Below are 54,823 nucleotides of genomic sequence, written 5' to 3' on the forward strand. Positions count from 1 at the left end.
TCGTGGTCGACGAGATCATCGACATCGTCGAGGAGCGGCTGCACATCGAGGTCGCCGGCCAGCAGGACGGCATTCTGGGGTCCGCCGTGATCAAGGGCCAGGCCACCGAGGTGATCGACGTCGGCCACTTCCTGCCGATGGCGTTTGCCGACTGGTTCTCGCGCAAGGAGATGCGGGCCTCCTCGACCGCGCAATCGGTGCTGTTGGTCGACGACAGCGCCTTCTTCCGCAACATGCTGGCGCCGGTCTTGAAAGCCGCCGGCTACAAGGTGCGGGTCGCCGTCAATGCCCAGGAGGGGCTCTCGGCGCTGCGCTCGGGCCAGAGCTTCGACGTGGTGCTGACCGACATCGAGATGCCCGACATGAACGGCTTCGAGTTCGCCGAGACGATCCGCGCCGACAACAATCTGGGCACGCTGCCGATCATCGCGCTGTCCTCGCTCGTGTCGCCGGCGGCGATCGAGCGCGGGCGGCAGGCCGGCTTCCACGACTACGTCGCCAAGTTCGACCGCCCCGGCCTGATCGCGGCGCTGAAGGAACAGACCGCCGAGACCCGGCACGCGGCCTAAGCAGGCCTGGCCGGGCATTAAGGAAGTTAGACCATGACAACCAAGACCGAGACCATCGAGGGTACCGTGGCCGAATACGTCACCGCCGTGATCGGCGGGCAATTGTTCGGCCTGCCGATCTCGCGGGTGCAGGACGTGTTCATGCCGGAACGGCTGACGCGGGTGCCGCTGTCCTCCGCCGAGATCGCCGGCGTGCTCAATCTGCGCGGCCGCATCGTCACCGTGGTCGACATGCGCGCCCGGCTCGGCTTGCCGAAGAACGACGACGGCAAGCCGCCGATGGCGGTCGGCGTCGACCTCAGAGGCGAGTCCTACGGCCTGTTGATCGACCAGATCGGCGAGGTGCTGCGGCTGCCCGACGCAAGCCGCGAGGAGAACCCCGTCAACCTCGACCCCCGCATGGCCAAGCTCGCCGGCGGCGTACATCGCCTCGACGGCCAGCTCATGGTCGTCCTCGACGTCGATCGCGTTCTCGAAATCACGCCTGACCTGATGGCGGCATGAAAGTCCAACCCGGTACGGAAACATCCCTCTTGGGAATTGATGTAAGTGGAGACCTAAAATGAAAACATGTCTGGTCGTTGATGACTCGAGCGTCATCCGAAAGGTCGCACGACGCATCCTCGAAGGTCTCGACTTTCAGATCGTCGAAGCCGAGGACGGCGAGAAGGCGCTTGAAGTCTGCAAGCGCGCGATGCCCGAGGCGGTTCTGCTCGACTGGAACATGCCGGTCATGGACGGCTACGAATTCCTCGGCAATCTGCGCCGCATGCCCGGTGGCGACGCGCCCAAGGTGGTGTTCTGCACCACCGAAAACGACGTCGCGCACATCGCGCGTGCACTGCATGCGGGTGCCAACGAATACATCATGAAGCCGTTCGACAAGGACATCGTCACCGCGAAGTTCCAGGAAGTCGGCCTGATCTGATCTCTATGTGATCCCGGCGGCTCAATGGCCATCGGCGTTGGTTTTGCAAGTGTGCCGCTTGAGTTGGGTCGGGTGAAGTAATGAGTGTTGCGTTAACGAAGTCTCCGCCGCCAATCTCGACAAGGCAAGACAAGCTGCGCGTGATGGTGGTCGACGACTCCGTCGTGATCCGCGGGATGATCTCGCGCTGGATCGGCGCGGAGCCGGACATGGAGGTCTCCGCCTCCCTGCGCACCGGCCTCGACGCCGTCAACCAGATCGATCGCATCAAACCCGATGTCGCCGTGCTCGACATCGAAATGCCGGAGCTCGACGGCATTTCGGCACTGCCCCAGTTGCTTGCGAAAAAGCGCGACCTCGTCATCATCATGGCGTCGACGCTGACCCGCCGCAATGCGGAGATCAGCTTCAAGGCGCTCTCGCTTGGCGCCGCCGACTACATTCCAAAGCCGGAGAGCACGCGCGAGGCCACCGCTGCCGAGACGTTCCACCACGATCTGATCCAGAAGATTCGCCATCTGGGCGCCAGGGCCCGCCGCCGCGCGTCGCCTGGCGCGAGCCCGGCTCCGGCACCAGCCGAGCGGGTGCGCGAGGTATCCGTTCATCCGGTCGCCGCCCCGGTTGCGCAACTGCCACTGGCTCGCCGGCCCTTCAGCATGCTGGCGCCGCGTGCGCTTCTGGTCGGCTCGTCGACCGGCGGCCCGCAGGCGCTGATGGCGCTGGTCGCCGACATCGGTCCGGTGATCGATCGTTTTCCGGTGCTGATCACCCAGCACATGCCGCCAACCTTCACCACGATTCTCGCCGAGCATCTGGCACGTGCGAGCCGCCGGCCGGCGCATGAGGCCGTTGACGGCGAGATCGTCAAGCCCGGCCGGATCTATCTTGCGCCGGGCGGCCGCCACATGCGCGTCGTGCGCCATGGCGCGGACGCCACGATCGCGCTCGACGACGGGCCGCCGGTGAATTTCTGCAAGCCTGCGGTGGACCCGCTGTTCAACTCCGCCATCGACGTCTGGCAGGGCAGCATCATGTCGGTGATTCTGACCGGCATGGGCTCCGACGGGATGCGCGGCGGCAAGGAGATCGTCGCCGCCGGCGGCAGCGTGATTGCCCAGGACGAAGCGACCAGCGTGGTGTGGGGCATGCCGGGCGCGGCCGCCAATGCAGGTATTTGCGCGGCAGTGCTGCCGCTCAATCAGATCGCGCCAAAACTGGTTCGGTTGTTTTCGGGAGATCGTTCGTGACGCCCTCAGACTATGAGTATCTGCGTAAGCTTCTGAAAGAGCGCTCCGGGCTCGATCTTTCGGCCGACAAGCAATATCTGGTCGAAAGCCGATTGCTGCCGTTGGCCCGCAAGTCCAGCCTGCCGGGCATTTCCCAACTCGTCGAGAAGATGAAGGGCGGAGCCAGCGCGCTGACGGCGGAAGTGGTCGAAGCCATGACCACCAACGAGACGTTTTTCTTTCGCGACAAGATTCCGTTCGATCATTTGCGGGAAGCGGTCATTCCGGCACTCGTACAGGCGCGCGCGGCCCGCCGGTCCTTGCGCATCTGGTGCGCGGCTTCCTCCACGGGGCAGGAACCGTATTCGATCGCGATGTGCCTGAAGGAGGCGGGACCCCTGCTGTCCGGCTGGCGCACCGAGATCGTCGCGACCGACCTGTCGCAGGCGGTGCTGGAAAAATCGAAGGCCGGCATCTTCAGCCAGTTCGAGGTGCAGCGCGGATTACCGATTGGGTTGCTGGTGAAATATTTCAGCCAGAACGGAGAGCTCTGGCAGATCAATGCCGAGATCCGCAGCATGGTGCAGCATCGTCAGCTCAACCTGCTGCAGGACTTCTCCCATCTCGGCGTGTTCGACATCATCTTCTGCCGCAACGTGCTGATCTATTTCGATCAGAATACCAAGGCCAACATCTTCGAGCGGCTCTCCCGGATGATGGAGCCCGATGGCGTGCTGGCGCTGGGCGCTGCCGAATCGGTGGTCGGCATCACCAACAGCTTCAAGCCCTATCCGGAGCGGCGCGGACTTTACCGCCCGAATATCGCGCCGGTGATAAGGGTGGGCGCGTCGACGCTGGTGCCGCAGACGTTGAGGGCGGTTGCCGCGGCGCGCTGACCTTCTTTACCTCGCCCCGCTCTTCGCGGGGAGAGCACAGGCCGCCCTCGGCGGCCGTCCTTATCGAAGAACGCCGAAACTAAGCTTCGGCTATCGCGTAGCGCCGGGTGAGGGGTCGCTCGGCGCACTCCGGTTGTCATTAGGATTCGCGGATAGAGCCCTCACCCCGACCCACTCCCCGCCAAGAGCGGGGCGAGGGAGAGCTACAAGATCGCGTGCGGCAGGAAGCGCGACGTGTTGCCGGTGATGGGGTTCTCGTCCTCACGGATCGACAGGCCGCATGGCGTGTGATCGACCAGCCAGCTTCCGAGCACCGGGTATAGGTCGGTGAAGCTCGGCAGCGGCGCGAAAGCCTGCCGGATGAATCCTTCCGCGCCATAGGGGCCCTGCTGCTCCGCGAGCGTGGTGCCGGCGCTGACGAGCGCGACGTTGGCGCCTTCGCGCGAATAGAGCGGTTTGCGCACGAACGAGGAGCCGAGCATGGCCGCCTTTGGATCGTCCTCGAAATAGGCCGGCAGCAAATTGGGATGCTTTGTAAACATCTCCCACAGCAGGGGAAGGATGCCCTTGTTGGAGAGGATCGCCTTCCACGGCGGTTCGATCCAGCGGGTCGGCGCGGTTGCGAGTTTTTCGCCGAACGTGTCGCGGAACATCCATTCCCAGGGATAGAGCTTGAAGGCGAATTCGATGGTGCGATCGTCGAGATCGACGAAGCGACCATCGCCATCCAAACCGACTTCCTTGATGTCCATCAATGTCGTCTTCAATCCGGCTTGGCTCGCAGTGTCCTGCAGATAGGCCAGCGTACCGGCATCCTCGGCATTGTCGGTCATTCCTGTGAGATGAAGGTGCTTGGCGCCGCGATATTTCTTCCAGGCGTCGATCAGGCGCTCGTGGATTGAATTGAACTGGTCGGCGCGCTTCGGGATGATGTTGCGCTCCATCGCCTGTTCGAGCCAGGTCCACTGAAAAACCGCTGCTTCGAAAATCGAGGTCGGCGTATCGGCGTTGTATTCCAGCAGTTTCGCCGGGCTCCAGCCGTCGTAGCTCAGGTCCAGCCGGCCGTAGAGGCTGGCGTCACGGCGGCGCCAGCTCTCGGACATCAGCGGCCAGAACGCTTCGGGTATTTTCAATCGGCGCAAATATTTTTCGTCGTTGATCACGCGGCCGACCAGCTCAAGGCACATCGCATCGATCTCGGCGGTGGGAGCCTCGATCCGCCGTTCGATTTCCTGCAGCGTGAACGCGTAATAGGCCCGTTCGTCCCAGTAGCGTTCGCCATTGATGGTGTGAAAAGTAAACCCGGCGCCTTCGGCGGTGGCAGGCCAGTCGTCACGTTCGGGGCAGACGATCCGCTGCATGAAATTCAACCGCCTGAGAAGCCGATGGCACGCCCGAACGAGCCGAAGCCGCCGCGCTGCACCGAGTGCGAGCCGGAATCGGAGGGGGAATGGCTCGAGGAGGAATAGTCGCTGCTATGATAGCTGCTGCGCGACGAGCCGCCGGAGCCGCCGCCATGGCTCGAGGAAGAGCTGCGGGAGGAGCACTCGGCGGTGTTTTGCGTCGGCGATGCCAAGTGCGGGTTTGGTTGCTCGCAAGTGCGGCTCGGCATCAGCGTGTAGGCGGCGCTGCCGACGGCAAACGTGCCCATCAGCAGGAGTGCGACATGGCCCGAACGTTTGGCCGGCGGCGGAATGGGACGCGGCGCCGCCGGCACCGAGACCGGTTTGCGCTTGCCGAATTCAGGCTCTGAATTGTTCGCCATGATCAGTAGGTCATGCAAGCGGCGTTGATCGCGCCGGCGGCCAGCGAGGACAGCCCGAGCCAGATCGCGGCGGCGAGCTCGCCCGATGCGATCCGCTTCGACAGGTTCGGCACCGGAACCCTGACGAGGTAATAGACGATGATCTGCACGATCAGCGCGATTGCGGCCCAGATCAGGCAATCCCAGACATTGGCCGAATGGGTGATGGCGCTGACCAGCGGCAGCACGAAGCCGAGCAGGCTCAGGCCCAGCGCAATCGCGGCGGCCGGCTCATTGGCACGGATCAGATCGAACTCGTTGTGCGCGGTGATGCGGGTATAGACGAAGAGGTAGGCCACCACGGCAACGATGGCCGTGCAGAAATAGACCAGGAACGCCGGCAGCCCGGCGAGGGATTGCAGGATCATTGAATTTCGCCCCAACTCGTGCGTTCCGGTAGGTTCGCACGATCTGTCAGTCGGCACATCCGAGCGGCGGGTTCAATCCAACAATTTCTGCCCAAACAAAAAACCCCGCCATTTCGGGCGGGGTTCGTAAAACTTCCATGGCGGCCTTGATACAGCCGACTATTCCCTGACCTGGATCTTGCCTTTCATCGCCGGGTGCAGGCCGCAGATGTAATCGTAGATTCCGGCATCGGCGAGGGTTAGCTGGGTGGTCTGGCCTTTCAGCGCGATCGGCGAGCGCTGCGGCTTGGGGCCGGTGATCGTCACCTGGTGCGGCGAGGAATCGGTGTTGTGCCAGGTGATGGTCTGGCCCTTGCTGACGATGACGGTCTCAGGCCCGAACTTGAAGTCGGAGATTGAGACCACGCCGGGCCCCGGCGCCGGCTTTGCCATGGCGCCTTCGGGCGTGCCCTTCAGGCCTGCCAGCGAGATAACGAAATCCTGCCCGGCATGCGGCTTGTGGCAGGTGAAGCAGGCCGTCAAATTGGCCTTGTCGTTGACCTTTTTGTCCGGGCCAAACGCCTGATACTCCCATTCGCCGTTGCGAATGTCATCCTTGTACTCGGTGCCCCAGCCGTCGCGCTTTTCCATCACCGTGTAGGCGACGAGGTCGCCCTTCTGGAAACGACCGTTGGCATCCTTGAGCGGCTCGCCGGCCGCATCGAGTTGCGCCTTGTACTGCACCAGCGTCAGCACCGTGCCGCTCGGGATCGGCTGCCCCTTGCGTACCGCATCGACCGCTGCCGGCGTCGCATAGAGCTCGCGATACTGCTTGTTGTCGTAACGATCGACCGTGGCGTAGAGCGTGCCCTTGTCGAAATTCTCCGGGAAGGCGACCTTGTCGCCGCCGGCGAGCGCCGAATAGCCGATGAGTGCGCCCGATGCCGATCCAAGCGCGACAACGGCAGCCAGCCTGACGTTTTTCATGACTTCCCCCTCGTTTGCGGACAACTCCTCAAGTAGGAGACACCGCGAAGCGGGTTTCAATCCGGGGAAGCGAATTTGTCGCGTGGTAGTGGTCCAAACAAAAACCCCGCCATTTCGGGCGGGGTCCAGTCGGGAGGAGTGAGCCTTGCCGCTCGCCGTAAGCCCTGATCAGGCGGGGATGCGTTCGTCCGCCTCGTGCGGCTCGCGCAGCACGTAGCCGCGGCCCCACACGGTCTCGATGAAGTTGCGGCCTTCGGATGCGTTGGCAAGCTTCTTGCGCAGCTTGCAGATGAAGACGTCGATGATCTTCAGCTCGGGCTCGTCCATGCCGCCATAGAGGTGGTTGAGGAACATTTCCTTGGTGAGGGTGGTTCCCTTGCGGAGCGAGAGCAGCTCCAGCATTTGGTATTCCTTGCCGGTCAGGTGCACGCGCTGGCCGCCGACCTCGACCGTCTTGGTATCGAGATTGACCACGAGATCGCCGGTCTGGATGACCGACTGGGCGTGACCCTTGGAACGGCGCACGATCGCGTGGATGCGGGCAACCAGCTCGTCCTTGTGGAAGGGCTTGGTCATGTAGTCGTCAGCGCCGACGCCGAGACCCTTGACCTTGTCCTCGATGCCGGCGAGGCCGGAGAGGATCAGAATGGGAGTCTTGATTTTCGATACCCGGAGCTGCTTGAGCACGTCGTAGCCGGACATGTCGGGCAGGTTGAGGTCGAGAAGGATAATATCGTAGTCGTAAAGCTTACCTAAATCGACGCCTTCTTCTCCGAGATCCGTCGTGTAGACGTTGAAACTCTCGGATTTCAGCATCAATTCGATCGACTGCGCGACGGCGCTGTCATCTTCTATCAGCAAAACGCGCATGCCAGTCCCCTTTAGTCCGCCGCTCCGGGCGTCAGGTCGGCCGCACTTGCGGCACTCAAAACGCCTTTAACAACTGATTCGGATCCTGACAGACATATGGTTAACAAAATCTGATTCCGGTTCGCAAGCTCTTTAAGTGCAATTTCTAACGAATCGCCCTAAGATGTTGCGTGGAAGCAGCTTTTCTCCACAGTGCCCACTCAGGTTCCAGATTAAGAGGCGGGCCTAACCGACTCCGCGTTTAGCCCTTCTTCTGACGGGCAAGCGCTCTCAGTCACCAAAGACAGTGACGCAATGATTAATGATGCGGGTAAACACGAGGTTAAGCGGGGTTTCTTAAAGTGCGGAAACTTAAGGTTTTCGCAATGAAGGCGCTCGCGGAGCAGATCGGCGATATCGACGGCGTCAATATATATGGCCGCGTTGTGGGCGTGCGCGGCCTGATGGTCGAGATCGCAGGGCCCATTCACGCGATGTCGGTCGGCGCCCGCATCGTGATCGACACCGGCGGCAATCGCTTCATCCCGGCCGAGGTGATCGGCTTTTCCGGCAGCAATGCGGTCGTGATGCCGTTCGGCGGGCTCGACGGCGTCCGGCGAGGTTGCCGCGCCGTGATTGCGACCGCCGCGAGCCAGGTGCGGCCGTCGCCGGCCTGGCTCGGCCGCGTCATCAACGCCATGGGGGAACCGATCGACGGCAAGGGGCCGCTGGTGCAAGGCCCGTCGCCGATGCCCTATCGCAACGCGCCGCCGCCGGCACATTCGCGCAAGCGCGTCGGGGCGCCGCTCGATCTCGGCGTGCGGGCGCTCAACACGTTCCTGACCTGCTGCCGCGGCCAGCGGCTCGGCATCTTCGCCGGTTCCGGCGTCGGCAAATCGGTGCTGCTCTCGATGCTGGCGCGCAATGTCGATGCCGATATCACTGTCATCGGCCTGATCGGCGAACGCGGCCGCGAGGTGCAGGAATTTCTGCAGGAGGATCTTGGCGACGAGGGCCTGGCGCGCTCGGTCGTGGTGGTGGCGACATCGGACGAGCCCGCCCTGATGCGGCGGCAGGCCGCCTACCTGACGCTGGCAATTGCCGAATATTTCCGCGACGAAGACAAGGACGTGCTGTGCCTGATGGACTCGGTCACACGCTTTGCGATGGCGCAGCGCGAGATCGGGTTGTCGGCCGGGGAGCCGCCGACCGCAAAAGGCTATACGCCGACGGTGTTCACGGAGCTGCCAAAACTCTTGGAACGGGCAGGGCCGGGCACCGGCGTCGGCACCATCACTGCCATTTTCACGGTCTTGGTCGACGGTGACGACCACAACGAGCCAATCGCGGATGCGGTGCGTGGCATTCTGGATGGTCACATCGTGATGCAACGCTCGATTGCAGAGCGCGGACGGTTTCCCGCGATCAACATCCTCAAATCGGTCTCGCGCACCATGCCGAGATCGGCCAATCCCGACTATCTTCCCATCATCATGCGGGGCCGCCAGGTGATGGCGACCTACGCCGATATGGAGGAACTGATCCGGCTTGGCGCCTATCGGGCAGGCTCGAGCCCGGAGGTCGACGAGGCGATCCGGTTGCATGAGCCGCTGGAGGCCTTTCTGCGCCAGGCCAAGGACGACAAATCGAGCCTCGATGACGGCTACCGCCAATTGGCGCAGATCCTCGCCAATTTGGAAACGGAACGCTAACTTTGTCAGGCCATCATCCCCGGCACATGATTAATGAAGCCGGTGGGGTCCCCCGAGGGAGCCGGCTCCGTCCCGCGTTCAGATTGGGACTTCTGGGGAGTATGAGTCGATGAAGTCACGAGAAACGCTGATCCGCCTGAAGAAATTTCAGGTCGACGAGAAGCGCCGAAGGGTTACCCAGATCGAAGGCATGATCGCCGACTTCCAGCGCATGTCGGTCGATCTCGAGCGCGAAATCCAGACCGAGCAGGAGCGGGCCGGAATCAACGACCCCTCCCACTTCGCCTATCCGACCTACGCCAAGGCCGCGATCCAGCGCCGGGAAAACCTGACCCGCTCCGCCGACGAACTGCGCATCCAGCTCGAGGATGCCAAGGGCCTGTTGAGCGAAGCCTTCGAGGAACTGAAAAAGGTCGAACTGCTCGACGAGCGCGATCAGGCGCGCGAGCGCGCCGAGGAGAGCGCCCGCGAGCAGGCCGACATGGATAGTATCGGCTTGATGCGCGCCCGGCTTGGCGTCGCCTGACGCTTCTCGCACCATCGGTTGAAGGAATCGAAAACCCGGGCCTCACGGCCCGGGTTTTTTCTTGATCTTCCATGGCCAATCTTCCGGAATCGGCGACTTGGTGGCCCCTGTGACGCAAGGTATGCTACGAAACCTCTCGTCGGCTCCGGCGTAGCGCGCATTGGAGGAGCGGGATTTTGGGGGACGCTGAATGCTGACGCCAGCGGAGCTGGTCTGGCTGATTGCCGCGGTGGCGAAGGGGGATCAGGCCGCTTTTGAGCGCCTTTATGCCGCCACGCGCGCGAAACTCTTCGGCGTCGTGCTCCGTATCTTGCGGCGTCAGGACCTCGCGGAGGAGGTCATTCAGGAGGCTTACGTCAAGATCTGGAACAGCGCCGGACAGTTCAACCCCGCGCTCGCTTCGCCGATCACGTGGATGGCGTCGATCGCGCGCAACCGGGCGATCGACGTGGTGCGCAAGAAGAGCGAAGCCTCGATCGAGGAGGAGCCGACCGCCATGGAAGTGGCGGCCGAGTCGCCCGATCCGCTGGCGCGGCGCGAGATGACGGAAGAGTTGAAGCGGTTGCTGGAATGCGTCGGCCGCCTGGAGCCAGATCGGCAGAAGCTCGTGCTGCTCGCTTATTACAACGGCTGGAGCCGCGAACAACTCGCCGCCAAGTTCGAGACACCGGTGAATACGGTGAAGACGTGGCTGCGCCGCAGCATGATGGAAATAAGGGAGTGTCTCGGGCTGGGGTCCGGGTCTTGAATGATGGCCTATAGCGAAGACCATATCGCGCTCGCCGCGGAATATGCGCTCGGCACCCTCGATGCCGGCGAGCGCGCGCAGGTCGAGACCATGATGGCCGTCGATGCCGAATACAGCGCGCTCGTTCACGCCTGGGAATACCGGCTCGGCGTGCTCAACCAGATGGTCGGTTCCGTCGAACCGCGTCCGATCGTGTGGGAAAACATCAAGGCCGCGATTGGACGTTCCACGGAAGCGCAGGCGCCGCTGACGCTGCCTGAGGCGCCGCAGACTGCGCCGCCGCCCGAACCCACCGCTGAGCCGGTGGCTCCCGCGGTAGCCGAGGCGCAGCCAGCCGTCACGGACGGTCCGGTTGCAGACAATGTCATTCAGTTGTCCAGTCGCGCGAAGCGCTGGCGCAACGTGGCTTCCTTCGCCACCGCAATTGCCGCAGCGCTGATCGCGATGCTGGCGGTGCAGGTCTATCGGCCGGAACTATTACCGGAGGCGCTGCGGCCGCAGCCGCGCATCCAGACCGTCGAGGTGAAGACGCCGGCGCCACAGCCGGCACCCTCGGCCCAATATGTCGCGCTGCTGCAGCGTGACGGCGGCGCGCCCGCGTTTATTTTGACGGTCGACGCCGCGACCAAAAACTTCACGGTCCGCAAGGTCGGCGCCGATGCCGAGCCCGGCAAGAGCTTTGAGCTCTGGCTGATTTCCGACCGCCTGCCGCGACCGCGCTCGCTCGGCGTGATCGGCGGCAGCGATTTCACCGTGCGCCCGGTGCTCGCCGACTACGACGCCAGCACGATCAACACCGCGCTTTATGCGGTGACCGTCGAGCAGGCCGGCGGCTCGCCAAGCGGCCAGCCGACCTCGGCGCCGATCTTTACCGGCAAGCTGATCGAGACGGTGCCGGCTGCTCGCTAGCACCCTGCTGGGGCCGACGGGGTTGGCAACAGCAGCACGCCAAAAAGAAAACGCCCGTGGGGAGCGGGCGTTTTCGCAGTCAACTTGGGGGTAGTTGGGGTCTTATATATTCACGTGGCGACTTTGGGGGGCTGTAAAGCAGCCGCGTGAATTCCGTGAATTCCTGTTTTCGGATTCCTCCGTTAACGTACGACTGAGTTACCGGTGCTGGTGATCGCCACCGGCTTGCCGGCCTTCATCACGCTCGTGCTCGCGGTCTGGGTGAGACCTTCATCCGAGCTGTTGCGTGCGGAGATGCTGAACCCGGCGACCACGACACCTGCCACGAGGGCCACGACCACGATCTTGAGATGGGTCGTGCGATCCGCGCTGTAGATCGAATGGTTCATGGAAGTCTCCTGCCGCCTCCGGCCTAACGGATTTGTTGGATGCGTCCGCAGGCTGGTTCAACGTCTCGCGTCAGGAAACGTAGGACTCCGGGATCTGTTTCCAAAGGAGCGATCACAAGGCGGTGAAAAGACTTGAACGGCCGCGATTGGAACGTCCGCGGAGATCGTCGGAAATGAATAAATAGTCAGTCTCTGTAACAGCTTATGCGGAGATCACCGCTGCCCAAGGCCGAATGGCGCCGTATCGGCCATTTTCGACAAAACCATTTGCCTGTGGCGAAAAGGCTTCGCCATTTTCGCCGGTGATTTGCGCTGCGCGCCGCCAAACTAGACGCTGCCGACCGTCTTCAGCCGCGCGCGCGGGTGAATTTCCGCCTGTGACAATACGGTGGTTTGCGAACGGAACCGCTCGACCAGCGAGCGCACGAACGGTCGGATCGCCGCCGACGTCACCAGCACCGGCGCCTCGCCCTCGCGCGCCGCCTGTTCGAAGGCGTTGCGAACGCTGGTCATGAACTCCGACAGTTTTGAGGGCTGCATGGCGAGGCTGCGCTCTTCGCCTTGGCCCACAATCGATTCCGCAAACGCCTGCTCCCAGCGCGCCGACAGTGCGATTAGAGGCAGATAACCGTTGTATGTGGTATTCTGTGCGCAGATCTGGCGGGCGAGGCGGGCGCGGACGTGCTCGACCATCGTGGCGGGATTGCGCGAGAAGGCGAGCGCGTCGGCGATGCCTTCGAGGATGGTCGAGAGGTCGCGGATCGAGATCCGCTCGGCCAGCAGGAGCTGCAGCACGCGCTGGATGCCCGAGACCGTGACCTGGCTCGGCACGATGTCCTTGACCAGTTCGCCCTGTTCCTTCGGCAGGTCCTTCAGAAGCTTCTGCACCTCGCCATAGGACAGCAGGTCGCTCATGTTGTTCTTGAGCAGCTCGGTGAGGTGCGTCGACAGCACGGTCGCGGCGTCGACCACCGTGTAGCCCTTCAGCGAAGCCTCTTCCTTCAGCGCGGCGTCGACCCAGGTTGCCGGCAGGCCAAACGTCGGCTCGACGGTGTGGATGCCGGGCACGCCGACCTGGTTGCCGGCGGGATCCATCACCATGAACTGGTTCGGCCAGATCTTGCCGGTGCCGGCGTCCACTTCCTTGATCTTGATGACGTAGGTGTTGGCCTCGAGCTGGACGTTGTCGAGGATGCGCACGGCGGGCATCACAAAGCCCATTTCAATGGCAAGCGAGCGGCGCAACGCCTTGATCTGCTCGGTCAGGCGGTCGGTGCCGTCAGGGCCGTTGACCAGCGGCAGCAGCGCGTAGCCGAGTTCGATCTTGAGGTCGTCGATCTTGAGCGCGGTGGCGATCGGCTCTTCGGCCGCGGCGTTGGCGGCAGCCGCGGCTAGATCGGGCGCAGCGGCTGCGGCTGCTTCGGCAGCCTTGGTGACGTTGTTGTGGTTTCGCGCTTTCCAGGCCAGCGCCGCCGCGCCGCCGCCGAGCGCCAGGAACGGCAGCATCGGGATGCCCGGCAACAGCGCCAGCACCAGCATCACGCCGGCCGACATGCCGAGCGCCTGCGGGTAACCCGAGAGCTGCTTCATCAGTGCCTTGTCGGCCGCACCGGTGATGCCGGCCTTCGACACCAAGAGGCCCGCGGCGGTGGAGACGATCAGCGCCGGCACCTGCGTCACCAAGCCGTCGCCGACCGTCAAAATGGTGTAGGTGCGGGCGGCGTCGCCAAAGCTCATGCCCTGCTGGGCGACGCCGATGATGATGCCGCCGATCACGTTGATGAACACGATCAAGAGGCCCGCAATAGCGTCGCCGCGGACGAATTTCGAGGCGCCGTCCATGGCGCCGAAGAAGCCGCTTTCGTCTTCCAGCGCCTTGCGGCGAGCCTTGGCGGTCTGCTCGTCGATCAGGCCGGCCGACAGATCGGCGTCGATCGCCATCTGCTTGCCCGGCATCGAATCCAGTTGGAAGCGGGCGGCGACTTCGGCGATGCGCCCCGAACCTTTGGTGATGACGACGAAGTTCACGATCACGAGGATCGCGAACACGATAATTCCGATCACGAAATTACCGCCCATCACGAAATTGCCGAACGCTTCGATGACGTGGCCGGCGGCTGCCGTGCCCTCATGGCCGTGCGATAGGATCAGCCGGGTGGAAGCCATGTTCAGCGACAGCCGCAGCATGGTCGAGATCAGAAGCACGGTCGGAAATGACGAGAATTCCAGCGGCGCCTGGATGAACAGCGACGTCATCAGGATCAGGATCGACACCGTGATCGAGATCGCCAGGAACAGGTCGAGCACGATCGCCGGCAGCGGCAGGATCAGCACCACCAGGATGACGAGGACGCCGAGCGCCAGCGCCAGATCGCCGCGCTTCAGGATATCGCCGATTTCGCTCAAGGACGGAAACTTGCCGCCTGTGCCTGCGCCGCCTTGACCCGCCGTGACATCGACCATGGTAGCCGCTTCCCCCCGCGTCTGCCGCCATCGGGCGCCAGACGTCTTGGCGGCGGCCGAAGGGCCGCCGTTCCGAAAGTGAGGCACCGCACTGGCGTCCACGGGGTTCCTCCCGTTTTACGCGGCCGACGACACTCGACTTCACCCGGCAATTTTTGCCCGGTGTATGGTTAGCAAAGGGTTAACGGGGGGCGGATTGGGCTGGTTATTCAGCTCTGGCGCGACTCTTCCGAAAACCGCCTTGAATGCCGAGCTGGTTGAAGCACGCGCGTGGGCACACAATCTGTGCCTCCGTTCACGCGGCGAGATAGGTGCGATAGCGGACTGCATACCAATCAGTGGTTCGCGCGTGTTGCCGAACGGCCTTGCGCTCTCCCACGGCCTGGCGCCACTCGGAGAGCCCGCAGCAGTCGGGGGGCAGGCGAAACTCGCTGAGTTGTTCGAGGACGCCCGACTGCTCGAACCATGGGTACAACGCAATGTCCGCGAGGGTGAACCGATCGCCGAACAGATAGGGTCCGCTGCGAGGGCGTCTTGCCATGACGTTCTCGATGAACTGAACATGCTCACGCAACTGCGCGACCAGCTCACGCCTGGCCTCCGCTTCGCGCGTAAAGATGAATCTGTGCGTAGTTGAATAGAGCTGTTCATCCACGAGCTTGATCCAATTGCGCGCGAGCGCGCGATCCGCCGGCACGGCCGGCATCAATGGCGGATCGGGCATGACCTCATCGATATACTCGTTGATGATCGCCGAGCCCCAGATTTTCGTACCCCCGTGCAGCAACAGGGGGACCCTGCCGTCCGGCGAGATGTGCACGAAATCAGAAGGCTTGTTCTTGAGATCGATCTCGATCAGCTCGGCGTCAATTTCCTTCTCGGCGAGCGTGAGGCGGACGCGGTGCGCATAGGGACAGAGCTGGTTCGTATAGAGTTTCACGTGGCTCATGGTTTGGTACTTCCAGATCGCGCCCGCCGATTGAAATCATTCCTTCACGCCGGGGCCGCGCGCGAGCGCCGCCGATTGCTGCAGGCTGATGCCATGGGCGAGCGGGTCGGCGTGGCGATGCACCAGGTGCCACTCGGCCCCGTCCCGCCGATAGACGAGCGTGACGCGCAGCGCCCATTCCTGGGCGGGCAGTCCCCCGACCTCGACATGGTCCCGTTCGATCAGCGCGAGAACCACCATGTCGGCCGAGCCATAGGATTGGACGACCTCCTGTTTGTGGGTGCCGTTCTTGAAGAATCGTCCCATCCTGTCCCACGTCTCGGACGTATACTGCGAGCCGTGCGACGGTGGTCCGCCGAACGGAGACATCAATGTGAAATCATCGGTGACGGCGATCATCGCTCGGTAAGTCTCTGCGTCTCCCCGCATCAGTGCCGCGTTCGACACCTCGGAATGCTTGATCAGCTTGGCGACCACATCCTCAGCCGCGGCCGGCTGGGCTACTACGAGCGGCAGACCCGCCATCGCCGGGATGGCATGACGCCGGGATAACGCTGGAGGCGAGCTCGCACCAAGCGTTACCGGGGATTTCTTCGACATGTAAGCGCTCCAGTGTTGAACGAACCCGTGTGATGAAGAGGCGCTAGATGACCCTTTGGACATCGTGAAGCCAGTGATAAAGTCTCAGCACCATGCTGAAGCCGGCTCAGCTCCTTCGCATCGATCTCAGCCTCCTGGTGTTGTTCAGCACCGTGCTCGAGGAGGGGCATGTCGCGCGCGCGGCGGAAAAACTCAATCTCACGCCCTCGGCCGTCAGCCATGGGCTGCGCCGGCTGCGGCGTCTCCTGCATGATCCGCTGTTCCTCAAGACGCCGGGTGGCGTGAAGCCGACGGACCGTGCCCTCGCACTTGCCGGTCCAGTTACTGAGACTCTCGCGCGTGTCGATGGAATCATATCGATGGTCGGGCCGTTCGACCCCGGAAGCACGCGGCGATGCTTTACGATCGGTGCGCCTGATGCATTGGCGGCAATCTTCCTCGGCCCTCTCGTTTCCCGCTTGGCCCGCGAGGCGCCGGGTGTCGACATCCGGTTGCTGCACCTCATGCCGCAACATCACGGCAAGCCGACGAGCCAAGTCTGGCAAACCACACTCACGGAGCTCGACTCCCACCGGCTCGATCTTGCAATACTCCCGATCGGCCCGTTGCCGCCCCGTTTCGCCGAGCGGTTGCTGTTCGAGGAAGACTTCGTCGTCGCCATGCGAAAAGGTCATCCGCTGGCGCGCGCATCAAAACTGGCAGCATACCTGAAGGCACGGCACATGCTGGTTTCGGCCATCGGCGATGCGCAGGGAGTCGTCGATGCCAAGCTCGCCGAGCGGGGACATTCGCGGCGCGTGGCGCTGACCGTGCCGAATTTCATGATGGCGCTGGTTCAGCTCGCCGAAAGCGATCTGGTTGCGACACTGCCGCGGAAGCTGGTCGAGTACCATGCCGCGCGGTTCAACCTGGTGGTGCGCCCGGTGCCGCTGCCCTGGACGCCCGATCCTATACGTCTCGTCGCATCGCAGGCCGCGATGGCCGATGCCCGCATCGCTTGGCTGTTCGAGACGTTGGCGAGCTCCATAAGCACGAGCACCGGTTCGCGCTCAAGGCAAGAACGGAAGCGTCGCAAGCCGTGTTGACGTAGAAGCTGCGAATTCTGCGGTGACACCCGTTTCGCCGTAACCCGAACTGGTTGAAAGCGCGCGGACATCGCCAACAATCCCATTGTGATTGACGCTCAGAGACCCGGCCTCACGAAAGGCGGAAGCGGTCCTGTTCCTCCATTCACGTTCGCGCGTCAGCAACATCTAGGCCGGCGTTAACCCTGTCGGCAAACAGACTGCACGTGGGGCGGATTGTTACGCGAGCCGCCGCCAAGTTGCCGCATTAGACCGGAGAGTTTTCACCGCCACTAAACAAAGTGGAGGAGCATCATGCTGAGAATGATGTTGTTGGGCCTCCTCATCCCATTGGGTGTTGGCGTGCTCGCGGCAATGGAACTCAGAACTCCTGCGCGTAATGCAGTAGTGGTCGTCCAGCCCGTTGCCGAGACAACCGTAGGCGTTTCCGATTCACATGTTGCCTTGGCGAAGGCTGATCGACTTGAAATTGCCGCCGCGAGCAGCGAGACACCAACGCAGCCCGCGCCGGTCGACGAACGCGTTTCTCCGGCGGAAGACATCAGTGTCGGTCCTTCGGAGCCCCCGAGGGTGATCGGCCGCCATCGACACGATCCCAAATCAAAGAAGGGTACCACCGCCGCCCGTCTAAAGAAGGTCGCCACCGCCGCCCGTCCTAAGCCGAAGCCAAAGACGACCGCTATCGAGCGAACGACCATTTCCGAGCGGCGAAAGGTCGCCAGCGACGCCGAGTCTTGTCGGCTGAGCGCGTTTGGTGGCTTGCGCAAGGCCTTGAATTCAGTCGACTGCGAAATCTGATTCAGTGGAACGGTTTCGGCGACTGTGACCTGATGTGGTCTCCAGAACTTGGGGAGTGAGAGCTCAGGGCCAATTCCACCCGGTGCGGCCGCTATCCGCTTCGGGTCCGACAGCACCCCAAATGGTCACGTGCAAAGCCGGCAAGGCTCAACGTTCGCGCGCAGATTCGCCTTAAAAAATAAGTCTTTGAAGGTGAACGAGCTCACAGCCGGAGCCCCAGCGGCAGGTCCATTTTGCTGGCTTCGGGACGATCCAGATGCACGACCGAATTACCACCCCCAAGTTCGTGGTCGGCGAACTGCCGGAGCTGAGAGGCCAAGGCCGCGATCTGCGAATAGATGCCTGCCGAGGCGTCGCGCTGTGGTTCATCTTTCTTGACCATGTTCCCAACAACATCGGAACTTGGCTGACGCTACGGAACTACGGCTTCAGCGATGCCGCCGAAGTGTTCATGTTCGTGTCGGGCGTAACCTGCGCGCTGGCTTACGGCAAAGCATGGCGCTGCGAGGGCTGGACCGGGGTGATCAGCCGAACGCTGCGGCGAAGCTGGGACATTTATGTCGCATTTCTGCTGCTGACGCTCGCCTGCGCGATCTTGGTTCACCTCGCAGGCGGTGGCCGTGTTGCTGACGAGAGCAATACGCGTATCTTGTTGGATCATCCAGGCGCAACGCTCGTGCGCGCGGCGGTCCTGCAATACCGTCCGGTCAATACCGACGTGTTGTCGGTCTTCGTGCTTCTTCACCTCCTGTTCGCGCCGCTGCTGTGGCTGCTGCTGCGAGCGCCGAATGCGACGCTTGGCGCCTCGCTGGCGCTTTATGTGTCGGTGCATGTCTTTGGCTGGACCGTCCCGGCCTGGCCGAACGGCCACTGGGCCTTCAATCCGCTGGCCTGGCAGTTGCTGTTCGTGCTTGGCGCGTGGTGGATGATCGAGGACAAGAGGCCCCAGCCGTGGGTGACGTCACGCACGACGCTTGTACTTGCCATCCTGTATCTGCTCTTCAGCCTGGTCATCGTATTGAGCTGGCGCATCAAACCGCTGGAAGCACTGATCCCGCAGGCGCTGGCGAACCTGCTTTATCCATTGGACAAATCGAATCTCGATCCATTGCGACTGCTGCATTTTTTGGCCATAGCGGTTTTGGTGGCGTGGCTCGTGCCTCGCAATTGGCGAGGGCTGACGACGCCGGTAATGCGCGGCGCGATCCGCTGTGGCCAGAACTCGCTGCCGATCTATTGCCTCGGCGTTATCTTGACGTTTGCCAGCCACGTGGCGTTGCTGCAGATTTCAGACGGACTTGCGATGCAGATAGCGTTGAGTTTCGCTGGCATCGCAGCGATGATCGCGACCGCAACGCTGCTGAACTCGATCAGCATCAAACCCGGGCTGCGATCATAATATTTGGACACTGCGATCAGCGAGAGTGTCCATGAAAGATGAAGAATGCCGTCATTGCGGAGATCGCTGCCGGCTAGCGCCATGCCTCCGACGGAAACAAGTTTGTTCGCTCGCAACCACAACCGCCCGATGACAACGCGGACGGACGCTGCAGCAACGCGCATCGTTGCGCATGCGATCCATGTGGCGCTATACATTACCCATGTCCCGCGATTTTCGCCTTGATCGCACTCCCGTCGACGTTCTCAACTATGAGATCGCCCAGGACCAGGCCGTTGCGCTCGGACGGATGGGGCGCGCGCTGGAAGCGGCCCTCGCCAGGCTGCGGGAGTTCGATTCCACCCATCCACGCTCGGGCGCGCCGGCGTCAGCCCAGCAGGCACGGCGCATCCTCGTGACGGAGGCAGGCCACGCGCTCTGGATGTTCGTGGTGCAACAAGAGGCGTGTGGCCTGCGCGACAGCCGCCCTGTCATGCGCGCCTACAACGTGCCGAACGAGGTGCAGCAGTGCATGGGGGCTGTCCCTGCCACATCGATGCTGTTAGCAACGTGACTTCCTGGGTTTCGACGACCCATCGAGATTCGAGACGAGTAGGAAGTCACCTTGGACGCCTTTCGCGCGGCTGACCGGCACTCGCCCCCGGTCTCGTTTCCCAGGCCAGAATGAATCCATCGCCTTGCCGGATTTGAGCCCTATTGTGACCTAGGTCGCGGCCAAAGGTCGGTGCGGGGAGGGCGCAACACTGGGGTTCTCATGTCCGGCCATTTGCGAACTTGCATCGCCGCTTTTGTCCTTCTCGCAAGTCTCCCGACTTCGCCTGCATCTTCGAATCCGCTTGCAGACTTGTTCAATGTCTCTCCCCCGAAGCCCCCTGAGCCTGCTCCCGCGGAAAAGGAACGGGAGTGCTTGCCACGACCCGGTACGTCGACGGCGGAAGGTCAGCGCTGGGTCTATCGTTCAGAGGGGGGGCGCAAATGCTGGTTCCAGGCTGCCGAGGGGACCGCGACGGTGAAGCAGGTTCGTCGTCGCGCCGCGAAGCCTCGTGCCGCCGCTGTCGAGGAGAATGAGGCCGCGCGGGCGAAGCAGAAGGCGGTCATGGATGCGCGTGCGGAGCTGCTGCGCGCCGCACCGGCGGAAACGTCTCAGCCGACCCAACCCGCGCCCGAGCTCAAGGTGGTCGAGGCCGCTTCCGTCCCGGCTACTACGGGGGCCGCAGCCTTCGTGCCGCCGGCAACTGTCGCCAGCCGCGTGACCGATCAGCCCATGCCTGACCACCCCACGCCGCGCCGGCTCGACGCGGAGACACTTCTGGCAGCCGCACCGGCGCCAAGCGAGGCGGTTGCGGTCTCGGTGCCTCCGGCCGCGCCGGTCGCCTCTCCGATCGCCGAGGCGGCTGACGACGGCTGGGGCTGGATGGCAACCTGGCTTGGCGCGCTGCTGATGGCGCTGGGGCTCGCGTCCGTCTTAGCCTCGAACCGGACCCTTCGGGAGGCCGTGCTGTTGCGCGATTAATGCGGGGGTTACTGCTCTTCAGCCCAATCCGTTTTCTCGCAGCTAAGGCAGCGGAGGAGGCGGAAGCTCTTGCCCTGGCGACTGTCGAGGATCACCACGGGCCGCGCGATGCCGCCGCAATGATTGCAAGTTGGATGATGAGGCGGATGATACCGCCCGGCGTCGCTCGCATCTCGTACGTTACTCACCGCACCCTCCTGTAAGGGCGATTCACGTAAGATAAAGCGCACACCGGTTCCAAGAACACGTCCAGTGAGCACAAAAGCCGAGGCCAAGAACCCAAGCGAACCGTCAATTTTCTAATCTAAAAGCCAGATCCTTCCGCTCCATAACTCATCAAAAGTGTCAGGGACATCATTCGGCGCCCGCGCTTGCACGGCTTCCTCCGGTGCCCACGCTTGCGTGTCGAGTAGATTGCCGCGCTTCTCCGAGACTGCGTTCACAATATCCTTGCGCGACGGTTGCGCGGCCACGTCCTTGGGCCATTCCAACAACGCCTTCGAAAGCCCAGGCTTGCCTTCGTACCAGCATTTCCGTCCGTCGATGAGACGATACGACCACCATTTTCCGTTCGGATTTGACGGCATAGCGGCGCTGCATTGCTGTTTCGCTTCCACACTTGGCATTCCCAACAATAACAGCGCAGCAACAAAAGCCGTCAGAGTTATTGATGAAAGCTGCTTGGTCATTTGCGTGGCTCGAAGCAGCTACGTTGCTGCAAGCGCGTCACAGCAACCATCACATCGGGGCGTTCGAGAACTTCTACGAGCTTGTCGAGAATACGCTCATTGTTCTGCGGCCGAGGTTGCAGGTATTCTTCCAGTATGAGTTGCGCCTCGCCAATCGCCTGAATAGCCAATTGTTGATCTGTCATACGCGTTACTCACAGAGCGCCCCCGGGTAAAGAAAGAAGGCAAATCAAGACCCCATTTGGGTTTTTTCCCCGCTTTTTTCCAAAGTTCCATCAATTTTTATTTCAAGGTTTGGCAGGAGCCCTGCCAAACCTGTGTACGAAACTTGGTCTACTGGGCGCAGACGGATTGTGGCCGTGATTGTTGTGGTTGCGATCCTTCAAGCCGCCATCTTGCGGCGAGGTAGAAAGATCGGCCTGTCTCCGGCCGCGAGTGACTGTCTTGTTCTGAACTCAGATGCCGGGACTATGTCTGCAAGTTTTGAAGTCGATGGCCGCACCATGTCCGCGCATGCCTGCAAATTCGGGCTCGAAGGCGTCACGTCGAAGCGATAGCGGATATGCATATGGACGAGGCAACAACTGGGTAAACGTGCGCGCAGCGCGAGATCCCGCAAAAAATCCCGCCTGGGGAAAACTCGACTTAGGTCAGCCTAACTGCGTTGTCCGACTCGGCAGTCCGTGCTGGTTTCCTCAAAAATTTGAGTCTGTTTGCGGGGCAAGGAAGTTGAGCCAGTTTTCCTTTATGCTCTGCTCGTGATCTCCCTGATGCTCACCGTGTGCGTCGGAGTGGCAGCTTGGCGCATGTCTGATGACTGGCCGGAAGTTACCGGAAGCACTTCGCCGGCATTTATCCACATGCGTTGAAAAGCAAGGACCTCAACTCCGGACGGAGCTGAGGCCATCACCGCACTACGAACCCGCGCGAGCGTTCGGCTCAATCGCAATAGCTCCACCCGCCATAACCGTCGTCGCATCGCGCCCGCGCACGATAGGGCACGGGCAGCGGCGGCCGCGGCGCGTATTCGCCCGCATAGTCGTATTCCTGCGCGTAGTAGCGTTCGCGATAGACTGGCGCACGTTCGACGTAGACGGGCTGCGCGGGGTAGGGCGTTCCGTACTCGCCATAGACCGCTGCCGGTGCGCGGTAGGCGGGTTCACCGTAAGAGCGATATCGGTAACCGGGTTCCGCGTACGGCCGATAAGCCGGTCGCGGGCGCACATTGATGTTTGCGGAGGGCGCGTAGATTCCGCCTGGCGCGACGTAGACGGATGACGACAGATCGCTGGCCGCGGCGGCCCCGGAACACAGGACGACGAAAGCCAGCGTGAGCGATGATCGGTACATGTGTGAAGCCTCCAACTACTCAAGCCGCGCCAGCCAGCGTGGTTAATTTTCGCTAAACAAATCGAGGTGCGCAATGATATTTTGCGCGAAGAAGTGTGCCATTTCAGGACTGCGCACACATTCGCGTGTCGGCATCGTGAGTTGAGGAACACTGCGTGATGCGATCGCAATCACACAGTCTGGCAGTTGAATGTGAATGCCAGCATTGCAGCGTCATTGCGATCAGTTGGCTCCTCGCAATGACGGCTCGAGGATTGCTTTTATGAACGACTTCACCACCCGCACGATGCGGCCCGACGAGATATCGATTGCAATCGACTGGGCCGCGGCTGAAGGCTGGAATCCGGGCCTTGCCGACGACGCCTGCTTTGCGTCTGTCGATCCAAAGGGCTTTTTCATCGGCGAGATCGATGGCGCGCCTGCCGCGACTGTCTCCTGCGTCAATTACAGCGCGCGCTTTTCCTTTCTCGGCTTCTACATCGTGCGACCGGATTTGCGCGGCAAGGGTTACGGCTTGCGGATATGGAATGCGGCCGTTGCGCACGCCGGCGCGCGCGTGGTCGGACTCGATGGCGTGACGGCGCAGCAGGACAATTACAGGAAGTCCGGATTCGAGCTCGCTTACGCCAACGTCCGCTATGGCGGTAAGGTCACAGCACCGAGTGCGCCGCAGGCTGGGGTGATTGACCTGAGCGAAGTCCCGCTGGCTGATGTGGAAGCAGACGACGCGACGGTGTTTCCGGCGCGACGGCCGGCGTTCCTGCGGGCCTGGGTCGGCTCGCCCGGGCATGTCGGGTGCGCGGTCATGCGCGATGGACGGCTTGCGGGCTGGGGTGTGATCCGTTCGTGCCGGAAGTGCTTTAAGATCGGGCCGCTGGTGGCCGACCAGCGCGCCACGGCTGAAGCGGTATTGTCCGCCTTGCTCGCCAAGGTGGGCGGCGGCGAGATTTTTCTGGACGTGCCCAGCATCAACCGCGACGCGATCGCACTGGCGGAAGGTTTTGGGCTCGCGCCGGTATTCGAGACCGCGCGCATGATACCGGCGCGATCCCGCCACTGCGGCTGGAGCGGGTGTTCGGCGTAACAACGTTTGAGCTGGGGTAGGGGACGAAATGTAGGATGGGTGGAGCGAAGCGATACCCATCGCGCCTGTGATGGCATGCGATTGATGGGGTATCGCTGCGCTCCACCCATCCTACGCGTTCGTGCGGGCCTCGGCACTACCGGCTCAACGGCATCCGGTCGATCACCGTGGTGCCGGCGGCGGAGAATAGCCTATCCGTTTGCACGAGTTCGAGCGTCTCCACCGTAAAGCGGCCGAAGCTGGTCGCGCGATGGCGTGCGATCGCGCGAATGAAGGAAGGAGATAACGGGCCCGAAAAGCGGATCAGGTTCGCAAAGGCAAGTCTGCGAAACAGAAGATCGCGAAATGCGCCCGGGCCGGCTGTTCTTTTTCGCGTGTAAGAAAGATCCTGGGTCGAGCGCGTAAGCTGTTGTCTGAGCCCCCACAGGGAATCGTCTTCGCGAAACAACTGCAAGAAGACGGAATTGGGCGAAACGCCCAAGCCGTGTCCCGTTAGGCTGAAGGGACGAAGCGATCCGATGCGATGCCGGAGTCGCGCGAGCAGTTCGTCCCGGTCGACGTCCTTGATGTCGTCGAAATTTCGGATCGTCACATGGGCGGTGTCGGAGGGGTAGTAGTGGTGCGAAGGATGGAGCCGCTCGAGTTCAGCCAGGACTTTGCCGCTTCCGGAATTGGGTTGTTGAGGAAGCCGGGCGACCAGGGACAAGTGCACAGCCGCATCCGGGCCTGATGCTGGCAGGATGTGTGCCGGCGCCGAATCATGGAGAGGCTCAGGGCTGCCGTGCCCATCAGCCACAGCGATTTGAACCGTAGCCCGTCAAGCGAGTTGCTGGGATTCAAGAGCACTCTCCGTCCCGCTGGGGTAGCTAGGGCCTGGTTCGTAGGATCGGTAGAGCCACGGGTCCGCGCCTTCGGCCGCTCCGATGGGAAACTCCGCGAAACCTATCATTCCATTTTGCGGAGACGTGATGGGTATCGCTTTCGCCTTCGCTCTGGCGAGCTACGGTCGCACAAGTCGTTCCACCCATCCTACGAACAAGCCGTGCCGAGAGCTACCCGTCGCCCAGCCGTTCGTCCCGCGACGCGCGCCTGGAGGTCGAAAAAATCTCCCAGCTCACCATGAAGATCGCGGCGATCAGCGGGCCGATGACGAAGCCGTTGAGGCCGAAGACTTCGATGCCGCCCAGCGTCGAAATCAGCACAACGTAATCCGGCAGCTTGGTATCCTTGCCGACAAGGAATGGACGCAGCACATTGTCCACCAGGCCAATGATCAGCACGCCATAGGCGATCAGCCCGATGCCCTGCCAAACAGCGCCGGTTGCGAGAAAGTAGATCGCGACGGGGAGCCAGACCAACGCGGCGCCGATCGCCGGCAGCAGCGACAGGAACGCCATCAGCACGGCCCACAAAATCGGCGCGTGAACTCCGAGGAACCAGAACGCCAAACCGCCGAGCGCGCCCTGGACAATGGCCACCACGATCCCACCCTTGACGGTGGCGCGAACGACGTCGGCGAACCTGGTGAAGAGCGCTATTTTCTGATCGCCGTGGAGTGGAACAGCCTGCTTGATCAGGTCTGCCACTGCCCTGCCATCGCGCGTCAGGAAAAACAGCAGGTACAACATGATGGCGAGGCTGATCACGAACTCGAAAGTGTTCATCCCGATGGTAAGCGCCTGGGGAGCCAGGACCTGACCGCCCTTCATCAGGTTGGATGACAATGTTTCGCGAAGCCCTGAAAGATTTGTCAGGTTGAACCGCTCCAGCCAACCGGTCGCCCAGGCCGGCAGCGCATCGAAGACACGCTGGATGTAGCCGGCGAAATCATATTCTCCGGACCTGATCTTCTCAAAAAGGCTCGTGGCTTCCTGCACCAGGGAGGCCGCAACCATCGCCAGCGGTATGAGTACGATCGCGATGATGAGCAGGACGGTTACCAGGGCAGCGAGGTTCGGCCTGCCGGGCATCGATCGCAGCAGCGCCCGATTCACTGGCGCAAAGATGACGGCTACGATGATCGCCCACAGAACGGCGCCGTAGAATGGCTGCAAAATCCAGGCGAATGCCAGCGTAACGGCAAACAGCAAGAGAAGAAAAGTCTGATCATCAATCCGTCGCACGGGCGTCTCGTTTCCTTGCCTTCTCGGCCGCGCCAATGTTCAGCAACGAACCAGTGCGCGTTCTCCATCGCCTTGTACAGCATTTTTCCGGACCCGTACCGCGTCAGCGTAGGATTGGCGGAGCGGACGGGTCCGGCCTTCGGCCGGCCCGATGATAAACTCCGCGATACCGTCACCCTTCTTAAATGGAGGGTAGACGACGGGTGGCGTTTCGCTTTACCGCATCCTGCGGACTAAGTGTCAATCCTCTGCGTTCCGATGAAGCGCATGTAAGGCGCTTGCCCGGCCGGCCCGAACAACACGACTGTGTAAGGTTGTGGCGCCCCGCCTTCCATTCCGGGTGACCCGACCGGCATGCCGGGAACGGCAAGGCCCTTGGCGTTCGGACGGTCCGCCAGCAACCGCTGGATCGCGAGCGCCGGCACATGTCCTTCGATGGCATAACCGCTTACGATGGCCGTATGGCAAGCGGCGAGCTCAAGCGGAATACCATGCTGCTGCTTGACCGGCGCAAGATCGGCGGCCTCATGCACCTCGACCGGAAAGCCGGACGCGCGCAGATGATCGGCCCAGCCCGAACAACAGCCGCAGTTCGGATCCTTGTAGACGGCCACGACAGGATTAGCGGCAGCGGCGGACGCGATCGTCCGGCCTGCCAGCATGGCGGCAATCGCGCCGAGCAAGGACCGCCGGGCGATGCAATGCAGTGTTTCGCTCATCGACTTCACCTTTTCGGTTGGAATTTTCAGTCAGCGTAGGATGGGTGGAGCGTAGCGATACCCATCACTCTGAACTGGGCGCAGACGATGGGTATCGCTTCGCTCCACCCATCCTACGGACTGGTCCAGGCGCACTATTTATTGAGCCGGGCCAGTATTTGCTTCATCTGGTCGATCTCCTGCTGCTGTCCCTTGATGATCTCGCTGCAGAGTTTCCCGAGCTCTGCGTCCGAAATCGCCGAACGTTCGCACATCAGAATCGCGCCCGCATGGTGCGGGATCATCGACTTGATGAACTGCACGTCGGCGACTGCGGTCTGCGCCCGGATGCCGAGGAAGAAGAGCACCAGCGCGACGACGGCCACGCCGCCGAATGTCAGGTTCATCCGGCTGTCCGGGTACATGCTGCGCATCACCAGCAATTCGATCATGAGCATCGGCGCGGCCATCAGCCCCGCCATGTAGAACTGGTTGAGGTTCGGGTACACGTTCGCGAAGCGGTCGACCATCGCGTACATCAGGATGAACATCGCTACGAAGGAGAGGCCCGTCATGATTGCGAGGCGGCCGTAATGTTGCTTGTGCATTCTGATTGCGCCTTCTTCCGTCTGAAGCCGGATGTGAACCGCGGACGCCGCAGCCGATGTGCCAGGGCGTCTGTAGGTGTTCTCCTATTTGGCCTTCTCGAGCCTGGTGACGGTGTAGCCGGTGCTGGCGTTTTCGGCCTCGAAGTCGACCTTATCGCCGACCTTCACTTTTTTGAGCATCGCCGGATCCTTGACGCGGAAGACCATCGTCATGCCTTCGTCCATGCCCAGACTCTTGATCGGCCCGTGCTTCAATGTGATCTTTCCGGCGCCCTCGTCGATCTTCCTGACTTCACCTTTAGCAACGTCCTGCGCGGTAGCGGCAGTCGCAAACAAGAGCATCGCGGCTGCAATTGTGTAACTGAGTTTTTTCATTGCTCTCTCCTTCTCGGTTCTTGCCGGCTCACTTCACCGTCACTTTGCCGACCATCCCGTAGTCGCGATGGTCGGGGATCAGGCAGGAGTATTCGAATGTCCCCGGCTTGGTGAACTTCCAGATGATCTCGGCCGATTTCTTCCGCTTCAGCCGCACGCCGTTGGAATCGTCGTGCTCCATATGCGGGTTCTTCTTCATGTCCTCCGCGTGCTTGAGATTTTCTTCCGTGGTGGCGAGCAGGAACTCGTGGTCTTCCTTGCTGACATTGCGGATCACGAAACGGATCTGCTCACCGCGCTTCACCTCGATGCGCGAGGGCGTGTATGTCATCTCGCTCATTTCAACTTGAATCGTCCGCGAAGGTTTCTTGGGGTTGCCGGGCTCGCCGGCCGAATAGGTTTCGTGGGCGTGCTTGTCGTGACCGTACGCAGGCCACGCCAGCGTGACGAGGGCAGCCAGCCCCGCGCCTGCGATCATCATCTTCTTCATCCTGTCTTCGTCTTGTTGCTGGTTTGAACGCTTCACGAGGGCACGCCGTCCTTCATCGCGTATGCCGGTGGTCATGGGTGCCTGCTTTCGCAGGGACAGCGCGGGGAGAAACGTTGCTGCCCTTCGCCGGCGGAGAACTTGCCGGCGTCTGCTGCCGCGCCGGCGCGGCGGCGGGCGCATCGACTTCCCAAGCCACAGTGCCTGCCGGGAATTTGTAGGGACCGGGATCGGAGTAGTCGTCGCGCGCCATTCCCTCGCGGATCTTCATCACCGTGAACATGCCGCCCATCTCGATCGGGCCGAACTGGCCGGTGCCGGTCATCATCGGCAGCGTGTTGTCGGGTGCCGGCATCTCCATGTTGCCCATCGCCATCCCGGTCGAGCCCATCACCATGGCGTCGGGCGCGAGCTTGCCGACGGCCTTGGCGAGGTCCTTGTGCGACACGCCGATCATGTTGCGCATGTCGTGCCCCATCGCGTTCATGGTGTGGTGCGACTTGTGGCAGTGGAACGCCCAGTCGCCGGGATTGTCCGCCAGCACGTCGAACGCCCTGATTGCGCCGACCGGCACGTCAGTGGTGGTTTCCGGATATTGCGCGCTCTCCGGAATCCAGCCGCCGTCGGTGCACGACACCACGAATTTGTGGCCGTGCAGGTGGATCGGGTGGTTCGTCATGGTGAGATTGCCCATGCGCACGCGGACCCGGTCGCCAAGCCGTACCGGCAGCGGATCGATGCCGGGGAACACGCGGGAATTCCATGCCCACATGTTGAAGTCGGTCATCTCGTTGACCTTCGGCAAATAGGTGCCGGGATCGATCAGATAGCTCGACATCACGAAGACGAAGTCGCGGTCGACCGGGCGGAACGATTGATCGCGCGGGTGGACGACGAACATGCCCATCATGCCCATCGCCATCTGCACCATCTCGTCGGAATGCGGGTGGTACATGAACGTTCCGGAGTGCCTGAGCTGAAACTCGTAGACGAAGGTTTTTCCCGGCGGGATGTGCGGCTGGGTGAGGCCGCCGACGCCATCCATGCCGGACGGCAGGATCATGCCGTGCCAGTGTACGGTGGTGTGCTCGGGCAATTTGTTGGTGACGAAGATGCGCACTTTGTCGCCCTCGACCGCCTCGATGGTCGGCCCCGGCGCCTGGCCGTTATAGCCCCACAGATTGGCCTTCATGCCTTCGGCGAATTCGCGCACCACGGGCTCAGCGACCAGATGAAATTCCTTCCAGTCGCCGTTCATGCGCCACGGCAGCGTCCAGCCGTTGAGCGTGACGACTGGGCGGTACTCGGGACCCGAGGTCGGATGCAGCGGCGGCTGCATCACCGCCTTATCCATCGTCGGCGCTTCCGGGATGGCAGCCGCCTGCACGCGGCCGGTGACGGCGCTGGCGCCGACCAGCGCGGCGGTACCGAGAAATCCTCTGCGTGAGAACATCGTTCTCTCCTTTTAGTGGCCGCCGCCTGCGGCTGGCGCCGCCGCGGCGGTCGTCGTTGGCGTTTCTCTTGCAGCCTCTGAGCCGCCGCCATTGACGGCGGTCTGCAGGTCGGATTGCGCCAGCCAGAACGCGCGCTTGGCGTTGATTGCCGCGCGCAAGGAGGCGAGGCGCTGGCGCGCTTCGGTCAAAAGCGCGAACACATCGATCTGCATCGAGGAGAAGCGGAGCTGCATCTCCTCGGTGATGATCTGGCGCAGCGGGAGGATCTCGCGCTGGTAGTGGCTGGCGATGTCGTATGTTGAGCGGTAGACGCGGTAGGCGTCGCGCGCTTCCGAGCGCACGTTGACCGCCTTCTCGGTCAAGAGGTTGAAAGCCTGGTTGTAGCCCTCCACCGCCTGGCGGACGCGCACCTCGCCGCCGTCGAAGATCGGAATCTGGAACTGGACGTCGAAACCGCGTTCGCGGAACGGCGGCCCTTCCGGATCGCGGGTGCGCTTGGTGATGCCGGCGACGTCGAACAACGTGACGAAGCGCGTCGCCTGCGTCAGGCCGAGCGATTTTTCCAATGCCGCCAATTCCATCCGCGCGATCTGCAGGTCAATGCGGTGGCCGACGGCGTCGGCCTCGATGGTTGGAAGCGAGCGCGGCTGCCGCGGCAGCGCGGGCAGGCGGTTGGGCAGGCGGAAACCCAGATCCTCGCCCCACAGGCCCATCAGGCGCGTGAGCTGTTCGCGGGCGCTGGTCGCCTCCTGCCGCGCGCTGGCGAGATCGGCGGTGGTTTCGGCATAAAACACCTGCTCGCGGGCCTGGTCGAGCTTGTTGAGCGAGCCGGTCTCGCCGAGTTTTTTCGCCAACTGCGCCGTGCTCTCGGCGGTCGATTTCGCATCGGTGAGCAGGCCGACCATCTCGTTGGCCGCTACTGATCGGAAATAGCTGCGCCGGACCTGGGCGGCGAGGCGCAGCGTTTCCAGCGCGGCGCGGAGCTGCGCCTGACGAAAGCGTTCGCGCGCAATTTCCGAGCGGAACGGCAAGGTGGCGAGCGCCAGAATATCGCCGACCACCTGCCGCTCGACTTCGCTGGCGCCGTTACCCGAGATGCGGGAGATGGAAAAGGTCGGATTCGGCGGTAGGCTTTGCTCGATGAGATCGGTCTCCGCCAGCGCGAGCTCGTTATAGGCGGCCTGCAGGCCCTTGTTGCTCAACAGCGCGACCTGCACGGCGGCATCGACGGTGAGTGGGCGGCCGAGCAGCCGGCGCACGGCGCCGCCAGTCCGTTCGGCACCGTCGGTCGAGCGCACGAAGGCGACATCCTTGCCGATGGTCTGGCTGGCGACGTCGGAAACGACGGTCATGCCATGGTCCGGCGAGAACGATGTGCATCCGGAGAGGCCGATGGCGGCTAACAGCAGTAGGCCGTGGAACCCGCGGCGTGCGAGGCTAGTGCTCATGGCTGTTCCCGCGTTGTTTGGGCGTGACACTGTCGTTGCGCTCGCGCCAGGGCGCGGGCGTCGAGGGACGCAATGCGGTGTAGGGCGCAATCGTCGAGCGGTAGCCGACGCCGGGTACGCGAGCCGTTGGATCGGCGGGATCGGCGCCGGCGACGCGCGTGGTCACAGGTGTGCAGCCCGCGACTACAATCGCGATGGCGGCCACGGCGCCGCCGACCGCTGACTTGAAGATGGCATTACGTCCGTCCGCCGAACCGATGGCGGCGGACCACGCATGAGACTGCGCAGACATAAATAATTCCCTGATCTCACGATGAACCACGGGCGTGCGCACGCTGTCGTAGCGCGGCGGCCCACGTCGTTACGTTGGATCAGGCGATGGGAGGACGGTAGTGGAGCGGGGGCGCCTCACCCGGCAGGCGCCAGGAATTCTCGGAGACGCATAGCGAGGTCGGCTGCGAGGGTTTTACAATCGTCGGCAGATCAGCCGTGATGCCGGAGACACAGAGCATGGCGCAGCACGGTCCCGGCGAGGACTTGTCATGTCCATGCTTCGTCTGCTCGTGCTGGGCGTCACCGGCACCGGCTTGGTGGCTTTCGTGCGCCTGATGGTGCTGATGCTCACCGGAAGCCGCATGCTCTGAGTGATCATGCGTATGCGAGGCAGCGGCCGGCTGGGACGCGATCACCAGGCATGACGCGGCGTCCCCGAGCGCCAGTGCAACTCCCGGTGCCAGCACGCAAAACAGATAGAGCAGGGCGACAAACCACCCCGCTTTGGCGCGCTCCCGTCTGGTCAGGCGAACGAACATTGCGGGCAAACTATCCCCAATCGCGGATCCCTCCAAGGGCGTGAGGACGCCATCCCCATCACAACTGCATGCCTAACATCGCGGCATTGTGGCTTGACCTTGGGCGATTTGACCCCGAAGTTCCGCCGGCCGTGGTAATTTCTTCTGAGCTTTACCGAGATTCCGACCTGTTCGTTCCCGATTCGCGCCGGGCGTGGATCCGGCTTGCCGTGGCCGTGCTGATCGGCTCGCTCGGCAGCGTCGGCATGTGGTCGGTGGTGGTCGCACTCCCGGTGGTGCAGACGGAGTTTGCCGCGAGCCGCGGGACCGCGTCGCTGGCCTTTACCATGGTGATGCTCGGGTTCGGTTCCGGCGGGGTGCTGACCGGCAAGATCACCGACCGCTACGGCATCGTCACCGCGATCGGGCTCGGCATCGGCATTTTGGGCCTCGGCTATGTCGTCGCGGGAATGTCGACCTCGATCTGGCACTTTATCCTGGTGCATTTCGCCATCGGGCTGTCGTCGTCCGCCACCTTCGGGCCGCTGATGGCGGAGGCCTCGCACTGGTTCGACCGCTATCGGGGGCTCGCGGTCGCGATTGCCGCCAGTGGCAATTACATCGGCGGCACGATCTGGCCGCCGCTGGTGAATTTCGGCATCGAGCAGCTCGGCTGGCGCACCAGTCATATCGCGATCGGCATCTTCACGGCGATAGCGATGACGCTGGCGCTGATCGGCTTGCGGATGCTGATGGGGGCGGGAGGTCAGCGCGACCACGACAACGCGGCGCCGCCGCGCGTCGATCTAAAACTCTCCACCAACGCGCTGACCGCGATCCTGTCGCTAGCCGGCATCGCCTGCTGCGTGGCGATGTCGATGCCGCAGGTGCACATCGTCGCCTATTGCGGCGACCTCGGCTATGGCGTGGCGCGCGGCGCCGAAATGCTGTCGCTGATGCTGGGCTTTGGCATCATCAGCCGGATCGGAAGCGGCTTTCTCGCCGACAAGATCGGCGGCATCCGCACGCTTTTGATCGGGTCGTTCGCGCAGGGCACGGCGCTGTTGTTCTACCTGTTCTTCGACAGCCTGACCTCACTCTATATTATCTCGGCGATGTTCGGCCTGTTTCAGGGCGGCATCGTGCCGAGTTACGCGATCATCGTGCGCGAGGCGATGCCGGCCTCCGAAGCGGCGACCCGCGTCGGCATCGTGATCTTTGCTTCCGTGTTCGGCATGTCGTTCGGCGGCTGGATCTCGGGCGCGATCTTCGACGCTACCGGCTCCTACGGCGCCGCGTTCGCCAATGGGCTGGCATGGAACGCGCTCAACATCGGGATCATGGTGCTGCTGCTGATGCGTGCACGCCAGCGGCTGGCGACTGCTTAGAGATTTTGACTAGACCGCCTGTCCCGCTTTCAGCAGCGAACATCCCGTGATCTTCAGGCTGCCGTCCGGCTGCTGCTCCAGCGTGTACATCGCTTCCCAGGCCTCGCCATTGTCGTCGACGATATGGACGCGCTGCGCGATCCGGCCATTGGCTGAACGCGCCTCGCCGAATTCGAAACTCTTGTGGCGATAGACGGGCGCGTAGCCTTGCCGGACCATCTGCATGAAGATATCGGCCTGCGGAAAGATCTGCCTGATCTCGGGCGCGGCATGGGAATAGGCGGCCGCGGCGTCGTCGCGAATGAACGCCTGCTCCTGCGCGCGGATCACGCTCTGCGCAGTAGCGACGTCGTCGGCGGGGGCAGGGGTGCCCAACCCGATCAGGAATGCGAGAACCAGAGCAAGAGCGCGCATGCAAATGCCCCCGGACTGGCGGTGCAGACAAGTGGAAATTTATACCCGCCGGCACGCGGGCGGAAGTACTATTCGCGTAAGCGTCAGGCGAGATGAGGAACAAGCCAAGGCAGTTGTCGTTTCTCAATTATCGTTTCTCTCGGGAGGGACACCCGATGACACTCGCACGCGGAAATATTGGCGGCTATGAGTTCGACCGCATGGTGCTGCTGTTTTCCATGATGGACGGCCCAAGGGAAATACCCTGCGCAGTCAGCGCCTCCGCGATGGATGCGCTGGAACATGCCTCGCGCACGGCGACCAGCCAGCGCGAAGAACAATTCCTTCGGTTGCGCGACCGCATCGAACAATGCGCGTCGCGCAAGTTCGAAGCGGGGGAGTTCGAGGGGACCCCGCCCGGCATCATCCTGCGCAGCATCGATTTTCGCGGCTAGCTCTATTGCTGACCTGCTAGGCAATGTCGTCGCCGCGATGGCAGGCCGCCTAGTGCGAATGCAAGTCCAGGAACGGCGTGTCATTCGCGCTGACATAGAAGATAACCACCTTGGTCGGCTCGGTGGCGCTGCGGTTATAGGCGGTCATGGGCACGTTCGGCGGTTCAACCATCGCTTCACCGGCCTTGACGTTAAGCGGGGGACGACCTTCGAGTTCGAGCGTGAAGGTGCCTTCGAGGACGTAGACCGTCACCGGAAAGCGATGGGTGTGATACACGGTCTTGTCGCCCGGCTTGAACGTTGCGGTCATCACCCGCACGGTTTGCCTGTCATCCTTTGGCAATCCCTCGACGACCTGCTGCAGTACCATATTCGGCTTGGCGATATTCGGCGCGGGCGCTCCCTGCTGCTGCGCCGATGCGGGATTGTCGAGGCCAGCGCCGAGGCCGGCGAGAACGAAAATGGCCGGGATGAAATGGCTGCGCATGTTTTCGCTCCTTGTGTCGGTCAGGGACCGCGCGGTGTTTCGGCGCGAAGAAGCCTACGGGCCGCTGCCCCGCCGCGGGAGCCGCAAGATTGCGAAACCCCGCCGCAGAAGTGCATAATGGGCGGATGTTCGACTGGAACGATCTGAAATACTTTCTCGCGGTCGCGCGTCACGGCAGCACGATCGCGGCCGGCAAGGCGCTCGGCACCAGCCAGTCGACGGTTCACCGCCGCCTCGAAGAGCTCGAACGCAGACTGGGGCGGGCTCTGGTGACGCGGCAGAACACCGGCTATCGCCTGACCGAGTACGGCAACACGCTCTTGAAATATGCCGAGCGCATCGAGGCGGCCGTCGATGATTTCCAAAGGCGGGCCACCGACGTCCAACAGGAACTAAAGGGCGTGATCCGCGTCACCTGTCCGGAGCCGATCGTTTTCCGGATGACGCAGTCGACGCTGATCGACCGCTTCCATGCCCGTTACCCGCAGCTTCGCGTCGAGTTTATCACCAGCGACCGCTATCTTGATTTGTCGAAGGGCGAGGTGGATGTTGCGTTTCGCTCAGGCGATACCGACGACGAGCTGGTGGGCCGCAAGATCGCCGACTCGATCTGGGCCGTGTATGCCAGCCATGGATACATTGAGCGCCACGGCAAGCCCGAACGAATCGAGGATCTGTCGCGTCACCTTCTCGTCGGTTTCGATGAGACGCTCGCCAACCACCGCGCCGCCAAGTGGCTGAAGGAAGTGGCGCCCGGCGCCCAGATGTCAGCTCGAAACAACAGCGTGCTGGGGCTGGTCTATGCCGTGAAATCCGGCGTCGGCCTCGGACCGCTGCCGACGGCGCTCGGCGATGCGGAGCCGGATCTGGTTCGCGTGCTCGGGCCCATCCCTGAATTGACCCGAAGCTGGCGGCTTCTGGCCCACCCGGATATCAGGCGCGTCCCGCGCATCGCGGCGTTCTTCGACTTCATCGTGGAAGAACGCGACTCGCTGAAATCGATCCTGACAGGATGAGGCGGGCAGCGCCGCGCCTACCTGCCCTGAAACACCGCAGCGCGCCGCTCGATGAAGGACTGAATGCCCTCGCGCGCATCGGCGCTGTTGAGCACGCGCTCGCGGACTTTTGGAATGTAGGCGATGGCCGCCGCCTCGCCGTGCTCGACATATTGAAGGGCCGCTTCCTTGGTGACCTGAATGCCGAGCGGCGCATTGCCGGCAATGATCGTGGCGAGCGCCATCGCCCGCTCGATTTGCTGGCCGGCTGGCACGACTTCCTGGACCAGCCCGATCTCGCGGGCGCGCGCTGCGGTGAATTCGTCGCACAGGAACAAATGATACATCGCGTTGCCCCAGCCGGTGCGCGACAGGAAGCGGAAATGCGCACCTCCAAGCGGTGCGATGCCGCGCCTGGATTCCATCTGGCAGAATCGGGCGTCGTCGGCGGCTACGACGATGTCGCCCGCCAGCATCAGCTCGATGCCGATGGTGAACACGATGCCTTGCACCGCTGACACGATCGGCTTCTTGCAGCGCTTCTGCAGGCCGAAGACGTCGACATTGCCCTCCCTAAAATTCCGCTTCTCGGCGTTGGGGCCGAAGAATTTCGGCATGTCGAGGCCGGCGGTGAAATCCTTGCCTTCGGCGCAGATGACGCCGACCCAATAGCCGTCGTTGTTGTGAAGCTCCGTCAGCGCGTCCGACAACTGCTCCATCATGGCGGGCGAGAACGCGTTCTTCTTGGCGGGGTTGTCGATGATGATCTTGAAGATGCGGTCGTGGATTTCGGTGCGGATTGTTCCTTCGGCGATCATGGTTTTCTCCGTCCTCATTGTTCTAAAAATGCAGTGTGAGGCGTGCGCGTCTATCGCTCGTATTTGACGGCGAGTGCGGCGCGGATTGCCGCGGCGCGTTCCGGCGAAAAGTGCGATGCGCCATGATCGAGCAGGTCGAGGAACGACAGCACGCCGCCGCGCGACCCCCAGCTTCCTTCCTCGACGATACGGAAATTGATCCACCAGCCTGGTGAGGGTGTCTTCATCCCGCAGGCGTCCGCAAGCGCGGCATGGATGTTGCGGATGACGGTAGCGCGATCCTCGCGCGTCCAGCAGCAGTCCATCACCACGACGTCGAGCACCATCACGTCGCTGGGCTTGTCCGAGAGCAATTCCCCGCCGTGCGCGATCATGTCGAGCGGGCGCTCGACGAAATGCACCTGATAGCCGCGGCGCGCTTCAGGCGTCAGCTTGCCGACCTCCGGCACGAGCACGGCGTCCGTCAGCGTTTTTGCCAGCACCCGCCGCTGATCGGCGTTCAACCGTCCCTGCGGCGTCATCACATGGATAAACGTCATTGCGCGTCTCCTCGCGTCGGCATTCTTTTGACTATGGCGGACGTCATAACTTCACACAGAGCTGGCTATGTCAAGCGTCATAGTCTAGCATGCGGCCATGCAGACGAAGGAAGATTCGCGATGACGTCGGATACCCGCGCAAAAATGGTGGCAGGGGCCGCCGACCTGATGAGCCGCCGCGGCGTCAACGCAACCAGCATGCGCGAGGTGGTCCGCCACACCGGCACGCCGCGCGGTTCGATCGGTCATCACTTTCCGCGGGGCAAGCAGCAGTTGATCGAGGACGCGCTGGTATTTGCGGGCAAGCAGGTCAGCGGGCCGCTGGAGCATCTGGTCCAATCGCGCGGCGCCATCGCCGGGCTTCGTGCCTTCATCGCGCTGTGGCGTCAGACGCTTGAGAAGTCGAAATTCCAGGCCGGCTGCCCGGTGCTCGCGGTCGCGGTCGAGCAATATGTCAACGATGCGACGGAGAAGGACGGCGCGCCGGACGAAGCCGCGCAACGGCATCTGCTCGATCTTGCCGACGGCGTGTTTGCCGACTGGCAGCGCATCATGTTTACGGCGCTGCGCCGCGAGGGCGTGGCGCCCGCGCGCGCGCGGCGGCTGGCGGCACTCGTCATCGCCTCGACGGAGGGAACGGTCGCGATGTGCCGCGCCGCGCGCAGCGCCCAGCCGCTTGACGACGTGAGGCAGGAGCTTGAACTGGTGCTTTCCAGCGCGCTGCCAAAGTAGGCAAGATGAATTCCAAGTCGATCACCGTCGGGTGCCGATATCGGACATCCAACGGAGGGGATCCAGCGCGAATGAGTGGTTTGAGGCGACGTAGTCAATCTCGCCGCGCGTGATACCAATGTCCGCAAGCTCGCTGTCCGTCAGGCGACACAACTCGGTTCGCAGCTTCTCGCGTTTGCGCCACTCCTGAAATGCATTCCAATATGCTTCGAGCGGACTGTAGACCTGCCGCTTTGCGGTCGCCGGTCTCAGCTCGGTAAGCCCGTGGATCGTGCTCATTGCGGTGTGCCCTGTTTGAACTTCTTGACCAGGCAAAGTTGCCGCAAGGTGCGCCGGCGCGCTTAACTGCTGGCTTACATTTCCGTTACCGGCAGCTTATTCTTCGTGCTCGGGGGCGTTAGGTCGACCTCAGAAGGAATGGCAAATTGCGCTATCTCTTCGAGAATTACACGCTTGACACCGAAAAGCGTGAGCTGCACCGCGGGGCGGATGCGGTGTCAATCACACCGCAGGTCTTTGACCTGCTCGATTACTTGATTCGAAACAGGCAGCGCGTCGTCAGCAAGGACGACCTCATCTTTGCCGTTTGGAACGGACGCATTGTATCTGATGCCGCGTTGACGACCCGTCTGAACGCCGCGCGGAATGCGATCGGCGATTCCGGCGAAGAGCAACGTCTCATCAAAACACTGGCGCGGAAGGGCGTCCGTTTTGTCGGGCAAGTGCAGGAAGAGCGAGGCGGCGCGGCGCCCGACAACTGGGCAGAACCGCCGAAATGCTCCCTGACGCTGCCCAGCAGACCTTCAGTCGCCGTCCTCCCTTTCGTCAACCTAAGCTTAGATCCAGAGCAGGAATATTTTGCCGACGGCGTCGTAGAGGACATCACCATGGCGCTGTCGCGCTTTCACTGGCTCTTTGTGATCGCGCGCAATTCGAGCTTCACCTACAAGGGCCGAAGTGTAGACGTGAGGCAGGTCGGCCGCGAGCTTGGGGTGCGCTACGTACTCGAAGGCAGCGTGCGCAAGGCAGGAAATCGCTTGCGCATCGCGGGGCAACTTATTGATGCCGAGACTGGAGCACATCTGTGGGCTGACCACTTTGATGGTGCCCTCGAGGACGTGTTTGACCTGCAGGACCACGTGACTTCCAGCGTCGTGGGTGCAATCGCACCAAAGCTGCAGCGCGAGGAAATCAGGCGGGCAAAGCGCAAGCCGACTGAAAATCTGGATGCATACGACTATTACCTGCGTGGGCTGGCCAGCGCTGCTCGGTGGACCAAGGAGGGGAACGCCGAAGCACTCCGGCTCTTTTGCAAGGCAGTCGAGCTCGATCATGGTCTTGCCTGCGCATATGGCATGGCTGCATGGTGCTACGTGCAGCGGAAAGCGCGGGGTTGGATGGATGAACGCATTCAGGAAAGTGCGGAAGCCGTGCGGCTGGCTCGGAAGGCGGTGCTGGTGGGGGAAGATGACCCTATCGCGCTGTGTATGGGTGGATATGCACTCGCCTTGGTGGCCCAGGAGTTCGATGACGCAGCGGCGTTCATGGACCGGGGACTTGCGCTAAATCCTAATGCGGGGCGAAGTTGGGGCCTTAGTGCGTGGTTAAGGGTTTGGAGAGGTGAGCCGGACTTGGCACTTGAGCATGCTGCGCATGCCATGCGCTTGAGCCCGCTCGATCCTTCCACGTACGCCTTGCATGGGGCCATGGCCTATGCCCATTTTCTCGCAGGCCGCTATGACACGGCGTCGTCATGCGCCGAAAGCTCTCTGCGTTTCAATCCGACTTTCCTGCTGGCCACATGCATTTCCGCAGCGAGCCATGCGCTCGCGGGGCGACTTGACCTGGCACAACGGGCGATATCACGAGCACTCGAATGTAATCCCGATTTGCGCGCCACCAATCTGAGAGATTTGGCGATGTTTCGTCGGGAGGTGGACTTCGCCACCTTCGCCAAAGGTCTCCGGAATGCAGGCCTTCCCGATTAAACTCCATCTTATTGATCGGGCCCGTTTGGTAGGTCATCGAGCCGCGTTTTGATTCGGATCGTTGGAGGAACAGGTTATGAGCCGGCCGCCGCCAGCGCCTGCCGCATCTCCGCCGGCGTAGCCGGTGCAGCGCCTTGATCGCGCACCAGGCGGACGGCCTCTTCGACCAGTTCAAGATTGCTGGCGGTGGTGCCGAGCGGCGCATCCTCGAGGCCGATGCGAATATGGCCGCCACGTGCGATCGTATCAGTGAACAGCGGGCGGAGATCGGCGCTGACGCCCGAAGGCGTTTTCGCTGACACTTGAAGGCATAGTACAACCGCCCACGCCAAGCCCGGGCGGTCGACCAACTTCTTCAGTGACTCAGCGGCACTGACGAGTGAAAATTTTCAGATGCTGCCTGGCGTTATAGACCACCTCGCCCTTCCCAGTACGTAGGTATCCCGTAGTGCCGGTGGGTGCGCGTTTCCCAGTCTCGATCCTGCCAGGAGTCATCACTGAACTCCGGCGCATCCTTTAGCTGTTGCTCGGTGATATCAGTTCGAAAACCACCAAGCGACGTATCATATGTCAGGGCGCTCCACGGGATGGGATAATGGCTGTGGCCCAACCCGACAAATCCGCCAAAGCTCATGACGGCATAGGCTACGCGACCTGACACCTTGTCGATGATGAGGTGATCAATCTCACCGATATTCTTTCCATCTGCTCCATAAACCTCGGTTCCATGAATATCTTCGCTTGAGATGCATTGATGATCCGGATGTGCTGTTGCGCGGGCCATGGCTTCGGCTCCCTTCACAAGAGTGAATTTTCGTCGACTTAACTCGGCCGCTACGGGGGGCGTTCCTGGCAGCGGAGAACATTTCACAGCGCCCAAGGGCTTTTGTTGCGGCGCAGGGAGCCTGAGCGTCCGCTTTGTGAGTAGCAGCCTTGGCTTCTCAAAACGTCGGCGGCGTGCAGGCACTTATCACCTCGCACGGTTTTCCACCGACACAGCGGAAGCGGTGCGGGCGGCGGCTTTCGAAATAATAGGCATCGCCGGGATCGAGGATGCGGCGTTCGTCGTCGACGGTCACTTCCAGCCGGCCGCTCACGACGATGCCGCCTTCCTCGCCGTCATGCGTCAGCGGCACCCGGCCGGTGTCGCTGCCCGGCTCGTAGCGTTCTTTGAGGATCTGCAACGCGCGGCCGAACAGGTTATCGCCGACCTGGCGGTAGGAGATCGGCTGCTTGCCGATTTCGGTCAGCTCGTCAGAGCGGTAGAACGCCTTGCGCGGCCGCTCCGGCTCGATCGCGAAAAATTCGGCAAGCCCCATCGGCAGCCCGTCGAGGATGCGCTTCAGCGCGCCGACGGACGGGTTCATCTGGTTCGATTCGATCAGCGAAATCGTCGAATTGGTCACGCCAGAGCGCTTTGCGAGCTCGCGCTGCGACAGCTTGTGGCGGGCCCGGACGAAGCGGAGTCGCCCGCCGATATCGACGCTCATCGGAAATCCCTGTTGCAGGTGTTTCGGATCGAACAAATATGCCCTGACCGGGTTAGCAAAATCAATGGGTTGCAGGAGTGCAGAAAAGGACTTGTTGTGGCTTCCCGAGCGTGGCCCGGTGGTCCCTTGAGCTGCCAGCAAAGGAGCTAGACCGTGACCCTTCATCAGAAGCCGAACACCCTGCAGACCGACTCGTTCTGGATGCCTTTCACGGCCAACCGGCAGTTCAAGAAAACGCCCCGCCTGTTCGCCTCCGCCGAGGGCATGCACTACACCACCGTCGACGGCCGCAAGGTGATCGACGGCTCCGCCGGCCTCTGGTGCGTCAATGCCGGCCATGGCCGCCGCCAGATCGCTGCCGCCGTCGAACGGCAATTGATGAACCTCGACTTCGCGCCCTCGTTCAACATGGGCCATCCGCTGGCGTTCGACTTTGCCGAGCGGCTCACCGAGATCGCGCCGAAGGGGCTGGATCGCGTCTTCTTCACCAATTCGGGTTCGGAATCGGTCGATACCGCGCTGAAGATCGCGCTGGCCTATCAGCGCGCCATCGGGCAGGGCACGCGGACGCGCCTGATCGGCCGCGAGCGCGGCTATCACGGCGTCGGCTTCGGCGGCATGTCGGTCGGCGGCATGGTGGCCAACCGCCGCGCGTTCGCCACCCATCTGCCCGGAGTCGATCACATCCGCCACACCCATGATCTCGCCCGCAACGCCTTTGCGAAGGATCAGCCCGAGCATGGCGCCGAGCTTGCCGACGATCTCGAGCGGATGGTGGCGCTGCATGGCGCCGACACCATCGCCGCCGTCATCGTCGAGCCGGTGCCGGGCTCGACCGCTGTGCTGCCGCCGCCGAAGGGCTATCTGAAGCGCCTGCGCGAAATCGCCGACAAACACGGCATCCTGCTCATCTTCGACGAGGTCATCACCGGGTTCGGCCGCCTCGGCACGCCGTTTGCGGCTGATTATTTCGGCGCCACGCCCGACATGATGACGACCGCCAAGGGCATCACCAATGGCACCGTCCCCTGCGGCGCGGTGTTTGCCAGCCGCAAGATCCACGACGGGCTGATGACCGGACCCGAGGGCACCATCGAGCTGTTCCACGGCTATACCTATTCGGCGCACCCGACCGCCTGCGCCGCGGGCCTGGCGACGCTCGATATCTACAAGGACGAGGGGCTTTTGACGCGCGGGGCGTCGCTCGCCGAATACTGGCGCGATGCGCTGCATTCGCTGAAAGGTCTGCCCAACGTGATCGACATCCGCAATTGCGGCCTGATGGGCGCGGTCGAAGTCGCGCCGCGCAAGGACGGGGTCGGCGCGCGGGGCTATGACGTGATGGTGGATTGCTTCAATCGCGGACTTTATTTGCGCATGAGCGGCGATTCCTTTGCGCTGTCGCCGCCCTTGATCGTCGAGAAGAGCCATATCGACGACATCGTCTCGATCCTCGGCGACGCGATCAAGCGTGTGGCCTGATCCTTGCTCGCAAGGCGCGTTAAGACAAAACCTGGAGCCCTGTTCCGATTTCAATCGGAGCAGCGCGCCAGAAGCCGCGGCAATTGTGCCGCGGCGGATGCGTGAGGGATCGTGAAAGTCATCGTTCTCGGCAGTGGCGTGATCGGCGTCACGACAGCCTATTATCTGGCGCGTTCCGGCCATGAGGTAACGGTCGTCGATCGTCAGGCCGCGCCCGCGCAGGAAACCAGCTTTGCCAATGCCGGCGAGGTGTCGCCCGGCTATTCGTCGCCCTGGGCCGGCCCCGGCGTGCCGGTCAAAGCAATCAAGTGGCTCTTGATGCGGCATGGGCCGCTGGTGATCTGGCCGAAGCTCGATCCTGTGATGTGGATCTGGGGGCTGAAGATGCTGCGCAACTGCACGGCAGAGCGCTACGCGGTCAACAAGAGCCGGATGATCCCGATCGCCGAATACAGCCGCGACTCTTTGCGCGCGCTGCGCGCCGAGATCGGCATCACGTATGACGAGCGCAGCCGCGGCACGCTGCAGCTCTTTCGCAAGCAGAAGCAGCTCGACTCGACCGGCGACGACATCGCCGTGCTCAAGCATTATGGCGTGCCGTACGAGCTTTTGGATCGCACCGGCTGCATCGGTGCGGAGCCGGCGCTCGCGGCCGTGAAGGACAAATTCGTCGGCGGGCTGCGATTGCCGCAGGACGAGACCGGCGATTGCCAGATGTTCACGCAGGCGCTCGCCAGGGAAGCAGCGAAGCTCGGCGTCGAGTTCAAGTTCAACACCACGATCGAGCGGCTGGTGGCAGAAGGCGGCAGGATTACCGGCGTCGTCACCAGCGCGGGGCTGTTGCAGGCCGATGCCTATGTCGCAGCACTCGGAAGCTGGTCGCCGCGGTTGATCAAGCCTCTGGGTGTTTTTGTTCCGGTTTATCCGGTGAAGGGCTATTCGATCACGGTCCCCGTCACCGATCCCGACGGCGCACCGGTATCGACCGTGATGGATGAGAGCTACAAGGTCGCGATCACGCGGCTGGGTGACCGCATCCGCGTCGGCGGCACTGCGGAAATTTCCGGCTATTCGAATACGCTCGATGCGGCGCGGCGGGCGACGCTCGATCATTCGCTGACCGACATGTTTCCGCGCGGCGGCGATTTGAGCAAAGCGAGCTTCTGGTGCGGCCTGCGCCCGATGACGCCGGACGGGCCGCCGGTGATCGGCGCGACGCGCTACGGCAATTTGCACCTCAACACCGGCCACGGCACGCTCGGCTGGACCATGGCGTGCGGCTCGGGAAGAGTGCTGGCGGACCTAATCTCGGGGCGGAAGCCGGATATCGATGTGAGCGAGCTCAGCGTGAGCCGGTACGATCACAGATTTGGCTAGCACTGTCATTCCGGGATGGTGCGTAAGCACCAGACCCGGAATCTCGAGATTCTCAGGTGCGCAATTGCGCACCATAGTTCGATGCTTCGCATCGTCCCGGAATGACGCTGGCGCGTCACCCCGCTACCGTCCACTTCAATCCTGATCGGGAGGATCAAAGGCTCGAATCGGAGGAAGCGTGCCCGAATACTTCTCGCACTCGACCACGGTCACCTGACCGCAGCAACCTTGCGCGAGCCGCGAGGTGCCGATGTCGCGGGTGAGCACGTTCGGGTTGCCGTGAACGCAGAGCGGATGTTCTGCCGTGCCGGCTTGCGGATCATACCAGGCGCCGGTGGACAATTGCACTACGCCGGGCATGACGTTGTCTGAAACGGCAGCGGCGGCCAGACACGCGCCCCGATCATTGAACAGGCGGACGATGTCGCCATCAGCGATGCCGCGGCGCGTTGCATCAACGGGGTTGAGACGGACGGCCTCCCGGCCGGCAATTTTCTTGGACTGGCTGTACGCACCGAAGTCGAGCTGGCTGTGCAGCCGGGTCGCCGGCTGGTTGGCGATCAGCGTCAACGGGTGGCGCTGATCCGGCAGTTCGGTCGACGGCAGCCATGCCGGGTGGGGCGGGCAATCGTCGTAATCGAAGCCCGCGATGGTTTTCGAATAGATCTCGATCTTGCCGCTTGGCGTGGGCAGCTTGTTCTTGACGGGATCGTTGCGGAAGGCGCGCAGAAAACCGCCATCATCGGGGGCCGATGGCAGCGCGAGTTCGCCGCGCCGCCAGAATTCGTCGAAGTCAGGCGCATCCCAACCGGCATCGGCAAGCGCCCGCCGTGTCGGCTCGTAAAGATGGGCCAACCATTGCCGGGTGTCGCGTCCTTCCGTGAAGGCCTGTTCGACGCCCAATCGCCGCGACAGCGCGGCAAAAATATCGAAATCGTCGCGGGCTTCGCCGATCGGGTCCACGGCTTTGCGCATCGCGACCAGCCTCGGATCGGTGCCGGCGGCGCCGATATCGTCGCGCTCCAGCGTCATGGTCGCCGGCAGCACGATGTCGGCAAACTTAGCCATCGGCGTCCAGGCGCTCTCGTGCACGACAATGGTTTGCGGGACATTGAAGGCCCGCCGTAGCCGATTGATATCCTGGTGGTGATGGAAAGGGTTGCCGCCCGCCCAGTAGACCAGCTTGATGTCGGGATAGCGCATCGTGCGGCCGTTGTATTCGAACGTTTGTCCCGGATTGAGGAGCATGTCGGCGACACGCGCGACCGGGATGAAGTCGGCCGCGCCGTTCTTGCCTTGCGACAGCGTCGGGATCGGAACCGCGTTGAGACGGCGGCCGGTATGACCGAGCGCACCGAGCGCGTAATTATATCCGCCGCCGGGCAGGCCGATCTGGCCCAGCATGGCCGCGAGCACCGCGCCCATCCACACCGGTTGCTCGCCATATTGTGCCCGCTGCAGGGAATGCGAGACCGTGATCAAGGTGCGTCCGCGCGGCAGCCGGCGGGCGATGTCGACGATGGTGCCGGCCGGAATGCCGGTAATGTCGGCCGCCCATGCCGCGTCCTTCGGCGTATGGTCGTCGCGGCCGAGCAGATAGCGTTCGAAGATGTCGAAGCCGGTGCAATAGTGCGCGACAAAGCCGCTGTCCCACAGATTCTCGACGAGGAGCGTGTGCGCGAGCGCCAGCATCAGTGCGACGTCGGTGCCGACCTTGATCGGCATCCACCGGGCGCCGGCCGCTTCCGGCATGTCGTCGCGCAAGGGAGCGATGCCGTAGAAGACGGCGCCGCGGCCCGCGGCCCTTTGCATCGCATCGCGCTCGATGTGCCGACTAATGCCGCCGCTTGCGACGTCCGAATTTTTCAGCGCCATGCCGCCGAAGGCCAGCACCGTATCGGTGTGCTCGGCGATCTGATCCCACGTCACGTTATGGCGCGATATGCCCTCGAAGCCACCGAGGACATGCGGCAGGATCACGGCTGAGGCACCGGCGCTATAGCTGTTCACCGAACGCACATAGCCGCCGAACACGGTATTCAGGAAGCGGTGAACCTGGCTCTGCGCATGGTGAAAACGTCCGGCGCTGGCCCAGCCATAGGAGCCGCCATAGACAGCGGCGGCGCCATGTTCGGTTCGGATCCGCGCCAATTCGCCTGCGAGCAGGTCGAGCACTTCGTCCCAGGGGCATGCGACGAATTTCTGGTCGAAGGTGCGCGGAGCGGGTGCGCTTCGCTCCAGCCACGCCTTGCGCACCATCGGCCGCAGGATGCGGGCCTTGTGGCGCATCGCCGTGGTGAAGTTCTGCAACATCGGGGAGGGCGCCGGATCGTGCTCGTACGGCTTGATATCCAGCGTCGCGCCGTTCCACCGCGCCGCGAAGGCGCCCCAATGCGCGCTGTGTGGGCTCCAATCCTCTCGGGCTTGATCCATCCGTTGTTCCAGACTGTTCATGACGCCACCGTCACGCAATTCACCCACAGCACGATCGCTTTCGCATCTTTCGCGGGATTTGAGAAGCGGTGCGGCCTGCGGCTGGCAAAGCGAAAACTGTCCCCCCGCTTGAGCGACCAAGTCTCGGCGTCGACGGTCAGCATCATCTCGCCTTCCAGCACCAGTCCCGCCTCTTCGCCGTCATGGGTGTAGAGTTCGTCGCCGGTGTTGCCGCCGGGCTCCATGTGCACGAGAAACAGATTGAGGCGGTTCTCAGTACCCGCCGGGCTCAGCAATTGTTTTGAAATGCCGGTGCGCCATAGTTTGAGTTCGGCGCGCTGCATTTCGCGCGTCACCACGCCGCCAGATGCCGCCGCGTCGTTCGGCTGCGAGCCGAACAGCGCGGCGATGCCGACGCCAAGCACGTCGGCGAGCGTCGCCAGCACGCGGAGCGAAGGCGACGACAGCCCGCGCTCGATCTGACTGAGAAAGCCGATCGACAGATCGGTCTTCGCCGCAATCGTCTCCAGCGAGAGCTTGTGTTCGCGGCGCAGGTCGCGGATGCGGCGGCCGACCGCAAGGTCCATCGCCGGCTCGGCCGGCCTGGCGGCGGCCTTCGCCTTCGGCCGGGCGGTTGCCTTTCCGGCCGCCCTTGCTTTGGCCTTGAACGCCGATTTCTTTATTCGCTTGCCGCCGCTCACGTCAGACCGCTTCCTTCATGTGCATGAAAATCGCTTGCAAACCCCGGAGAAGTGTGACCACAATTTCATATTGGTGAAAATAGGCCTGAACGGCGTTGCCCGCAACTCTTTGGTCTAAGGCGGGCGGGCCCGGGCGGGGGTGCAGTTTCAGGAGGTGGTGCGATGGCTCTGAAGCGTCTCGTTCAGGCCGCGGTGGCGGCCTTGGTTCTCACAGCCGCAATGCCGGCATCCGCGCAAAAGGTGCTGAAGGTGGGCTCGACGCCGACCGGCGTGCCCTTCACCTTCCTCGACACCAAGACCAACAGCATTCAGGGCATTATGGTCGATCTCATCACCGAGATCGGCAAGGACGCCGGCTTCCAGGTGCAGATCGAGCCGATGCAGTTCTCGACCCTGATTGCCTCGCTCACCTCGAACAAGATCGACATCATCTCGGCAGCGATGTTCGTCACGCCGGCCCGCAAGGAAGTGATCGATTTCTCCGAGCCGTTTTACAGCTATGGCGAAGGCCTCCTGGTGCCGAAGAGCGATACGAAGGCCTACACCAAGCAGGACGATCTGAAAGGCGAAGTGGTGGGCGCGCAGGTCGGGACGGCGTTCGTCGATGCGCTGAAGAAGTCGGGATTGTTTAGCGAGGTCAAGGCCTACGACACCATTCCCGATATTCTGCGCGACGTGAATGCCGGTCGGCTGAAGGCCGGCTTCGCCGATTATCCGATCCTCGCCTATAACCTGAAGCAAGGCGGCTTCCCCGACGCGCGCATTGTCGAAAGTTACAAGCCGGCGACCGTGGGTTCTGTCGGCATCGGCGTGCGCAAGGGCGATACCGAGCTGCTCGCCAAGATCAATGCCTCGCTGGCGAAGCTGAAGGCGAACGGCACGGTCGAAAAGATTCTCGATAAATGGGGCCTCAAGGCGCAGGGTGCCTGATGCAGGCGTTCTGGCGCGACGCGACCGAGTTCCTGCCGATCCTGATGAGCGGCGTGGCGCTGACGGTCATCGTCACCATCGGCTCGCTGTTGTTGTCGACCGCGCTCGGCCTGGTCTGGGCCTTGATGCGGGTATCCGGCATCGGCGTTTTCTCAGGGTTCAGCGCCGGGCTGATCAACGTGATCCGCGGCATCCCGATCATCGTGCTGTTGTTCTATCTCTATTTCGTGATGCCCGAACTCGGCCTCACGTTGACGGCGCTGCAGGCGGCGATCTTGGGCCTCGGCATCGCCTATTCGGCCTACCAGGCGGAGAATTTCCGCGCCGGCATCGAGGCGATCGACAAGGGGCAGATCGAGGCGGCGCAGGCGATCGGCATGGGCTGGTGGCAAACCATGCGCCGCGTGGTGTTGCCGCAAGCGATCAAGATCGTGCTGCCGCCCTACGGTAACATCATGATCATGATGCTGAAGGATTCGTCGCAAGCCTCGACCATCACGGTGGCCGAACTCGCGCTACAGGGCAAGCTGATCGCGTCCTCCACCTTCAAGAATACCAGCGTGTTCACGCTTGTAGCGCTGATGTATCTCACCATGAGCATCCCGCTTATTCTGCTGGTCCGTCACTTCGAAAAGCGCGCCGGCCATAAATGATCAAACTCACCAACGTTCACAAGAGTTTTGGCAAGGTCGAGGTGCTCAAGGGCATCACGGCTTCCGTCGAGAAGGGCGAGGTGGTCTGCGTTATCGGCCCCTCAGGTTCCGGGAAATCCACCATCCTGCGCTGCATCAACGGGTTGGAGAGCTATGACCGCGGCGACATCCGTGTCGAAGGCGCGCGGGTCGATCGCAGCGCGCCCTCGATCGTAGCGATCCGGACGCAAGTCTCGATGGTGTTCCAGCGCTTCAACTTGTTTCCGCACCGTACCGCGCTCGAAAACGTCATCGAGGGGCCGGTCTATGTGAAGAAGGAGCCGCGCGCCGAAGCGCTGGAGCGCGGCCGCGCGCTACTGGCGCAGGTGGGGCTTGCTGAGAAGGCGGACAGCTATCCGCTACAACTCTCCGGCGGCCAGCAGCAGCGCGTCGCGATTGCCCGCGCACTTGCGATGCAGCCGAAGGCGATTCTGTTCGACGAGCCGACTTCGGCGCTCGATCCCGAACTGGTCGGCGACGTGCTCTCGGTGATGCGCAAGCTCGCTGACGACGGCATGACCATGGTCGTCGTCACCCATGAGATGGGATTTGCTGGGGATGTCGCCGACCGCGTGCTGTTCATCGACGGCGGCGTGATCGTCGAGCAGGGGCCGGCGAAGTCCGTGCTCAATCAACCGCAGCATGCGCGCACGCAGGACTTTTTGCGGCGCGTGCTGCATCCGCTCTGAGTTTGTCAGCATGCATGCGCCCATCCGACTACCGCTGCCGCCAAGTCTCTACGCCGATACGGCGGTCACGCCGGCACCGACGCCGCCGCTTGATGGAGACAAGGACGTTGCGGTCGCGATCATCGGCGGCGGTTTCACCGGGCTGTCCACCGCATTGCATCTGGCCGAGCAGGGCGTGAATGCGATCGTGCTGGAAGCGCAACAGCCGGGCTGGGGCGCTTCGGGCAACAATGGCGGTCAGGTCAACCCGGGCCTCAAGCACGACCCCGATCAGATCGAGGCCGATTTCGGCGCCGAGCTCGGCGGCCACATGATCGCGTTCGCCTATGGCACCACCAACTACACGTTCGACCTGATCCGCCGCTACCAGATTCCGTGCGAAGCAAGGCAGAACGGCACGCTGCGCGCGGCCTATAACGAGGCGAGCGCCGGGGGTATCGAAGCCACGGCAAAACAATGCATCCGGCGCGGCATGCCGGTGGCGCTCTTGAATCGCGAGCAAATCCGGGAGATCACCGGCACCGACCGCTATCTCTGCGCCATGCTGGACCATCGCGGTGGCGACCTGCATCCCCTGAGCTATGCGCGCGGGTTGGCGCGCGCCGCGATCGCGGCCGGCGCAGCCGTCCATGGCGAGACGCCGGCGCTCTCCTTGTCGCGTGAAGGCGCGCATTGGCGCGTTGAGACGCCGCGCGGGATCGTGCGCGCCGAAAAAGTGCTGCTGGCAACCAACGGATTCACGGACGATCTGTGGCCGGGCCTCCGCCGTACCATCGTGCCGGTGTTTTCATCGATTGCGGCCACCGCGCCTTTATCCGAGGAGGTCGCGCGCGAGATCATGCCGACGCGCTCGGTGTTGTACGAGAGCGGTCATATCACGGTGTATTACCGGATCGATGTGCATAATCGTTTGCTGATGGGCGGACGCGGGCCGATGCGCTGGATCAGCAAGCCTGGCGATGTCGCCTATCTCATCCGCTACGCCGAACGGCTGTGGCCGCGGCTGAAAGGCGTGACCTGGACGCACGGCTGGAATAGCCGGCTCGCGATCACGCCCGATCATTATCCCCATGTGCATGAGCCGGCGGAGAACCTTCTGATCTCGCTCGGCTGCAACGGCCGCGGCGTCGCGCTCTCGACCGCGATGGGCGCACAGCTCGCGCGCCGTCTCGTCGGCGGAAGAGATGCTGTGATCGATATGCCGATCTCAGGCATCAAGCCGATGGCGATGCACGCGTTCTGGCCGCTCGGCGTCACCGCGGCCGTACTGGCCGGGCGGGTGCGGGACCGGCTGGGGATGTAATCTATCGTCACGCTTGCGCGAACGCAGGGCACTTGACAACCAAAATGATCAAAATTATGATAATCAAATATTTGATGGTATCGAGGAGATCATGCGTCCCTCTGACCAAAGTCGTTTGCAAGACAGCTCGTCGGCGCTGATTCTCGGACGCGACGGGATTCCCATTCGACGAATCTTGGCGCCGCTGGCTCGCCGGCTCCAGCAAATATGCCAGAGCGTGATTACATCCGTCCTGGAAGAGGCAGGTCTGGTACAGCTCGAGTATGCTTTGCTCGTGTTCGTCGACGACGTGCCCGGAATCAGCCAGCAATCGCTGTCGGAGGCGCTCGGCATCGACCGCAACAACGTCAGTTTGATCGTCGACAAGCTTGAGGCGCGCGGCCTTTTGAAGCGGGCGGTGAACGACGCCGATCGCCGGGCCCGCGAACTCTACATCACACCTGAGGGCAGGAAGCTGTGGCGGGGCTACCGCCCCAAGGTTCGCCAAGCTAACGATCGGATCCTCACTTCGCTGAGAGCTGACGAGAAAGAGCTGTTTCTGGACATGCTGGTACGGGTGGTGGAGGGCAATCGCGTCCATGCGCGACCCGGAGGCGGACGGCGCAAGCGCAGCGCGCCCAAATCATCGGCGACTCAAGGGAGGTCAGGTCATGCCGCGTAGAGCGTTCCTCATACTTGCATCCTTGTTCGCGATGGCCGTCAGCACTTCGAAGCCGGTCATCGCCGAAGCCTGGCCGCAACGCGCCGTCAAGATCATTCTGCCGCTTCCCGCCGGCGGCGGCACTGATGTGGCGGCGCGGCTCTTCGCCGAGGAGCTTTCTCGACGGTGGGGACAGCCCGTAGTCGTCGAGAATCGTCCCGGGGCAGATGGCATTGTGGGTGTCACAAGTTTCGTCAATGCCAATGATGACCATACCTTGCTGTTTTCATTCGCAGGGCCGATCTCGATCAATCCGTTGATCCACGACAAACTGCCATACGACCCGGTTCGCGATCTGGTGCCGATCGCGGCCGCGGTCGACAATTTCTTCGGAATTGCGGTGTCGACGTCGAGCGGGGTGCAGACGATGGATTCGTTCATCACGGCGGCGCGGGCTTCTCCCGAGCGATTTAACTGGGCTGCCACCGCGGGGCTGCCGCAATATATCTTTCTGGCGCTGCAAAAGAAGAACGGATTGGCGCTGACGCAAGTGCCTTATCGTGAGTTTGCGCCAGCAGTGCAGGATCTCGCCGAAAATCGCATTCAAGTGTTGGTGACGACGCCGTCCTTCATGCTGCCGGCGGTCGCAAGCGGCAAAGCAAGATTGCTCATGGTCACCAATCGGCAACGCTCGCCGCTCGTCCTGGATGTGCCGACTGCGGAAGAAGCTGGATTCCCGGAGCTGACCTTCGAGGGCATCGTGGGCTTCTTCGGTGGGCGCAATTTGAAGGCTGCGGTTCGTGATAAGATTGCCGACGACGTCGCTGCCGTGGGCAGAAATTCGAAAGTCAGTTCGCGGCTGCGGGCGGCTGGCGTTGAGGTCCGCATCTTGATGCCCGCGGACTTCGCCAGTGCCATTGAAGAGCAGGGCACCAAGGTGCGCAAGATCGTGTCGAGCGACAAGTCCGCCCGCTGATCGTGTGGCGATCGCCGGAAGCGAATCGGGGAGGTCGAGCGATGTCCGTACCAGAAAGCAATTCGGGTGCCACACCGTCGACCACTTTGTGGCCGCTGATCACCGGCTACATGCCGGCGCGCGTGGTTCATGTGGCGGCCGAACTTGGCATCGCCGACCTGATTGCGACTGAGGCAAAGACGGCAGACACTTTGGCACGCGAAGCCAATACCGCACCGGCACCGCTTCGCCGGTTGCTGCGCGCCTTGGCCAGCATCGGTCTGGTCGAAGAACTGGACTCCGGGCAATTCTCGTTAACGGCGGCGGGAAGTCAGCTTCGGTCGGATGTGCCCGGCTCGATGCGAAACGTCGCCTTGATGTTCGGCGGCGAGCGTGCCTGGAAATCCTGGGGAGAGTTCCTTCACAGCGTGAGAACCGGCGAATCCGGCACACGCCGCGTCTACGGCGTAGGCACTTTCGAATATCTGGCCGCCAATCCGGACGAGGCCGTCATCTTCAATGCGGCGATGGCCGAAAATACCAGGCGGGTTACTGAGCTGCTGGTTTCGACGTACGATTTTTCCCAGTTCCAAAACATGGTCGATATCGGCGGCGGCAACGGCACCTTGATGGCTGCGATCCTCGCGGCCAACGCGGGCGCCCGCGGTGCGGTGTTCGATTTGCCCAGTGGAATTGCGCAAGCGCCGCAGTACCTCGCCGATGCCGGCGTTGCCACGCGCTGTGAAACTATCGCCGGTGATTTTTTCCGCTCGGTGCCCGAGGCCGCCGACGCTTACATTTTGAAATATGTCATCCACGACTGGGATGACGCGCAAAGTGTGGAGATTCTGAGCAACTGCCGCAAGGCCATGCATCAGACCAGCAAGGTGCTGCTGATCGAGCGCGTCATGCCGGAGAGGATGGTGGCAACGCCGATCCATCAGCGAATAGCCATGGCCGACATGAACATGCTAGCGATGCCCGGCGGGCAGGAGCGCACTGAGCAGGAATATCGGAAATTGCTTGAAACTGCCGGCCTCACGCTGGAGCGGACCACTCCGATGCCCGGCTCGGAAATCTGCGTAATCGAGGCGAAGCGCGGGTAAGAGACGGACCCGCTGGGGCTGTAGTGGTGGACGGCCGCGGCAGTCCGCGATCAGCCAACAGCGGCATTACCTCACCCTGGATGGAACCTTCCATGCCCGGGGAACGTTCGCTTGCGCAGGGTCCGATTGCAGGAGGTCAAGATGCGCAAGCAGCTATTGTTATCGACTGGAATTATCTGCCTGATGCTGGCACCGGGGCTGTCGTATGGCCAGGCCCCGGGCGGAAGAAGTGAGGAACCGAAGCAGATGCAGCCGAGCGATCGCGGCAAGGGTGCTGCATCGAAAGAACGCGGCGCCGAGCGAGCGCAGGAACGCGCCAAGGGCGCGGAGAAGGGTGCTGAGCAGAAGGCTCAAGGCCCGGCGGGTCGTGAGGAAAGAGGAGCCGGTCCTCGGCAGACCGAGGAAAAGAGCAAAGCGGCACCCGGGTCCGAGCGTCCCGCGGCTGCGAGCGAAGACAGCAAACGTGGCCGCGGCGATGACGCGAAGAGGGCCACGGAGCAAACCAAGGGTGCCCGCCCGGGCGAGCGGGAGGCCGACCGCGGCCGCGATGCCAAGGAGAGCGCCAAGGACAGCGCTAAGGACAGTGCCAAAGACAGGACCAAGGGCACTGCAGAGTCCGAGAGGACCAAGAGCGGAACAACGACGTCCCAAAAGGAGCGCGAGGGCACAACCACCACCCAGAAGGAGCCGAGCCGCGATCAACGGGACAGAACCTCGAAGGATGCGGCTGAGCAGGGCAAGGAGACCGACCGGCCGGGCACCGCGACTGAAACCACACGGACACAGACCCAGACCACCCAGACACAAGACCGCCAGCAGATCTCGACCGAGAAGCAGGTGCGTATCTCCGAGACGCTAACCCGCGAGCGTCTTGCGCCGCCTCAGCGCAATCTCAACATCTCGATCCGGGTAGGCGAGCGAATCCCGCGGCACGTGCGCGTGCAGCGGCTGCCGGCGGCGATCGTCTCGATCGAGCCGCGGTACCGCGGTTATGATTACTTCACCACCGAGGAAGAAATCGTGATCGTCGAACCCGGCACGCAACGGATCGTAAGCCAGATCCCGCGCGACGCGTCGCGCATTCGCGCAGCGGGCGGCGAGACCGCCGGTGGCGGACGTGGGGCCGACGCGATGGCCCAGGCCGGCGGTGCGCCTTGCCGTATCATGCGCCGGGATACCGCGGGCAATCTTACCGAAGTCTCGCCCACGACGGTTGGTTCGACTGCACCGCAGGATTCGCTCAGCGTCACCGTTCGTGCGCCGGGCGGCGGGGGATCGACGAATCCGATTGCACTGGGCGCCTCGGAAGGACAGATCGTGATCGCCATGCAAGGCGGCGACTGCACGGTCACGCTCGAGCCACAGGCGCGGTAAGCGGGTGTGTCCGGTCTCGCAAGAGGCCGCCACGTCAGCCGGTTAGAAATGC

The 54,823-nt window shown here is 62.6% G+C and carries 60 protein-coding genes and 1 pseudogene; 30 read left to right on the plus strand and 31 right to left on the minus strand.

Annotated features, from left to right (window positions below):
- The 5 genes from KJQ96_RS25545 to KJQ96_RS25565 form a co-directional block, all read left to right on the plus strand.
- Positions 1 to 569: response regulator (locus KJQ96_RS25545; RefSeq protein WP_213289174.1), on the plus strand; the 569-nt coding region annotated here is incomplete at its 5' end.
- A 33-nt stretch (positions 570 to 602) separates the two neighbouring features.
- Positions 603 to 1,073 (plus strand): chemotaxis protein CheW, encoded by a 471-nt coding sequence (locus KJQ96_RS25550; protein WP_213289175.1) that lies wholly within the window; start codon positions 603 to 605, stop codon positions 1,071 to 1,073.
- A gap of 58 nt (positions 1,074 to 1,131) precedes the next feature.
- Positions 1,132 to 1,497 (plus strand): PleD family two-component system response regulator, encoded by a 366-nt coding sequence (locus KJQ96_RS25555; RefSeq protein ID WP_028347253.1) that lies wholly within the window; start codon positions 1,132 to 1,134, stop codon positions 1,495 to 1,497.
- A gap of 80 nt (positions 1,498 to 1,577) precedes the next feature.
- Positions 1,578 to 2,744: a chemotaxis response regulator protein-glutamate methylesterase gene (locus tag KJQ96_RS25560; protein ID WP_213289176.1), complete on the plus strand. Its 1,167-nt coding sequence runs from the start codon at positions 1,578 to 1,580 to the stop codon at positions 2,742 to 2,744.
- Positions 2,741 to 3,619: a protein-glutamate O-methyltransferase CheR gene (locus tag KJQ96_RS25565; protein WP_213289177.1), complete on the plus strand. Its 879-nt coding sequence runs from the start codon at positions 2,741 to 2,743 to the stop codon at positions 3,617 to 3,619. The genes KJQ96_RS25560 and KJQ96_RS25565 overlap by 4 nt, the downstream gene beginning before the upstream one ends.
- 203 nt (positions 3,620 to 3,822) lie before the next feature.
- On the opposite strand, the gene KJQ96_RS25570 is transcribed toward KJQ96_RS25565, so the two are convergent.
- From KJQ96_RS25570 to ctrA, 5 genes are all read right to left on the minus strand, one after another.
- Complete coding sequence (locus tag KJQ96_RS25570; RefSeq protein ID WP_213289178.1) at positions 3,823 to 4,980, minus strand: glutathionylspermidine synthase family protein; 1,158 nt, start codon at positions 4,978 to 4,980, stop codon at positions 3,823 to 3,825.
- Positions 4,981 to 4,985: 5 nt separating this feature from the next.
- Positions 4,986 to 5,384 (minus strand): hypothetical protein, encoded by a 399-nt coding sequence (locus KJQ96_RS25575; protein WP_213289179.1) that lies wholly within the window; start codon positions 5,382 to 5,384, stop codon positions 4,986 to 4,988.
- Positions 5,385 to 5,386: 2 nt separating this feature from the next.
- Entirely contained in the window at positions 5,387 to 5,791 is a 405-nt protein-coding gene (locus KJQ96_RS25580; protein ID WP_213289180.1) for a DUF350 domain-containing protein, read from the minus strand.
- 159 nt (positions 5,792 to 5,950) lie between these two features.
- On the minus strand, positions 5,951 to 6,757 hold the full coding sequence (locus tag KJQ96_RS25585; RefSeq protein WP_213289181.1) for a cytochrome P460 family protein: 807 nt from the start codon (positions 6,755 to 6,757) through the stop codon (positions 5,951 to 5,953).
- Positions 6,758 to 6,925: 168 nt separating this feature from the next.
- Positions 6,926 to 7,627, minus strand: coding sequence for a response regulator transcription factor CtrA (gene ctrA, locus KJQ96_RS25590; protein WP_016848562.1), 702 nt, complete (start codon positions 7,625 to 7,627; stop codon positions 6,926 to 6,928).
- Between the two features lie 365 nt (positions 7,628 to 7,992).
- Between ctrA and fliI the strand changes: the two genes are divergently transcribed.
- The 4 genes from fliI (at position 7,993) to KJQ96_RS25610 (ending at position 11,501) form a co-directional block, all read left to right on the plus strand.
- Positions 7,993 to 9,318: a flagellar protein export ATPase FliI gene (gene fliI / locus KJQ96_RS25595; protein WP_213289182.1), complete on the plus strand. Its 1,326-nt coding sequence runs from the start codon at positions 7,993 to 7,995 to the stop codon at positions 9,316 to 9,318.
- A gap of 109 nt (positions 9,319 to 9,427) precedes the next feature.
- Positions 9,428 to 9,844: a flagellar export protein FliJ gene (gene fliJ, locus KJQ96_RS25600; RefSeq protein WP_028347246.1), complete on the plus strand. Its 417-nt coding sequence runs from the start codon at positions 9,428 to 9,430 to the stop codon at positions 9,842 to 9,844.
- Between the two features lie 190 nt (positions 9,845 to 10,034).
- Complete coding sequence (locus tag KJQ96_RS25605) at positions 10,035 to 10,592, plus strand: sigma-70 family RNA polymerase sigma factor (protein WP_213289183.1); 558 nt, start codon at positions 10,035 to 10,037, stop codon at positions 10,590 to 10,592.
- Between the two features lie 3 nt (positions 10,593 to 10,595).
- On the plus strand, positions 10,596 to 11,501 hold the full coding sequence (locus KJQ96_RS25610; RefSeq protein WP_213289289.1) for an anti-sigma factor domain-containing protein: 906 nt from the start codon (positions 10,596 to 10,598) through the stop codon (positions 11,499 to 11,501).
- 182 nt (positions 11,502 to 11,683) lie between these two features.
- Here the strand turns inward: KJQ96_RS25610 and KJQ96_RS25615 are convergent, their stop codons facing one another.
- From KJQ96_RS25615 to KJQ96_RS25630, 4 genes are all read right to left on the minus strand, one after another.
- Positions 11,684 to 11,890 (minus strand): hypothetical protein, encoded by a 207-nt coding sequence (locus KJQ96_RS25615; RefSeq protein ID WP_028347243.1) that lies wholly within the window; start codon positions 11,888 to 11,890, stop codon positions 11,684 to 11,686.
- A gap of 327 nt (positions 11,891 to 12,217) precedes the next feature.
- Entirely contained in the window at positions 12,218 to 14,353 is a 2,136-nt protein-coding gene (flhA, locus tag KJQ96_RS25620) for a flagellar biosynthesis protein FlhA (protein ID WP_213289184.1), read from the minus strand.
- A 295-nt stretch (positions 14,354 to 14,648) separates the two neighbouring features.
- Positions 14,649 to 15,302 (minus strand): glutathione S-transferase family protein, encoded by a 654-nt coding sequence (locus KJQ96_RS25625; protein ID WP_213289185.1) that lies wholly within the window; start codon positions 15,300 to 15,302, stop codon positions 14,649 to 14,651.
- 36 nt (positions 15,303 to 15,338) lie between these two features.
- Positions 15,339 to 15,902, minus strand: a complete 564-nt coding sequence (locus tag KJQ96_RS25630) for a nuclear transport factor 2 family protein (RefSeq protein WP_249734499.1) — start codon at positions 15,900 to 15,902, stop codon at positions 15,339 to 15,341.
- 92 nt (positions 15,903 to 15,994) lie between these two features.
- On the opposite strand from KJQ96_RS25630, the gene KJQ96_RS25635 reads away from it, so the two are divergent.
- The 5 genes from KJQ96_RS25635 (at position 15,995) to KJQ96_RS25655 (ending at position 20,697) form a co-directional block, all read left to right on the plus strand.
- On the plus strand, positions 15,995 to 16,987 hold the full coding sequence (locus KJQ96_RS25635; RefSeq protein ID WP_213289186.1) for a LysR family transcriptional regulator: 993 nt from the start codon (positions 15,995 to 15,997) through the stop codon (positions 16,985 to 16,987).
- Between the two features lie 294 nt (positions 16,988 to 17,281).
- Entirely contained in the window at positions 17,282 to 17,785 is a 504-nt protein-coding gene (locus KJQ96_RS25640) for a hypothetical protein (RefSeq protein ID WP_213289187.1), read from the plus strand.
- A gap of 256 nt (positions 17,786 to 18,041) precedes the next feature.
- Positions 18,042 to 19,184, plus strand: coding sequence for an OpgC domain-containing protein (locus tag KJQ96_RS25645; RefSeq protein ID WP_213289188.1), 1,143 nt, complete (start codon positions 18,042 to 18,044; stop codon positions 19,182 to 19,184).
- 202 nt (positions 19,185 to 19,386) lie between these two features.
- Positions 19,387 to 19,737: a DUF6665 family protein gene (locus KJQ96_RS25650; RefSeq protein WP_213289189.1), complete on the plus strand. Its 351-nt coding sequence runs from the start codon at positions 19,387 to 19,389 to the stop codon at positions 19,735 to 19,737.
- Between the two features lie 354 nt (positions 19,738 to 20,091).
- Entirely contained in the window at positions 20,092 to 20,697 is a 606-nt protein-coding gene (locus KJQ96_RS25655; RefSeq protein WP_249734501.1) for a hypothetical protein, read from the plus strand.
- A gap of 299 nt (positions 20,698 to 20,996) precedes the next feature.
- Here KJQ96_RS25655 and KJQ96_RS25660 read toward each other — a convergent pair whose 3' ends face one another.
- The 3 genes from KJQ96_RS25660 to KJQ96_RS25670 form a co-directional block, all read right to left on the minus strand.
- Positions 20,997 to 21,386 carry a hypothetical protein gene (locus KJQ96_RS25660; protein WP_213289191.1) on the minus strand — a complete coding sequence of 130 codons (390 nt, stop codon included), beginning with the start codon at positions 21,384 to 21,386 and terminating at the stop codon, positions 20,997 to 20,999.
- Positions 21,383 to 21,571: a hypothetical protein gene (locus KJQ96_RS25665; protein WP_213289192.1), complete on the minus strand. Its 189-nt coding sequence runs from the start codon at positions 21,569 to 21,571 to the stop codon at positions 21,383 to 21,385. The genes KJQ96_RS25660 and KJQ96_RS25665 overlap by 4 nt, the downstream gene beginning before the upstream one ends.
- Positions 21,572 to 22,325: 754 nt before the next feature.
- Positions 22,326 to 22,736, minus strand: a complete 411-nt coding sequence (locus KJQ96_RS25670; protein WP_213289193.1) for a hypothetical protein — start codon at positions 22,734 to 22,736, stop codon at positions 22,326 to 22,328.
- A 262-nt stretch (positions 22,737 to 22,998) separates the two neighbouring features.
- On the opposite strand from KJQ96_RS25670, the pseudogene KJQ96_RS25675 reads away from it, so the two are divergent.
- A pseudogene (locus tag KJQ96_RS25675) lies at positions 22,999 to 23,840 on the plus strand (GNAT family N-acetyltransferase).
- A 116-nt stretch (positions 23,841 to 23,956) separates the two neighbouring features.
- On the opposite strand, the gene KJQ96_RS25680 reads toward KJQ96_RS25675, so the two are convergent.
- From KJQ96_RS25680 to KJQ96_RS25720, 9 genes are all read right to left on the minus strand, one after another.
- Positions 23,957 to 24,532, minus strand: coding sequence for a 2'-5' RNA ligase family protein (locus KJQ96_RS25680; protein WP_213289194.1), 576 nt, complete (start codon positions 24,530 to 24,532; stop codon positions 23,957 to 23,959).
- A 340-nt stretch (positions 24,533 to 24,872) separates the two neighbouring features.
- Positions 24,873 to 25,943 (minus strand): AI-2E family transporter, encoded by a 1,071-nt coding sequence (locus KJQ96_RS25685; RefSeq protein WP_213289195.1) that lies wholly within the window; start codon positions 25,941 to 25,943, stop codon positions 24,873 to 24,875.
- A 233-nt stretch (positions 25,944 to 26,176) separates the two neighbouring features.
- Positions 26,177 to 26,662, minus strand: coding sequence for a DUF411 domain-containing protein (locus KJQ96_RS25690; protein WP_213289196.1), 486 nt, complete (start codon positions 26,660 to 26,662; stop codon positions 26,177 to 26,179).
- A 134-nt stretch (positions 26,663 to 26,796) separates the two neighbouring features.
- Positions 26,797 to 27,249 (minus strand): DUF305 domain-containing protein, encoded by a 453-nt coding sequence (locus KJQ96_RS25695; RefSeq protein ID WP_213289197.1) that lies wholly within the window; start codon positions 27,247 to 27,249, stop codon positions 26,797 to 26,799.
- Between the two features lie 84 nt (positions 27,250 to 27,333).
- Entirely contained in the window at positions 27,334 to 27,624 is a 291-nt protein-coding gene (locus tag KJQ96_RS25700; protein ID WP_213289198.1) for a copper-binding protein, read from the minus strand.
- A 28-nt stretch (positions 27,625 to 27,652) separates the two neighbouring features.
- Positions 27,653 to 28,114 (minus strand): plastocyanin/azurin family copper-binding protein, encoded by a 462-nt coding sequence (locus tag KJQ96_RS25705; protein WP_213289199.1) that lies wholly within the window; start codon positions 28,112 to 28,114, stop codon positions 27,653 to 27,655.
- Positions 28,115 to 28,166: 52 nt separating this feature from the next.
- Positions 28,167 to 29,564, minus strand: coding sequence for a multicopper oxidase family protein (locus KJQ96_RS25710; RefSeq protein WP_249734502.1), 1,398 nt, complete (start codon positions 29,562 to 29,564; stop codon positions 28,167 to 28,169).
- A 12-nt stretch (positions 29,565 to 29,576) separates the two neighbouring features.
- Positions 29,577 to 31,013 (minus strand): TolC family protein, encoded by a 1,437-nt coding sequence (locus KJQ96_RS25715; RefSeq protein WP_213289200.1) that lies wholly within the window; start codon positions 31,011 to 31,013, stop codon positions 29,577 to 29,579.
- A complete protein-coding gene (locus tag KJQ96_RS25720; RefSeq protein ID WP_213289201.1) occupies positions 31,003 to 31,305 on the minus strand; it encodes a hypothetical protein in 303 nt (100 codons plus the stop codon). The genes KJQ96_RS25715 and KJQ96_RS25720 overlap by 11 nt, the downstream gene beginning before the upstream one ends.
- Positions 31,306 to 31,992: 687 nt before the next feature.
- On the opposite strand from KJQ96_RS25720, the gene KJQ96_RS25725 reads away from it, so the two are divergent.
- On the plus strand, positions 31,993 to 33,192 hold the full coding sequence (locus tag KJQ96_RS25725; protein WP_249734530.1) for an MFS transporter: 1,200 nt from the start codon (positions 31,993 to 31,995) through the stop codon (positions 33,190 to 33,192).
- A gap of 9 nt (positions 33,193 to 33,201) precedes the next feature.
- Here KJQ96_RS25725 and KJQ96_RS25730 read toward each other — a convergent pair whose 3' ends face one another.
- The gene (locus tag KJQ96_RS25730; RefSeq protein ID WP_213289203.1) at positions 33,202 to 33,606 is read right to left on the minus strand and encodes a DUF4864 domain-containing protein; all 405 of its coding nucleotides are present in this window, start codon (positions 33,604 to 33,606) and stop codon (positions 33,202 to 33,204) included.
- Between the two features lie 155 nt (positions 33,607 to 33,761).
- Here KJQ96_RS25730 and KJQ96_RS25735 point away from each other — a divergent pair, with 155 nt between their 5' ends.
- Positions 33,762 to 34,040, plus strand: a complete 279-nt coding sequence (locus KJQ96_RS25735; RefSeq protein ID WP_213289204.1) for a DUF1488 family protein — start codon at positions 33,762 to 33,764, stop codon at positions 34,038 to 34,040.
- 49 nt (positions 34,041 to 34,089) lie between these two features.
- Here the strand turns inward: KJQ96_RS25735 and KJQ96_RS25740 are convergent, their stop codons facing one another.
- Complete coding sequence (locus tag KJQ96_RS25740; RefSeq protein WP_213289205.1) at positions 34,090 to 34,527, minus strand: cupin domain-containing protein; 438 nt, start codon at positions 34,525 to 34,527, stop codon at positions 34,090 to 34,092.
- 89 nt (positions 34,528 to 34,616) lie between these two features.
- Between KJQ96_RS25740 and KJQ96_RS25745 the strand changes: the two genes are divergently transcribed.
- Entirely contained in the window at positions 34,617 to 35,543 is a 927-nt protein-coding gene (locus KJQ96_RS25745) for a LysR family transcriptional regulator (protein WP_213289206.1), read from the plus strand.
- Between the two features lie 17 nt (positions 35,544 to 35,560).
- On the opposite strand, the gene KJQ96_RS25750 is transcribed toward KJQ96_RS25745, so the two are convergent.
- Both KJQ96_RS25750 and KJQ96_RS25755 read right to left on the minus strand, forming a co-directional pair.
- Positions 35,561 to 36,340: a crotonase/enoyl-CoA hydratase family protein gene (locus KJQ96_RS25750; RefSeq protein WP_213289207.1), complete on the minus strand. Its 780-nt coding sequence runs from the start codon at positions 36,338 to 36,340 to the stop codon at positions 35,561 to 35,563.
- A 50-nt stretch (positions 36,341 to 36,390) separates the two neighbouring features.
- Positions 36,391 to 36,879 (minus strand): tautomerase enzyme, encoded by a 489-nt coding sequence (locus KJQ96_RS25755; RefSeq protein ID WP_213289208.1) that lies wholly within the window; start codon positions 36,877 to 36,879, stop codon positions 36,391 to 36,393.
- Between the two features lie 120 nt (positions 36,880 to 36,999).
- On the opposite strand from KJQ96_RS25755, the gene KJQ96_RS25760 reads away from it, so the two are divergent.
- Positions 37,000 to 37,611: a TetR/AcrR family transcriptional regulator gene (locus KJQ96_RS25760; RefSeq protein WP_213289209.1), complete on the plus strand. Its 612-nt coding sequence runs from the start codon at positions 37,000 to 37,002 to the stop codon at positions 37,609 to 37,611.
- Between the two features lie 21 nt (positions 37,612 to 37,632).
- On the opposite strand, the gene KJQ96_RS42120 is transcribed toward KJQ96_RS25760, so the two are convergent.
- Complete coding sequence (locus KJQ96_RS42120; protein WP_213289210.1) at positions 37,633 to 37,890, minus strand: DUF1127 domain-containing protein; 258 nt, start codon at positions 37,888 to 37,890, stop codon at positions 37,633 to 37,635.
- 146 nt (positions 37,891 to 38,036) lie between these two features.
- On the opposite strand from KJQ96_RS42120, the gene KJQ96_RS25770 reads away from it, so the two are divergent.
- Positions 38,037 to 39,599 carry a winged helix-turn-helix domain-containing protein gene (locus tag KJQ96_RS25770; RefSeq protein WP_213289211.1) on the plus strand — a complete coding sequence of 521 codons (1,563 nt, stop codon included), beginning with the start codon at positions 38,037 to 38,039 and terminating at the stop codon, positions 39,597 to 39,599.
- Between the two features lie 74 nt (positions 39,600 to 39,673).
- On the opposite strand, the gene KJQ96_RS25775 is transcribed toward KJQ96_RS25770, so the two are convergent.
- From KJQ96_RS25775 to KJQ96_RS25785, 3 genes are all read right to left on the minus strand, one after another.
- A complete protein-coding gene (locus tag KJQ96_RS25775) occupies positions 39,674 to 39,901 on the minus strand; it encodes a 3-keto-5-aminohexanoate cleavage protein (protein WP_213289212.1) in 228 nt (75 codons plus the stop codon).
- 104 nt (positions 39,902 to 40,005) lie between these two features.
- The gene (locus KJQ96_RS25780) at positions 40,006 to 40,383 is read right to left on the minus strand and encodes a PRC-barrel domain-containing protein (protein WP_213289213.1); all 378 of its coding nucleotides are present in this window, start codon (positions 40,381 to 40,383) and stop codon (positions 40,006 to 40,008) included.
- A 157-nt stretch (positions 40,384 to 40,540) separates the two neighbouring features.
- Complete coding sequence (locus KJQ96_RS25785) at positions 40,541 to 41,089, minus strand: cupin domain-containing protein (protein ID WP_028347208.1); 549 nt, start codon at positions 41,087 to 41,089, stop codon at positions 40,541 to 40,543.
- A gap of 153 nt (positions 41,090 to 41,242) precedes the next feature.
- Here KJQ96_RS25785 and KJQ96_RS25790 point away from each other — a divergent pair, with 153 nt between their 5' ends.
- Positions 41,243 to 42,571: an aspartate aminotransferase family protein gene (locus KJQ96_RS25790; protein WP_213289214.1), complete on the plus strand. Its 1,329-nt coding sequence runs from the start codon at positions 41,243 to 41,245 to the stop codon at positions 42,569 to 42,571.
- Positions 42,572 to 42,682: 111 nt separating this feature from the next.
- Positions 42,683 to 43,948, plus strand: coding sequence for a D-amino acid dehydrogenase (locus KJQ96_RS25795; RefSeq protein WP_213289215.1), 1,266 nt, complete (start codon positions 42,683 to 42,685; stop codon positions 43,946 to 43,948).
- 135 nt (positions 43,949 to 44,083) lie between these two features.
- Here KJQ96_RS25795 and KJQ96_RS25800 read toward each other — a convergent pair whose 3' ends face one another.
- The gene (locus KJQ96_RS25800) at positions 44,084 to 46,381 is read right to left on the minus strand and encodes a molybdopterin-dependent oxidoreductase (protein ID WP_249734505.1); all 2,298 of its coding nucleotides are present in this window, start codon (positions 46,379 to 46,381) and stop codon (positions 44,084 to 44,086) included.
- 17 nt (positions 46,382 to 46,398) lie between these two features.
- Positions 46,399 to 47,082 (minus strand): cupin domain-containing protein, encoded by a 684-nt coding sequence (locus tag KJQ96_RS25805; RefSeq protein WP_213289217.1) that lies wholly within the window; start codon positions 47,080 to 47,082, stop codon positions 46,399 to 46,401.
- 162 nt (positions 47,083 to 47,244) lie between these two features.
- Between KJQ96_RS25805 and KJQ96_RS25810 the strand changes: the two genes are divergently transcribed.
- The 8 genes from KJQ96_RS25810 to KJQ96_RS25845 all read left to right on the plus strand — a co-directional run bounded on the left by KJQ96_RS25810 (position 47,245) and on the right by KJQ96_RS25845 (position 54,771).
- Entirely contained in the window at positions 47,245 to 48,012 is a 768-nt protein-coding gene (locus tag KJQ96_RS25810) for an ABC transporter substrate-binding protein (RefSeq protein ID WP_213289218.1), read from the plus strand.
- Positions 48,012 to 48,665, plus strand: a complete 654-nt coding sequence (locus tag KJQ96_RS25815; protein WP_213289219.1) for an amino acid ABC transporter permease — start codon at positions 48,012 to 48,014, stop codon at positions 48,663 to 48,665. Before KJQ96_RS25810 ends, KJQ96_RS25815 begins: the two co-directional genes overlap by 1 nt.
- Positions 48,662 to 49,393: an amino acid ABC transporter ATP-binding protein gene (locus KJQ96_RS25820; RefSeq protein WP_213289220.1), complete on the plus strand. Its 732-nt coding sequence runs from the start codon at positions 48,662 to 48,664 to the stop codon at positions 49,391 to 49,393. The genes KJQ96_RS25815 and KJQ96_RS25820 overlap by 4 nt, the downstream gene beginning before the upstream one ends.
- A 10-nt stretch (positions 49,394 to 49,403) precedes the next feature.
- On the plus strand, positions 49,404 to 50,696 hold the full coding sequence (locus tag KJQ96_RS25825; RefSeq protein WP_213289221.1) for an FAD-binding oxidoreductase: 1,293 nt from the start codon (positions 49,404 to 49,406) through the stop codon (positions 50,694 to 50,696).
- Between the two features lie 91 nt (positions 50,697 to 50,787).
- Positions 50,788 to 51,357: a MarR family winged helix-turn-helix transcriptional regulator gene (locus KJQ96_RS25830; protein WP_213289222.1), complete on the plus strand. Its 570-nt coding sequence runs from the start codon at positions 50,788 to 50,790 to the stop codon at positions 51,355 to 51,357.
- The gene (locus KJQ96_RS25835) at positions 51,347 to 52,312 is read left to right on the plus strand and encodes a tripartite tricarboxylate transporter substrate binding protein (RefSeq protein ID WP_213289223.1); all 966 of its coding nucleotides are present in this window, start codon (positions 51,347 to 51,349) and stop codon (positions 52,310 to 52,312) included. Before KJQ96_RS25830 ends, KJQ96_RS25835 begins: the two co-directional genes overlap by 11 nt.
- A gap of 41 nt (positions 52,313 to 52,353) precedes the next feature.
- Positions 52,354 to 53,397 carry a methyltransferase gene (locus KJQ96_RS25840; protein WP_213289224.1) on the plus strand — a complete coding sequence of 348 codons (1,044 nt, stop codon included), beginning with the start codon at positions 52,354 to 52,356 and terminating at the stop codon, positions 53,395 to 53,397.
- A gap of 141 nt (positions 53,398 to 53,538) precedes the next feature.
- Positions 53,539 to 54,771 (plus strand): DUF1236 domain-containing protein, encoded by a 1,233-nt coding sequence (locus KJQ96_RS25845; RefSeq protein ID WP_213289225.1) that lies wholly within the window; start codon positions 53,539 to 53,541, stop codon positions 54,769 to 54,771.
- Positions 54,772 to 54,823: the final 52 nt, after the last annotated feature.

Source organism: Bradyrhizobium sp. sGM-13, assembly GCF_018398875.1.
Taxonomy (GTDB): Bacteria; Pseudomonadota; Alphaproteobacteria; order Rhizobiales; family Xanthobacteraceae; genus Bradyrhizobium.

Coding starts and splice junctions, on each gene's coding strand:
- KJQ96_RS25550 (WP_213289175.1), top strand. CDS start 603: ATGACAACCAAGACCGAGACCATCGAGGGTACCGTGGCCGAATACGTC.
- KJQ96_RS25555 (WP_028347253.1), top strand. CDS start 1,132: ATGAAAACATGTCTGGTCGTTGATGACTCGAGCGTCATCCGAAAGGTC.
- KJQ96_RS25560 (WP_213289176.1), top strand. CDS start 1,578: ATGAGTGTTGCGTTAACGAAGTCTCCGCCGCCAATCTCGACAAGGCAA.
- KJQ96_RS25570 (WP_213289178.1), bottom strand. CDS start 4,980: ATGCAGCGGATCGTCTGCCCCGAACGTGACGACTGGCCTGCCACCGCC.
- KJQ96_RS25575 (WP_213289179.1), bottom strand. CDS start 5,384: ATGGCGAACAATTCAGAGCCTGAATTCGGCAAGCGCAAACCGGTCTCG.
- KJQ96_RS25580 (WP_213289180.1), bottom strand. CDS start 5,791: ATGATCCTGCAATCCCTCGCCGGGCTGCCGGCGTTCCTGGTCTATTTC.
- KJQ96_RS25585 (WP_213289181.1), bottom strand. CDS start 6,757: ATGAAAAACGTCAGGCTGGCTGCCGTTGTCGCGCTTGGATCGGCATCG.
- ctrA (WP_016848562.1), bottom strand. CDS start 7,627: ATGCGCGTTTTGCTGATAGAAGATGACAGCGCCGTCGCGCAGTCGATC.
- fliI (WP_213289182.1), top strand. CDS start 7,993: ATGAAGGCGCTCGCGGAGCAGATCGGCGATATCGACGGCGTCAATATA.
- fliJ (WP_028347246.1), top strand. CDS start 9,428: ATGAAGTCACGAGAAACGCTGATCCGCCTGAAGAAATTTCAGGTCGAC.
- KJQ96_RS25605 (WP_213289183.1), top strand. CDS start 10,035: ATGCTGACGCCAGCGGAGCTGGTCTGGCTGATTGCCGCGGTGGCGAAG.
- KJQ96_RS25610 (WP_213289289.1), top strand. CDS start 10,596: ATGGCCTATAGCGAAGACCATATCGCGCTCGCCGCGGAATATGCGCTC.
- KJQ96_RS25615 (WP_028347243.1), bottom strand. CDS start 11,890: ATGAACCATTCGATCTACAGCGCGGATCGCACGACCCATCTCAAGATC.
- flhA (WP_213289184.1), bottom strand. CDS start 14,353: ATGGTCGATGTCACGGCGGGTCAAGGCGGCGCAGGCACAGGCGGCAAG.
- KJQ96_RS25625 (WP_213289185.1), bottom strand. CDS start 15,302: ATGAGCCACGTGAAACTCTATACGAACCAGCTCTGTCCCTATGCGCAC.
- KJQ96_RS25630 (WP_249734499.1), bottom strand. CDS start 15,902: ATGTCGAAGAAATCCCCGGTAACGCTTGGTGCGAGCTCGCCTCCAGCG.
- KJQ96_RS25635 (WP_213289186.1), top strand. CDS start 15,995: ATGCTGAAGCCGGCTCAGCTCCTTCGCATCGATCTCAGCCTCCTGGTG.
- KJQ96_RS25640 (WP_213289187.1), top strand. CDS start 17,282: ATGCTGAGAATGATGTTGTTGGGCCTCCTCATCCCATTGGGTGTTGGC.
- KJQ96_RS25645 (WP_213289188.1), top strand. CDS start 18,042: ATGCACGACCGAATTACCACCCCCAAGTTCGTGGTCGGCGAACTGCCG.
- KJQ96_RS25650 (WP_213289189.1), top strand. CDS start 19,387: ATGTCCCGCGATTTTCGCCTTGATCGCACTCCCGTCGACGTTCTCAAC.
- KJQ96_RS25660 (WP_213289191.1), bottom strand. CDS start 21,386: ATGACCAAGCAGCTTTCATCAATAACTCTGACGGCTTTTGTTGCTGCG.
- KJQ96_RS25665 (WP_213289192.1), bottom strand. CDS start 21,571: ATGACAGATCAACAATTGGCTATTCAGGCGATTGGCGAGGCGCAACTC.
- KJQ96_RS25670 (WP_213289193.1), bottom strand. CDS start 22,736: ATGTACCGATCATCGCTCACGCTGGCTTTCGTCGTCCTGTGTTCCGGG.
- KJQ96_RS25690 (WP_213289196.1), bottom strand. CDS start 26,662: ATGAGCGAAACACTGCATTGCATCGCCCGGCGGTCCTTGCTCGGCGCG.
- KJQ96_RS25695 (WP_213289197.1), bottom strand. CDS start 27,249: ATGCACAAGCAACATTACGGCCGCCTCGCAATCATGACGGGCCTCTCC.
- KJQ96_RS25700 (WP_213289198.1), bottom strand. CDS start 27,624: ATGAAAAAACTCAGTTACACAATTGCAGCCGCGATGCTCTTGTTTGCG.
- KJQ96_RS25705 (WP_213289199.1), bottom strand. CDS start 28,114: ATGAAGAAGATGATGATCGCAGGCGCGGGGCTGGCTGCCCTCGTCACG.
- KJQ96_RS25710 (WP_249734502.1), bottom strand. CDS start 29,564: ATGTTCTCACGCAGAGGATTTCTCGGTACCGCCGCGCTGGTCGGCGCC.
- KJQ96_RS25715 (WP_213289200.1), bottom strand. CDS start 31,013: ATGAGCACTAGCCTCGCACGCCGCGGGTTCCACGGCCTACTGCTGTTA.
- KJQ96_RS25720 (WP_213289201.1), bottom strand. CDS start 31,305: ATGTCTGCGCAGTCTCATGCGTGGTCCGCCGCCATCGGTTCGGCGGAC.
- KJQ96_RS25730 (WP_213289203.1), bottom strand. CDS start 33,606: ATGCGCGCTCTTGCTCTGGTTCTCGCATTCCTGATCGGGTTGGGCACC.
- KJQ96_RS25735 (WP_213289204.1), top strand. CDS start 33,762: ATGACACTCGCACGCGGAAATATTGGCGGCTATGAGTTCGACCGCATG.
- KJQ96_RS25740 (WP_213289205.1), bottom strand. CDS start 34,527: ATGCGCAGCCATTTCATCCCGGCCATTTTCGTTCTCGCCGGCCTCGGC.
- KJQ96_RS25750 (WP_213289207.1), bottom strand. CDS start 36,340: ATGATCGCCGAAGGAACAATCCGCACCGAAATCCACGACCGCATCTTC.
- KJQ96_RS25755 (WP_213289208.1), bottom strand. CDS start 36,879: ATGACGTTTATCCATGTGATGACGCCGCAGGGACGGTTGAACGCCGAT.
- KJQ96_RS25760 (WP_213289209.1), top strand. CDS start 37,000: ATGACGTCGGATACCCGCGCAAAAATGGTGGCAGGGGCCGCCGACCTG.
- KJQ96_RS42120 (WP_213289210.1), bottom strand. CDS start 37,890: ATGAGCACGATCCACGGGCTTACCGAGCTGAGACCGGCGACCGCAAAG.
- KJQ96_RS25780 (WP_213289213.1), bottom strand. CDS start 40,383: ATGGCCCGCGCAACAGCACATCCGGATCATCAATGCATCTCAAGCGAA.
- KJQ96_RS25785 (WP_028347208.1), bottom strand. CDS start 41,089: ATGAGCGTCGATATCGGCGGGCGACTCCGCTTCGTCCGGGCCCGCCAC.
- KJQ96_RS25800 (WP_249734505.1), bottom strand. CDS start 46,381: ATGGATCAAGCCCGAGAGGATTGGAGCCCACACAGCGCGCATTGGGGC.
- KJQ96_RS25810 (WP_213289218.1), top strand. CDS start 47,245: ATGGCTCTGAAGCGTCTCGTTCAGGCCGCGGTGGCGGCCTTGGTTCTC.
- KJQ96_RS25815 (WP_213289219.1), top strand. CDS start 48,012: ATGCAGGCGTTCTGGCGCGACGCGACCGAGTTCCTGCCGATCCTGATG.
- KJQ96_RS25820 (WP_213289220.1), top strand. CDS start 48,662: ATGATCAAACTCACCAACGTTCACAAGAGTTTTGGCAAGGTCGAGGTG.
- KJQ96_RS25825 (WP_213289221.1), top strand. CDS start 49,404: ATGCATGCGCCCATCCGACTACCGCTGCCGCCAAGTCTCTACGCCGAT.
- KJQ96_RS25830 (WP_213289222.1), top strand. CDS start 50,788: ATGCGTCCCTCTGACCAAAGTCGTTTGCAAGACAGCTCGTCGGCGCTG.
- KJQ96_RS25835 (WP_213289223.1), top strand. CDS start 51,347: ATGCCGCGTAGAGCGTTCCTCATACTTGCATCCTTGTTCGCGATGGCC.
- KJQ96_RS25840 (WP_213289224.1), top strand. CDS start 52,354: ATGTCCGTACCAGAAAGCAATTCGGGTGCCACACCGTCGACCACTTTG.
- KJQ96_RS25845 (WP_213289225.1), top strand. CDS start 53,539: ATGCGCAAGCAGCTATTGTTATCGACTGGAATTATCTGCCTGATGCTG.